Source organism: Streptomyces blastmyceticus (assembly GCF_039521185.1).
Classification (GTDB): domain Bacteria; phylum Actinomycetota; class Actinomycetes; order Streptomycetales; family Streptomycetaceae; genus Streptomyces; species Streptomyces blastmyceticus.
The window spans coordinates 1-54,693 of the sequence record NZ_BAAABW010000018.1; the positions used below are offsets into that span (position 1 = coordinate 1).

The following is a 54,693-nucleotide window of genomic DNA, read 5'->3' on the forward strand; positions in this document are numbered from 1 at the left end:
ATAATTCCACAACCGCCCCCACGACAACCCCCACACCGCCCCACCGAACTGACACAACAACGTCTCGAAAGTCCCCCGCGACCACCGCAACTGCTGCGAAAAAAAATCCGTCCACGACGACGGCCCCTCCCCCACCGCCAACACATCCGGCGTATACACAGAACGCCACCGCCCACCCGTCACCGGATTCCGCCGCCGATGAATCTCCAACCCCGTCGCCATATCCTCCGTAATCGAATCAAACAACCCCCCGATCTGCCGCAACACACTAATCCGCACACAATTCGACGTCCCCACGAACATCGCCGACCCATAACAATTCCCCGCCCGCTGCACCAACGCATGAAACAAAAACTGCTGCGACTCCGCCCCCTTCGTCACCCCCGACACATAATTCCCATACACCTGCGGCCCCACCACAAACGCCACATCCGGATCCCGGAAATACCCAAGCATCCGCTCCAAAAAATTCGGCAACGGCACATGATCCGTATCCACACACGCCAAAAAATCATAACCATCACCATGCGCATCCAACCACGCATTGTAATTACCATGCTTCGTCCGCGCCCGAAAACGACCCGACGGACGATTCCACCGCGCCACCCCCTTACGCGAAAAATGCCGCACCCCCAACCGCGCACACAACGCCCGCGCCCCCGGATCATCACCCTCATCCAGCAACCACACATCCACCACCCCCTCATACCCCACCCGCACCGCCCCCTCCAACGTCGCCTCCACCATCGACAACGGCTCCTTCCCCGGCACAAAACTCGTACAAAAAGCCACCCGCCACCCCGGCTGCACCCGCACCGGCACCGGATCCCGCGCCACCCACGACGCATGCGCCACCGACACCACATTCACCACACGAAAAACCTCAACCAACCCCACCGACACCAACATCAACCCATCCACCCACCCCAACCACCCACCCCGCACCACCCAATGCACCGGCCACAACAACCACACCAACAAAACCAACGACACCAACGGCGCCCCACACACCAAAAACAACAAACCCCCCACCCCACCCCCACCCCGCAACCTCCGAAACCCCACCCGGAACACCCCCACCGGCGGATCCACCACCACCCCCGCCAACTCACTAAAACCCACATAGTCATAACCACCACCAACACCCACACCCCCATCACCTTCGCCACCCCCATCACCACCCACACCCCCACCCCCCGACACCACACCCGCCGGCCCCGGCACCCACACACCACCCACCACAACCACCACCCACTCCCCCCACCGAACCAACCACTACAACCAGCCCAAAAAACCTAACCACCCATCAAGTAATTTGTATGACCATCACACCCATTGCGCACTCATAAACCACCCATACAGCCCCACTTCGTGGTTACCCGGAGGCGCCTGCCGCGTTGTACCTCTCGCCGCATGCCGTTCGATCCGCGCTTCAGGGAGCGCGGGCGGCGCCCGCCGAGACAAGGACGAAGCACACGAATGATCATCAACCGCACTCTCAACCGCTTCGCGGCCGCCGCCGCGCTGGCCGCCGCGCTCGGTGCCGCCTCCGTGTCGGGCGCCTTCGCGCAGGGGGCGGCGGGGTCCCATCCGGGGCCCTCCGGCACGGTGGTCGAGGCCGGGCGCCAGCTGGACGACGAGGGTTGGCACGGTGACGGGCTGTGGCTCGACGCCGCGGAGAACAGGAAGGTCGACGACTTCCTCGTCCGCGCCCAGCGGGCCGAGCAGTCGATCAGCCCAGAGATGAAGGCGGTCGCCCAGGTCAGCCACGCCACCCTGATCGGCTTCGACCAGCGGCTGAAGTCACCCGACTCGCTCAAGCGCAAGGTCGCCACATCGCTGCAGGCCGAACCCGGTCAGACGGTCGACGCGGCTCTCGCCAGGATCAGCGACTCGATCCGCTACACCCTGGAATGGCCGGACGGCCGGTACACCAAGGGGGTCGCCGCGGCCTCGTCGATGCTGGCGACCTGGGGCAACGACAGCACCAAATGGTCCAACACCTGGGGCCGCAAGAACGGCTACAAGGGGATCAACTCCGCCTGGCGCGATCTCCGGTCGGGGCACGTCTTCGAGGTCCAGTTCCACACCCCGTCGAGCAAGTGGGCGCAGGAAGTGACCCACAAGCTCTATGAGGAGCAGCGGCTTCCCAGCACTCCTCCCACCCGCGCGAAGGAACTCCAGGAGCAGCAGGACGCGATCTTCACGTCGGTGCCCGTGCCCGAGGGCGCGGAGGGGCTCGCGGCCCCCGCCACGCGTCGGCCCGTGGGGGCTCAGACGCTGCCGGCCGCGGGGTAGGGGTATCCCGCTCGGCTCAATTTTCCGGCAGGGCCGGAATCGGGACCGTGTCCGCTTCGGCAATCGCCGCCGTCTGCCGCACCGTGGACAACGACGACGGGCGCTTCCCCGCCCGCCCCTCACCTTCGGCGCCGTATCCACGGCCCTGCCGCACGAGACCGCAGGAGACATCGATGATCTTCATCGTCGTGAAGATGAACGTACGACCCGAGCGCACCAAGGACTGGCTGGAGCTCGTCGACGATTTCACCCGGGCGACGCGCGACGAGCCGGGCAACCTCTTCTTCGAGTGGTCCACCAGTGTCGACAACCCGAATCACTTCGTCCTGGTCGAGGGCTTCGCCTCCCGCGAGGCCGGTGACGCGCACGTCAATTCGCTGCATTTCAAGGCCGCCATGGACAAGATGGCCGATGCCATCGCCACCACCCCGCAGATCATCAGCACCGAGGCGCCCGGCAGCGGCTGGTCCGCGATGGCGGAGCTCACGCCTCGCCACGTGTAGCGGGCGCGCGGCGCCCGACGGAACCCGGGGCCGGTCGGCGGTGATGTGGTCAGCACCGCCGACCGGCCCTTTTCCGTGCGCTGCGGCAAAACGCCTTGACGATCTCCCCGGCGCTCCGGAAACGTGTGCCGATCCGAGGAGAGGACGCTCGCATGGGCGAGAACAAGGAGCGGATGCTGGCCGGGGACTGGTACATCCCCGACGATGAGGATCTGCGCAGGGAGTCCGAGCACCGGGCCGAGCTGTGCGCCGCCTACAACACGGCCGCGCGGTCTCCGGCGGAGCGCCGGGAAATTCTTGGACAACTGCTCGGTTCGTTGGGGGAAAGGGTGCGCATCCGAGCGCCTTTCCATTGCGACTTCGGCTCGTACATCAGCATCGGTGCCGATACGTTCGTCAATTTCGGTGCGGTGTTCCTCGACGCCGCGCCCATCACGATCGGCGCGGATGTCCAGATCGGTCCGAACGTGCAGTTGGTGACGCCGACCCACGCGCTGGACCCTGAGCGCCGGCGGGCCGGGTGGGAGCGGGGTCTGCCCATCGTGGTCGGCGACAATGTCTGGCTGGGTGCCGGGGTGATCGTCTGTCCCGGGGTGACCATCGGTGAGAACACCGTGGTCGGGGCCGGGGCCGTGGTGACCAGGGATCTTCCGGCGGGTGTGCTGGCGGTCGGGAATCCGGCCCGTGTCGTACGGGCGCTGGACGGCCGTGACGCCGTGCCCCCGCCGGCGTCCGGGTGAGCCGGGGATCCCGCCCGTAGCGGAGACCGAGGATTCCGGCCATGTCGCCGCCGTCCGGGGTCCGGACAGTCCGTTGTCGGTGTCGGCGGGTCCCGTCGCGCCGACCGGCTCCACGCAGCGGGGGAGGCCGGCCGGCGCGCCCGCGGAATTGTCGCCACCGCCCCTGGCGGAGAATCGATGACCGTTTTCCGGGCTCGGGTCCGCGCATTGACAATCATGTCGCACACCGTGGAATGTGAAGCAGCCGTAAAGGAGATGGAGATCCTTGCGGAATCAAGGATCTCTGCCGCCTTTCCCGATTCCGCGGAGGAACCCGTGAAGAGACGCTCGTGGTTCGCTGCACTGAGCTTCACCCTCGTCCCCCTGGCCGTGCTCACGGCCGTGCCCGCGGCGGCGGCCGCGAGCAGCACCTCCGGCGGCACCGCCGTTCACCAGTCGGACAACCGGCTCTCCCGGCCGCATCCGGAGCTCAACGGCAAACGCATCAAGGCCGTGAACGGCGCGGCCGTCTATCTCGTCCTCGACGGCAAGCGCCGCTGGATCCCCAACCCGGCGACCTACAACAATCTGTTCCGCAGCTGGGACGGCATTCAGTCCGTCATCGACATCGGCAATATCGAAGACGGCGGGCAGCTGTCCGACGGCGCCATCCTCGGCAAGTCCCCGAACGCGCCCGAGGTTTACCTGATCAGCAACGGCGTGAAGCGCTGGATCACGAGTCCGGCCGCGATGGACAAGTACTTCTTCGCCTGGAACAAGATCGCCAGCGTGCCCTCCGGCGCCCTCGGCAACATCCCGACCGGCGCCCCCATCTCCTGACCGTCCGGCACACAAGGGCCCGCCCACGCCCCGGGCGGGCCCTTCCGGCAGTCTTGGACTTTTCCGTCCCATGGGGCGCGGCCTGCAACCCCTCAACAGCCTGCGTTGTCATACTTATTATGAGTGCAGAAGCGAAGAGGAAAGCGACCTCGGTCCTCGCGCGCCGGCTGGGTGTCCTGCTCGGCGCGGTGGGCATCGCGGCCCCCCTGGCGATCGCGGCCGGCGGCACGGCGCAGGCGGCGACGCCGGCCTGCACGACGCGGACCGGGCCGTATCAGAAGAACGTCGAGAAGTTCCTGGGCAGACCGGTCGACGGGCGCCAGTCGGAAGCGGACTGCCGGGCCATCCAGAACTACCAGACCAAGAACGGCATCAGCCCGAACATCGGCTACGCGGGCCCGGTGACGTGGGCCGCCATGCAGGCGGAGACCACCCGGCGCGATCCCAACGCGGCCGGGAAGTGCCCGGTGAACAAGGGGCGCATCGCCTGCGTCGACCTCACCCGCCAGATCAGCTGGATACAGGACGGCAAGTCCGTCAAGTTCGGCCCGGTGCCGGTGCGGACGGGGCGGGACGGCTATGCGACCCGTACGGGCGCGAAGAAGATCTACTGGCGCTCGATCGACCACTGGTCGACTCTCTACAACGTCCGCATGCCCTATGCCCAGTTCTTCGACGGCGGGCAGGCATTCCACGCGATAGGCGGCAGCGTCTGGTCACCGCCCGGCTCGCACGGCTGCGTCAACATGCGTACAGGCGACGCGAAGAAGTACTGGTCCATGCTCCACAACGGCGACAACGTCTTCGTCTACGGCCGGAAGCCCGGCACCTGAGCCGGTCCGGGCGTCCCGTACGGGCTCGACGGTGCGTGCCCGCCCGCACCGTTGAGCCTGCACCCTGCGAACACCCTTACGGGTGAAGTGAGTTCATTCCCCTTCTCCGCTTACCGGACCCTCCGCTAGAAAGGTGGCAAGTCCTCACACACGGGTGGTCGCGGATGACAGCGGAACTCACAGGATTCGTCGGCCTCTCCGTCCGGCTGACGGGCTTCGACGCCTTCGATCTGCACGCGACCGGAATGGTCCGGCTGTACCACGACACGACGCTCGACCAGGTCGGGCGCGAGGCGATCGGCCGCTTCCTGGCGGACCTGGAGTCCGTCGGGGGCGACCCTGACCGGCTCGTCGACGAGACCTCCCGTGACATCGCCCGCGCCATCACGCACCTGTGGTATCTGGGCGTCTGGCCGCAGCTCTCCCGGCCCGTCCACGCCGCGCTGGGCCGGGAGCAGGCGAACGTCGCGTTCGCGGTCTCGCCCGAGGCGTATACGGAGGGCCTGGTGTGGCGGACCTTCCACGGCCACCCCGCGGGCGCCAAGGCGCCCGGCTTCGGCACCTGGGCCGACCCACCGCCCGGGGCGAGCGCGCCGGCCGGGGCCGGTGCGGGGCGGGGCGGTGCCTCATGACGGCGACGCCGCCGCACCCGGGCACCCGCCGGTACGACGTGATCGTGGTCGGCGCCGGGCTGGCCGGCACGCTCGTCGCCAAGCAACTGGGCGACCAGGGCTGGCGCGTCCTCGTCCTGGAGGCGGGCACCGACACCCTGAGCACCTGGCCCGGCCACCTCGACGCACTCGACACCTTCTACTCCGCGACGGCCAAGGTCCCCAACTCGCCCTACCGGCCCAACCCCGTCGCCCCCTCCCCCGATCTCCTCGACGTCGAGGGGCTGCCCGGCGGCGGCTACCGCACCCACGGCTATTTCCTCCAGGACGGCCCCCTGCCGTACGGCACGGACTATCTGCGCGCCACGGGCGGCACCACCCTGCACTGGCTCGGCCTGACGCCGCGGATGCTCCCGGAGGACTTCGCCGTCCGCCGCGCCTACGGATACGGCAGGGACTGGCCGATCGGATACGCCGACCTGGAAGCCCACTACCGCGCTGCCGAACGGGAGTTGGGGGTCGCGGGCGACGCCGCCGAGCAGTCCGGGGCCATCGGGCTGCCCTTCCCCGAGGGCTATGTCTATCCGATGCGGGAGATCCCCCGCAGCCACCTCGACCGCCTCCTCGCCGCCGAGCTCGACGGGTTCCCCGTCCGGGAATCGCAGGGAGCGCCGGACACCGTCCTGCGGGTGGTCACCACCCCGCACGCCCGCAACAGCACTCCGGACCCGCGGTACGACGGGGGCCGCGGCTACCGCCCGGTGGGCGCGGCCGGGCTGCCCAACTACGGCGAGCGGTGCGTGGGCAACGCCTCCTGCGTGCCGATCTGCCCCGTCCAGGCCAAATACACCCCGCTCAAGACCCAGACCCGCTGGGACCGCCGGGTCACCCTCGTCACCCACGCCGTGGCCAGCCGCGTCCTGACGCGGGGCGACGGCCGGGTCCTCGGCGTCGAGTATCTGGCCTACGACGACCCCGCCGCCCCCGCGCACACCACTCACACCGCCGAGGCCGACATCGTCGTCCTGGCCGCGCACGCCGTCGAGAACGCCAAGCTGCTCCTGCTCTCCGGGCTGGCCGAGCGCAGCGGCCAGGTGGGCCGCAATCTCATGGACCATCCGGTGCTGCTCACCTGGGGGCTGCTGCGCGCGCCGACGGGGCCCTTCCGCGGTCCCGGCTCGACCTCCGGTCTGGAGAGCTTCCGCGCGGGCCGCGCCCGGCGGGACCGCGCCCCGTTCCGGATCGAGATCAGCAACTGGGGGTGGAGCTGGCCGACCGGCGCCCCCGGCAGCGATGTGGCCCGGCTGCTCGGCATCACCGGCGACTCCGGACAGCCGCGCGGGAAGGCGCTGTTCGGGAGCACGCTGCGCGCCGCCCTGGGCGACGGGATCGGCCGGCAGTTCTCCCTCCAGTTCGCGCTGGAGCAGGACGCCGAGGACCGCAACCGGGTCACCGTCGACCCGGGCCGGCGCGACCGGCTCGGCATCCCCCGGCCGGTGCTCACCTACGACCTCTCGGACCGGGTGAAGCGCGGGATGGTCGCCGCGAAGACCGTCTCCGACCGGATCTTCGCCCGGCTCGGCGCGGACGACCGCACCGCGTACGGCCCCGGCCCCTTCTCCCCCGGCCACTTCCGCTTCGCCGACCGCGACTGGGTCTTCCACGGCGCCGGGCACGGAGCGGGCACACACATCATGGGCGACTCGCGCGACACCTCCGTGGTCGACGCGTGGCAGCGCTGCTGGGAGCATCCCAACCTCTATGCGGTGGGCTGCGGCAGCATGCCGTCGGTCGGCACCTCCAACCCGTCGCTGACGCTGGCGGCCCTCGCCCTGCGCAGCAGTGGGCAGATCCACCGCGATCTGACGGAGCTGCACCGGCCCGCGGTCGTACGGGCCGTTCCGGCCCCCGCGCCCTATTCCGGCGGTGCGGTCCCCGCACCGGCCACCGCACCGGGGCGGACCCCTGTCACCCACCGCCGAAGCCCGGGGGGGCAACCGTGACGACCGTCCGCCCGCCTGCCGGGCACACCGATGTGGCTGGTGAGCTCGCGCTGGTCGAGGAGCCCCCGTTCAGGGTGCCGCGCGACCGCGCCGACCTGCATCTCTTCCTCCAGGCCGCGCTGGCTCTGGAACACCTCACCATCCCGCCCTACCTCACGGCGATGTACACCCTGCACCCCGGCGCCAACCGCCCCGCCTTCTATGCCGTCCGGGCCGTCGTGCTGGAGGAGATGCTCCACATGGCGCTCGTCGCCAATGTGCTCAACGCGGTCGACGGCAGGCCCCGGGTGGCCCACTCGCGCTTCGTCACCGGATACCCCGCCCGGCTGCCGTACAGCAAGGACCGCTTCCCCGTCGCGCTGCGGCACTTCGGGGTCGCGGCGCTGGAGACGTTCCTGCACATCGAGCGCCCGGAGTACGTGGCCGAGCCGCCCGGGCACCCCTCGGTCGCGGACGACGACGGCTGGACCTCGATCGGGCAGTTCTACAACACGATCGGTGCGGGCCTGGTCCGGCTGGCCGAGGAGCTGGGCGAGGCGGAGCTCTTCCGCGGCGACCCCCGGCTGCAGGTCGGCCCCGAGCACTTCTACAACTCCGGCGGCGAGATCTTCCGTGTCGCGGATCTGTCCTCCGCGCTGGAAGCCCTGCGGGTCATCACCGAGCAGGGCGAAGGCGTGGACCACACGGTCTACAACACCGACGACCGGATCTTCGGCGAGGTCAGGGAGCCCGCGCACTACTTCCGGTTCGACGAGATCCTCCGGCAGCGGAAGTACGGGCCGTACGACACGCCCGCCTCCGGGCCCACGGGGGCGGCCCTCGACGTGGACTGGGCGGCGGCGTATCCCATCGACCCGGAGGCCAAGGTGGCGGACTTCCCGGCGGGGAGCGAGGTGCGCCGGGCCGCCGACCGGTTCAACGAGGGTTATGCGCGGCTGCTGTGCGTCCTCGAAGACGCGTTCACCGGGGAGCCGGAGACCCTCGGCAGGGCCGTGCCGGGGATGCTGGCGCTGCGCGAGCTGGCCGAGCGGCTCTCCCGCAACCCACATCCCGATCCGGCGCGGCGGCAGCGGGGTCTGCACGCGAGCGCGACATACGAGGTCACGGACGAGCACTTCGCGCGGGCGCGCGGTGGGCACTTGGGCGCCCCGTGACCGAAGGCTCCCCCGAACCGCTACTGCCGGACGGGCTCGCCCTCGAAGCCCGTCCGGCGATCCTCAGCTCGCGCCCTGGACCGCGCGTTCGCGGAAGCGGCAGTAGAGCTCCGCCGTGTCCCCGAAGCGGCTCCAGGGCTCCGCTCCCGCATGGCCGTCCACCCGGCGGAACTGCTCCAGCGCCTCCGCGTACCGCTGCTGCTGCACCAGGAAGAACGCCACCAGGTGGCGGACCTCGGCGAGCCGCGGGTGGGTCGGAGGGACGGCCGGCAGATCGGCGAGTACGGCGTCGACCATGGCCCTGGCCTCGGGCGTGCGGTACTGCCTGACCCGCAGGGGGTATTCCTGGTGCTCGTAGAGGGCGACGAGGCGCAGGGCCGGGAGCAGGCTCCCGGCCGGGGCTCCGGCCGCGGCGCGCTCGGCGAAGTCACGGGCCAGTTCCTCGGAGCCGCGCCACTTCGCGCACCAGTACTGCAGGGCACTGTAGTGCGCCTCGTAGTGGAAGGGCGCGCGGGCGGTGATCTGCGCCCACAGTTCGTGCATCTGCTCGTGCGGGTAGCCGAGACCGAGGCCGGTCCAGATCTCGGTGATGTACGGCGAGGGGTCCTCGGGGTTGAGCTCGGCGGCGCGCGCGATGTCGTCGCGGGACCGCCTCAGCACCCGGTGGAAGCCTTCGAACTGCTCCCGGCCGGTGTGCTTCGCCGCGTGGCTGCCCCTGAGCCGCCAGGCGAGGAAGACGGTGGACTTCGCGCGGACGGCCGCGGCGTCCGGGTCGCCGGGGCGGGCGGTCTCCCAGGCGGTCAGCCAGGCGTCCTCCTCGGCCGCGGCGTCGGCGAGGCCGATGATGGCCGCGGACCGGCGTTCCCAGTCCCGGCCGGTGACGGCGAGGAAGTGTGCCGCGGGCTCCCACGCCCCTTGCGCGACGGAGGCGCGCAAGGAGTCGAGTTCGGGGTCGGGCATCGACCGCTCGGTGTTCTGCGCGCCCTCCGGGAGGAGGCCCAGCGCGGCGGCCTCCTTGGAGAGCCCGGTGGCCGGGGCGGCTTTCACCTCGGCCGCCCGGTCGGGCCGGGCCGCCGCCCGCTTCTTGGAGCGGAACCAGAAGAAGATCCAGACGGCGATGACGATGAGGGGCAGCAGTCGTGCCACAGGTGGTGCGCTCGTTTCGTGTGAAGCCGGAAGGGAGCCGGAAAGGGAGTTACTGAGGAGAAGGGGCGGACGGCTGCGGCAGGAGCGCGCGCAGGGGCGCCGTGTCCGGGGAGTCGGCGACGGCGGCGTCGAGCGCGGCAGGGATCAGCTCCTCGTAGCCCTCCGGCAGGTGCAGCCGCGCCGGGTCGGCCCAGGACAGTTCCCACCAGGCCAGCCGGGCGTCGACGAGTTCCAGGACCAGGAGCCGTGCCAGGCCGCGCCGCAGTGAGGGGCGTACGAACTCGCGGGCGGCCCGGCCGCTCGCCCGGCCCGCCGCCTCCGACTTGGGGAGCCGCTCGGCGATCCGCCACAGGGCTCCGGCGTCGGCGGCGTCCAGGAGCGCGCGGAGGGTGGGGGCGCCGCCCGTGGCGTCGGCGGCCGCGCGCCGCAGCGGTCCGGCCTCCTCCTCGTATCGGGCGCGCCTGCCGTAGTGGATGAGCTCGGGCCACTGCGCGCGGCGCATGGCCAGGGCCTCCGGGGCGAACGTGGTCGTTTCGAGGTCGGCGTACACCCGCTCGGGGTCGTGCAGCAGTGCCAGGGCGTGTCGTTCGGGCGTGCGGGTGGCGCGGCCGTCGTCCGGGAGGGCCTGGAGCAGGCGGATCCGCTCGGTGACCGGCGGGTGCGCGTCGTACGGGGACGCCTCGGTCTCGGGCAGGTCGCACCGCATGCCGTCCAGCTCGCTCTGCCGGCCGGGCTCGGCGAGGAGATGGCGCAGACCTCCGTAGAACTGGCCGTGCGGCGGCAGCAGTCCCGCCGGGGCGCCCGCGGAGGCGTAGTCGCCGAGGTAGCAGTCGTGGGCGGCGCCGAGCACGGCGACCTCGCGGAGTGCGGAGGCGGCGGCGTCGCGGCCCGCGATGCGTGCGGCCGTCCGGTCGGCGGCGAGTTCCTGCCGACGGCCCGCGCTCTGGGTGGCGCGCAGATAGAACGAGCCGTAGGCGATGAAGGGCCGGGCCATCAGGCGGTAGCCGAACCCGACGCCGCGGGTGTCCACTTCCTTGGCCTCGCGGCCCTTGCGCAGGGCCTTTCCGGCGGCTTTCTCCTGCCGGGCGCGTTCCTTGTCGACCCGGTTCTCGGCCCTTTCCATGAAGGCGTTCACAGTGCGGGCGACGCTGTGGCGGCCGCGCAGGGTGATGGCGGAGACGCGGGTGTCGGCATTGCCGTAGTGACCGAATTCATGGGCGAGAACGGCGCGCAGCTGAATCTCGGTGAGCCCCGTCATCAGGGGTACGCCGATATACAGGCGGCGCCGTCCGGGCAGCAGCCCGAGCAGCCGGGCGTTCTCGGAGACGGCGGCGTTGACGTCGCCGGTGAGCACGAGTTCGTCGGGCGGCCGGGTGCCCGCCGCCTCGGCCACCTCGCGCACGGTGGACCACAGCAGGGGCTGCTGCGCCTCGGTGACGGTCAGCCCGCTCTCGCCGTCGTCCTTGGGCGTACGGAGCATGAACATGCCGCGCACAACGGGAATGGCGAGAAGGCCGAGAACGATGCAGAGCTTCAGCGCGATGACGGACGACGTCCACTGATAGGTGGCGAAGCCGAGTCCGGCGAAGACGCCGAGCACGAAGAGGCCCAGCAGATAGAAACCGGCGAGCAGTACGAGAGCGCGCAGCGCGCGCAGGGAAACGCCCATTGGGCAGGGGCCCTCACACAGGTGGAGATGGTCGAAATGGGTGGGGGGAGCCCAAGTATGGCGTATGTAAGTTCAACTAGGCAAAGAGATAGAAAAATCCGCTCCGAAGAGCTCCGGAGCGGAGGGGTGGGTGCGGCCTTCCACCGGGCCCTGGCGGAAGGCCGCGGCGGAGGCCGGCGGGGGTGCGCCGGTCAGGGCGCGGCGGAGGGCAGCTCCTCGTCCAGGAAGTCCTCGTCGAGGAGTGCGGCTTCCGGGCCGCCGGCACCTTCGGCCCGGAGGTCGGACGGCGCGGGGTGCAGGAGCCGGCCGACGCTGTGGGGCTCGGCGTAGAGGGCGACCAGCCGGCGGACCGTCGCGGGGTCGGCGGAGATGGTCACGGGCGCCTGGTAGCGGTCGCCGTCCCCGTCGTCGTCATCCGTCTCGGAAAGGGTGGCCCACATGTCCTCGGCCGCGCTGATGAGCTGGTCGAGCTCGTCGCGCACACCGTCCCAGGCGCCGTCGCGCACGGCCTGGTCGATGCGGGAGACGGTGCCGAGGAGGCTGGCGTAGTCCTCGGCCAGCTGGTCCTCCTGGGACGACGGATGAAGTGACATGGCGACTGGCTCGGTGGTGTACACGGCACCTCCACGCAAGGGGAAACGGTCTGGGCTGGGGCCGATCGTCACGAACCCCCACCCGGGAAATGGTCGCGCGCCGCGGCACGGGGGCCGCTGTCCGGCGTCACCGGGTGCCGAGATATCACCCGCACGGGCGAGCCGGGCGCGGGGCGACGGCCTCGCGTCGGGGTGAACACCCGCCCACGGGCGCCACTTTCCGGATATCGGACGCGGAGATTCGCCCATCGGTCAACTCACGGCCAACTCTTCGCCGTGAACCTGCCAAGTTCGCGGATTCGGTGGCACGCTCGCCTCGGTTCGAACAGAGCGCACATCGGTGAGCGCCGTTCACCTCCACGCACCACCGGCGGCACATCCGTGCCGTCGCCCAGCGGGCCGCCACCAGCGGCCAGGCAGAAGGAGTCCGTGTGAGATCGACCCCCCACTCTTCGCGCCGCGTCAGGAGCAGCGCCACCATCATCGCCCTCGCCGCCCTGGTGGCCGCGGGCGTCCAGGCCGGCACGGCCGGAGCGGCCCCGGCCGCCGACCACGTGGACGCGTCCGGCGCCCACCTCGCCCCCCTCGCCCCCCTCTCCACGGCCCAGCGCTCCGCCCTCATAACCGCCGCCCAGGGCAGCAGCACGGCCACCGCCCGCTCCCTGGGCCTCGGCGCGCAGGAGCGGCTCGTCGTCAAGGATGTCGTCAAGGACGCCGACGGCACCGTGCACACCCGCTACGACCGCACGTACGCCGGACTGCCGGTACTCGGCGGCGACTTGGTCGTCCACGCCAAGGGCAAGCGGCAGACCGTCACCAAGGCGTCGAGCGCCCGCAGCATCGCCGTGCCGAGCACCACCCCCAAGGTGCCGGCGGCCACGGCGCAGAAGAGCGCGCTGAGCGCGGCCTCGGACGCCAAGACCGCCAAGCCGGCGGCGAACGGCGCGCGGAAGGTGATCTGGGCCGTGACCGGAAAGCCGGTCCTGGCCTGGGAGTCGATCGTCAGCGGCGTCCAGAAGGACGGCACGCCCAGCCAGCTGCACGTCATCACCGACGCCACCACCGGCAAGAAGCTGTACTCCTTCGACGGCATCGAGACCGGCACCGGCACCGGCCAGTACAACGGCCAGGTCACCATCGGGACGACCCGGAGCGGCAGCTCCTACCAGCTGCTCGACAACACGCGCGGCGGCCACCGGACGACCGACCTCAACCAGGGCACCTCCGGCACCGGCACGCTCTTCACCAACTCCTCCGACACCTGGGGCGACGGCACCCAGAGCAACCGGCAGACGGCCGGCGTCGACGCCCACTACGGCGCGCAGGAGACCTGGGACTTCTACAAGCAGACGTTCGGCCGCAGCGGCATCCGCAACGACGGCGTCGCCTCGTCCTCCCGCGTCCACTACGGCGACAACTACGTGAACGCCTTCTGGGACGACTCCTGCTTCTGCATGACGTACGGGGACGGCCAGGGCAACAACAACCCGCTGACCGCGCTCGACGTGGCGGGCCACGAGATGTCGCACGGCGTGACGTCCGCGACGGCGGGTCTGGAGTACGCGGGCGAGTCCGGCGGGCTCAACGAGGCCACCAGCGACATCATGGGCACCGGGGTCGAGTTCTTCGCCAACAACCCGAAGACCCCCGCCAACTACCTCATCGGCGAGCAGATCAACATCAACGGCGACGGCAAGCCGCTGCGCTACATGGACCAGCCCAGCAAGGACGGCACGTCGCTGGACTACTGGAGCGCGGACGCCGGCAACGTGGACGTGCACTACTCGTCCGGCATCGCCAACCACTTCTTCTACCTGCTGTCCGAGGGCAGCGGCGCGAAGACGATCAACGGCTTCTCGTACGACAGCCCGACCTACGACGGCTCCACCCTCACGGGCATCGGCCGCGACAAGGCCCTGGCCATCTGGTACAAGGCGCTGACCACGTACTTCACATCGACGACCAACTACTCGGCCGCCCGTCAGGCCACGCTCCAGGCCGCCGGTGACCTGTACGGCACCAACGGCAGCGAGTATCAGGCGGTCGCCGCCACCTGGACCGCGGTCAACGTCAACTGACGCACCGGCGGCCATATGACGGTGAGTCGCCGGACGCGGGTCCGGCGGCTCGCCGTCATCCCCGCTTGCCGACGGCCTCGCCCGCCTTGTCCCAGTTCTGGTGCAGGCGGTCCAGATAGGACTGTGCCATCGAGCCGGGCTTGGCGCCCCGCGCGAACGCCAGCATGTTCCCGGCACCGGCGTTGTAGCCCAGGGCCAGCAGTTCGTTCCTGGTGTACGTGCCGGACGACGAGGACGGCAGCTGGGCGGCCAGGTCGTGGAGGTACCACGCGGCGGCCTCGACGGCCAGCTTCGGGTCGTCCGGCAGCTCCTGCCAGTCCCGGTCGGCGAAGCGGCCGGGCTTCGTGTCGTCGAACGCCGCCTTGTGCATGTTCGCTATGCCGAAGGCGGAGTCCGGCTTGAGCCGCTGCCAGGCGCGCTCCAGGTCGGGGTCGTGCGGCTTGTAGGACTCGTTGTACAGGATCGCCATCAGCAGCCGGGGGTCGACGGCCGCCTTCTCGGCGTACGCGGTGACCTGCGGGGCCCACTGCGCGACGTCCTGTGTGCCGGTGGCCTTCGACGCGCCCGGGGCGGGCGTGCCGGCGGCCGCGGACGGGGCGCGCGTGGGGTCCGCGGCCGGTCCGTGCCCGCCGCAGGCCACCGCCGCGACGACCGTCACGGTGGTCACGGCGACGAGGCCTGCCCGTCGCTTCCAGGGGTGCCGCACGCTCGCTCCTTCCGCCGCGCCACCGCTCCTGGGTGGCCGTCCCCGTCGATTGTCCCCTGGCCCCCCGGCCGCGACGCGACCGCCGTCCGCGCCGGGGCGCGCCGTCAGTCGACGCAGGGCACGCCGCCCATCTTGACGGCATCGCCCTGGAAGGCGTCCGACGGCACGGGCGAGGGCGCGGCCGGCTTCGCGTCGCCCCCGGAGGGGTGGGGCGACGGGGGCGGCGGGGCCGACGTCGTGAAGCCGACGCCGAGGGTCACGACGACGTGTCCGGCCGGAACGGCCGCGCCCGGGACCGCGCTCACCCCGTGCGAGGCGGCGATCCGCCGGCCGGCTTCCTCGGCCCCCTTGCCGTACACGACGGTCGTCGTACGGGAGGCCGGCGCGTTGGCGACCTGGCCCGTGCGGTAGCCCAGGGCGGTCAGGGACTTGGACTCGGTCGCGGCGGCGCCCACGATGCCGGAGGCGTTGCGCACGTCCACGGTGGTCGAGGCCGCGTCCGCGGGGGCGGCGCTCCGGGCGGGCGCGGACGGTTCGTCCGGCGTGGGTGCCTGGCGGCCGATCATCGCCTGAACGAGGGATCTCACCTTCACCGGGTCCACCAGGTTGACGTCCTCCCCCTTACGGGTGGCGAATCCGGCGATCGGGAGAGTGTGGAACTCGGCGTTGCCACCGGTGAGGTTGGGGGCCTGCCGGGCGAAGTCCAGGATGTTCCAGCGGTCGTCGATGACGACGTCCTTCTTGACGACGTCGAACAGCCCCTGGAGCTTGCCGAGGTCGCTCCACACGCCCTGGGACTTGAGTTTGTGCGTCACGGAGGAGATGAAGGCCTGCTGACGGTGGGTGCGGTCGAGGTCGCCGCCGGTCAGGCCGTGCCGCTGCCGCACGAAGGCCAGGGCCTGCCGGGCGTTCAGATCCTGCAGGCCGGCGGGGAAATCCGCGCCGGAGTACCGGTCGCGCACGGGCTTCTTCAGGCACACCTGGACCGGCTGCACCACCTTGGCGATGTCGTAGAAGCCGAGCAGGTTGACCTCGGCGAAGTGGTCGATCGGCACACCGAGGAACTGCTGCACGGTGGCCAGGGTGGCCTCCCGCCCGGCCTCCCGCCCGCGGTGTTCGAGCTCGGCGCCCTTGATCCCCTGGGCGGTGAGCTTGTCCTCGGCCTCCGCCTTGGCGATGCCGTACGCCTCCTTGATCTTGTGCTCCCCGCGGCCGCCCGCGATCTCGACGTAGTCGTCGCGCGGGATGGAGAAGGCGGTGACCTTGCCGCCGTCAGCCGGGATGTGCATCAGGATCAGCGTGTTGGTGTTGTAACCGCCGATGCCGCTGGAGCCGGCGTGCAGTTCCTGCTGGACGAACTCCTTGGGGAGGTCGTTGCCGTCCATGTCCTTGCGGCTGTCCAGGCCGATCAGCAGGAGGTTCACCGAGTCGTCCAGCTTCGGCGGCGCGCCCTTGCGCAGGGCGTCCAGCGCGCTGGAGGTGATGAGGCCGTTGTTCACCCAGTGGTAGGCGAACCAGCCGACGCCGCTGGTGAGCATGACGGCCGCCGAGGTGACGCAGACCGCGATCCGGGCGGCGGCCGCCGCCCGGACGGGGCGGCCGGCGCGGCTCCGGCCGCGGGGGTCGCGCCGGGCCTGCGCCCGGTCGGCGGAACGGTGTCGGTCACGCATGGACGGCCCTCCTGTATCGCCTGGACCGTACGGTACGGAAGATGAGCACCGCGAGCGCCGAGGTCTCGGCGGCCGCCATGGCGGGGAAGGTGTCGATGGCCCAGTGCAGTGCCGTGGTCATGGTGGTCGCCGTGTTGCCGCCCTTGGCGGACGAGTCCGCGAGGAGCTGGGCGGTGAGACCCACCACGGCGATGGCCCACGGGGGCAGGGCGAAGGCCCACCAGGTCAGGCCGTGGGAGCAGGCGAGGGCGGCGAGGACGGCGGAAGCGGCGGCGGCGAGGGCGAAGACCCAGCCCAGCCCGGTGCCGCGGGCCTCGTCGGCGACGGCGCCCACCACCAGCAGGGCTCCCGCGCCGAGCAGCAGGGGGCGGCTGTCGCGGGTGCGGGCGCGGGTGTTGCGCGCCGGGGTGCGCGCGGATCTGGGGTCCGGCACCCGGGCCGACGCATGGGGCGCGGTGCGGGACCGCCCGCCGCGGCGTCCCGCCTCCTCCCCCAGGGTCTCGGTTCGCCTGCCGGCCATGCGCGCTCCCCATCGGTTCAGGCAGCCGCCGCGGGCGACAGCCACTTTACTTGCTCAATTGCGCAATATAGCAAGTGTTGGTCAGAGGTCACCCGAGCGTGGTCGGGGACTCCGACAACAGGATGGGTGTACCGGAAATGCGCCGACGGCGCGAGGCCGTACGGGCACGCGTCCGCCCGTACGGCCTCCCGGCCGGTGCCGCGCGTCAGCCGACGTTGACGCCGAAGTCCGTCGCGATGCCGCGCAGGCCGGAGGCGTAACCCTGGCCGACGGCGCGGAACTTCCACTCGGAAGCGTGGCGGTAGAGCTCGCCGAAAATCATCGCGGTCTCGGTCGAGGCGTCCTCGGTCAGGTCGTAGCGCGCCAGTTCGCGGTCGTCCGCGCGGTTGACCACCCGGATATAGGCGCCCCGCACCTGGCCGAAGGCCTGGCCCCGGATGTCGGCCTCGTAGATGGAGACCGGGAAGACGATTTTGGTGATCTCCGCGGGAACGCGCGCCAGGTCCACATGAATGGTCTCGTCGTCGCTGCTGCCCGTGCCGCCGGTCAATTCGTCACCGGTGTGCTGCACGGAACCGTCGGGGCTGGCGAGATTGTTGAAGAAAACGAAATGCCGGTCGGAAATGACCTTCCCCGACTCGCCGCACAGCAGCGCGCTCGCGTCGAGGTCGTAATCGGCGCCGGTGGTGGTGCGCGCCTGCCAGCCCAGGCCGACCGCGACGGCCGTCAGCCCCGGAGCCTCCTTGCTCAAGGAGACGTTGCCGCCCTTGGCCAAGGTCACACCCATGAATTACCTCCACACACTAGGTCGTTCCACCGGCGGCACGGCGCGAGCGGCCGCGCGGCACCGGTCATTTCAGTTATTGCGCAACTACGAAACTGTAGTCTGCCACACGCCACCGCGCCGGGCGGCGGGTCCCGCCGACCCGTAGCGTCTCCATGACGCCCCGCCCACCACCGTTACCCGACAGTGACGGAAAAGGGCACAACGCCCTCCCGCAACGGGCCGTCTTCTCTGCCGAGTTCACGGCGGCACACCCGGAAAGGGCCCGGCGTGGAAGAGCGAATTGCTGGAGAGGTGGGACATGACACTCGATATGAAACGCCGAATTCCGTATGCTGCCGCGGCCGGATTCCTCGGAGCCGCCGTGCTCGCGCTCACCGCGGCCCCGGCCTTCGCCAAGGGCGCGATGGACATCACCGTACCCACGCATCCCGTACGCACCGGCCGGCTCGTGCACATCAGCGGGAAGGGTGACGACGACGCGGCCCGCTTCCTGCGCGCGTGCGTCCAGGAGCGCGACGGCGACCACGGCGCGTGGCACACCGCGGGGTGCGGCGCGGTGATGACCTCGGGCGCCGGGGCCAGGGTGGCGGCGGACGTCCGGCCGAGGCACGGCGGCGTCCTCCAACTGCGCGGCGTGCTGTACGGCCTGAGCGAGCGGGACGACTCCCACCCGGAGGAGCTGCGGAGCTCACCCGTCACGACCGTTCCCGTGCGCTGACCGCCCGTGCCCGGCAGGCGTCGCCCCTACGAGCGACGGAGGTCCCGTCCGAACCCTTGACGCAACTCTGGTCCAGTCCAACGATGTTCACCGCGCAACCGGTCCCCCACCCGTCACGCACGACCGGCCCACCGGGAGCATCAGTTGAGACGACCCCGCCCTCTTCGGACCCTTCTGACCGCCTTCGCCACCGTGACCGCCGCCGCCGGGCTCGCCCTGGGCGCCGGCGGCACGGCGCACGCCGCGGCGACCCCCCTGCCCGCCCACGTCTTCGCGCCCTACTTCGAGACCTACAGCTCGGAGAGCCCCGCCGCGCTGTCCGCGCAGTCGGGCGCGAAATTCCTGACCATGGCCTTCCTCCAGACCGAGGCGAAGGGCTCCTGCACGCCCTATTGGAACGGCGACACCGGCAAGCCCGTCTCGCAGTCCGTCTTCGGCTCCGACATCACCACCATCCGCGGCAACGGCGGCGACGTCATCCCGTCCTTCGGCGGCTACGCCGCCGACAACACGGGCACCGAACTCGCCGACAGCTGCACGGACGTCGCGAAGATCGCCGCCGCGTACGAGAACGTCGTCACCACCTACGGGGTGTCCCGCCTCGACCTCGACATCGAGGACAACTCACTGACGAACAGCGCGGGCATCGACCGCCGCAACCAGGCGATCAAGCTGGTGCAGGACTGGGCGGCGGGCACCGGACGCACGGTGCAGTTCTCGTACACGCTGCCCACGACCACCCACGGCCTGGCCGACAGCGGGCTCGCCGTCCTGCGCAGCGCGGTGGCCAACGGCGCCCGCGTCGACGTCGTCAACATCATGACGTTCGACTACTACGACGGCGCGAGTCACGACATGGCCGCCGACACCAGGACCGCCGCCGAGGGGCTGCACGGACAGCTGGCCGGGCTGTATCCCGCGAAGTCCTCCGCCGAACTCTGGGCCATGACCGGCGTCACCGAGATGCCGGGCATCGACGACTACGGCCCGGCCGAGACCTTCGGCACCCAGGACGCCGCCAAGGTCTACGACTGGGCGGTCGCCCAGGGCGTCAACACCCTTTCCTTCTGGGCGCTCCAGCGCGACAACGGCGGCTGCCCGGGCACCAAGGGCTCCGACTCCTGCTCGGGGATCGCGCAGGACACGTGGTACTTCAGCCACGCCTTCGCGCCCTTCACCGGCGGCGGCTCACCCACCTCGCCCGACTTCTCGCTGTCCCTCTCCCCCGCCTCCGCATCCGTGCCCCCGGGCGGCTCGGCGGGCGCGACGGTGAACACCGCGGTGGCCGCCGGGTCCGCGCAGAGCGTGAACCTGTCGGCCGACGGCGCGCCCTCGGGGGTGAGCGTGTCGCTCACCCCCTCCTCGGTGACGGCGGGCGGCTCCGCGCGGCTGGCGGTGGCCACCACCGCGTCGGCCGCGCCCGGCACCTACCCGATCACGGTCCGGGGCTCCGCGCCGTCGGGTGCGCACACCGCCACGTACACCCTGACCGTCACCGGCTCCGGCAGCACGGGCCCGCTCGTCAACGGCGACTTCGAGACGGGCGCCGCGAGCCCGTGGTCGTGCCAGCCGGGCAGCGCGGTGGTCGGCTCGCCGGTGCACGGGGGCGGGCACGCCCTGAAGGTGGCACCGGCCGCGGACCGGACGGGGCAGTGCGAGCAGACGGTGACGCTCGCCCCCAACACGGCGCACACGCTGACCGGTTGGGTGCAGGGCGGTTACGCGTACATCGGGGTCGGCGGCGGGGCCACGGCGAGCCAGTGGGTGTCGGCGGGCACGTGGACGCGGCTGTCGGTGCCGTTCACGACCGACGCGTCGGGGAAGGTGACGGTGTACGTCCACGGCTGGTACGGCCAGGGCGACGTCTACGCCGACGACTTCACGCTCACCTGACGTCCGGCCGCCCCGGGGCTTGCGGAATTCCGGGCCTCAGCTCTCTCCCGCCGGCCCGCGCAGCGACCCGTGCCTGCCCTCCCTGACCTGCTCGCCGAGGCGGCGGAGCATCTCCAGGGGGCAGGCGTGCCGCAGCATGGGGAAGACGTCGCGCTCCTCGTGCCGGACGTGCTGGCCGACCTCGCGTTCCAGCGCGCGGACCCGCGCGTCGAAGCCCGGCTCGTACACCGTGCTGGACTCCAGCCCCCGGAGCATGGCGGTCAGGCGCTCCTGGCCGCCGTGCTCCTTGTCCACGAAGGTGTCGCCCTCGGCGAGCTGTTCGCGTACCGCCGGGTAGAGGTACTCCTCCTCGGCCGCCGAGTGCCGTGCGAGCGCGGTGGCCACCTCCTCCAGGAGGTCCTCACGGCGCACATCCTCGAGGCGGGTCCGGTGGATCGAGTTGAACAGCGCCTCGATCACCCGGTGGTCGGTCTCGAGCTCGGTGAGGATGTCGGTGCGTGCCATCGGCCGTCCCTTCGGATCACACGTGCCGCATATCGCATCTTTTCGACATATTCTCACGCCCGCGCGCTTCCCGAAATCGCTCCGGGTGGGCGTCCGCCTCCGACGGCCGGGGGGCGAAGGGCCTGGTTCAGGACCGGCCGCCGCTCCACGCGCCCGTGACGGCCGCCACCACGACCGAGCCGATCACGATCAGACGGTGCGTCACCGCGTCGAGCTGCTGCCGCTCCGCGGCCGGCACGTGCCACTGCTCCCACCAGATGACCTGTTCCTGGGAGAGGGAGTCGGGCCGCTCCGCGTCCCAGGTCGCCCGCAGCCGGTCCGCGAGCGGCACCGCGACGGCCGCCTGGTCGGCGTAGGCGGAGATCAGCGCGGTCATATGGCTCGTGGGCAGGTGGGCGTACCACCGGTCGCGCACGGAGGCGGCGAGGGCGGCCGCGTCCTCCAGCCACAGCACGTGCTGGGACACCCAGCCCTGCGGGTCGCGGCTCGCGGGCATGTCCGGGAGCCGGCGCGGCTCCAGGGCGTCACGGTGGGAGAGGAACATGCCGCCCATGGCCTGTTCCTCGCCCACAGGGTTCCAGGCGCCCTGGCCCAGGGCGATCGCGGCGGCCTCGACGGCGTCAACGGCTTGGGTCATTTGATCACTTTACGGTGCGGACCCGTGCGCTCCGCACGGCCCTGCACGGTCGTGCAGCAGACGGTCCGCAAGCCCTGCGGTCCGGCCGGGGACGAGGCATCATGGCCGGGTGACGAGCCTCGGACTTCCTTCCGGCATACGCGCCTGTCTGTTCGACCTCGACGGCGTCCTCACGCGCACGGCGACGGTGCACGCCGCCGCGTGGAAAGAGACGTTCGACGCGTTCCTGCTGGCCCGCGACGGGGCGGGGTTCCGGCCGTTCGACGCGGTCAAGGACTACGACGAGTACGTGGACGGGATGCCGAGGGCCGACGGCGTGCGGTCCTTCCTCGCCTCGCGGGGCATCGAGCTGCCCGAGGGCGGCAAGGACGACCCGCCGGAGCGGGACACCGTGCAGGGGCTCGGGAACCGCAAGAACGCGCTCGTCCTCCAGAAGATCAAGGAGCTGGGCGTCGAGGCGTACGAAGGCTCCGTGCGCTACGTGCACGCCGTGCGCGCCGCCGGACTGCGCCGTGCGGTGGTCTCCTCCAGCGCCAACTGCCACGACGTGCTGATCGCGGCCGGCATCGACGACCTCTTCGAGGTCCGCATCGACGGCCTGGTCGCCGCGGAACGGGGCCTGCCGGGCAAGCCGCACCCGGACACCTTCCTCGCCGCGGCCCACGACCTGGGCGTGGAACCGGGGCGGTCGGCGGTCTTCGAGGACGCCCTGGCGGGCATGGACGCGGGACGGGCGGGCAGGTTCGGATGCGTCGTCGGCGTGGACCGGGTCGGCCAGGCCGACGCGCTGCGCAGCCACGGCGCCGACGTGGTCGTGCAGGACCTGGACCAGCTGCTGGGAGGCGCCCCGTGATCACCCATCCGGCGTATGCGGTCGAACCCTGGTGTCTGCGGGAGACCGAGCTCAATCTGGAGGTGCTGCCGCAGAGCGAGTCGGTGTTTGCCCTCGCCAACGGGCACATCGGCTGGCGCGGCAACCTGGACGAGGGCGAGCCGCACGGCCTGCCCGGCTCGTATCTCAACGGGGTGCACGAGCTGCGGCCGCTGCCCTACGCCGAGGCCGGCTACGGCTATCCGGAGTCCGGCCAGACCGTCATCGACGTCACCAACGGCAAGGTGATCCGGCTCCTCGTCGACGACGAGCCGTTCGACCTGCGCTACGGCCGGCTCATCCGGCACGAGCGGCTGCTCGACTTCCGGGCGGGCGTGCTGCGCCGTACGACCGAGTGGACGTCCCCGTCCGGGCGGACCGTGCGGGTGTACTCGACCCGGCTGGTCTCCTTCACCCAGCGGGCGGTCGCGGCGGTCTGCTACGAGGTGGAGGCGGTCGACGAGGAGACCCGGATCGTGCTCCAGTCGGAGCTGGTCGCCAATGAGCAGCTGCCCGAGGCGGGTGGCGACCCCCGGGTCGCGGCGGTGCTGGAGTCGCCGCTGGTCCCCGAGGAGCACAGCGCGGAAGGGGCCACGCTGCGGCTGGTGCACCGGACCGTGCGCAGCGGGCTGCGGGTGGCGACGGCCGCGGTCCACACGGTGGACGGCCCGGACGAGACCCGGATGTATTCGCAGAGCAGCGACGACCTGGCCCGGTTCACGGTGACGACGGTGCTGAAGCCCGGTCAGCGGCTGCGGCTGGAGAAGACGGTGGCGTACGGCTGGTCGGGCGCGCGGTCGCTGCCCGCGATGCACGACCAGGTGGACGCGGCGCTGGCGGGTGCGACCAGCACGGGCTGGCAGGGGCTGTGCGACGAACAGCGGGCGTATCTGGACGACTTCTGGGACCGGGCCGACGTCGAGGTGGACGGGGACGCGGAGATCCAGCAGGCGGTGCGGTTCGCGCTGTTCCACGTGCTGCAGGCGGGGGCGCGGGCGGAGAGCCGGGCGATCGCGGCGAAGGGCCTGACGGGTCCGGGGTACGACGGGCACAGCTTCTGGGACACCGAGACCTTCGTGCTGCCGGTGCTGACGGGCACGGTGCCGCTCGCGGCGGCGCAGCCGCTGCGGTGGCGGCACGCCACGCTGCCCGCGGCGCTCAACCGGGCGCGGACGCTGGGTCTGGAGGGGGCGGCGTTCCCCTGGCGGAGCATCAACGGCGACGAGTGCTCGGCCTACTGGCCGGCGGGCACGGCGGCGTTCCATGTGAACGCGGACATCGCGGACGCCGTCGTGCGCTATCTCGCGGCGACCGGTGACGAGACCTTCGAGCGGGAGGTGGGGCTGGAGCTGCTGGTGCAGACGGCCCGGCTGTGGCGTTCGCTGGGGCACCACGACCACCAGGGGCAGTTCCACATCGACGGGGTGACGGGTCCCGACGAGTACAGCGCGATCGCCGACGACAACGTCTACACCAATCTGATGGCACAGCAGAACCTACGGGAGGCGGCGGACGCGGCGGAGCGGCACCCTGATCTCTCGGCGGCGTTCGGGGTGGACGACGAGGAGACGGCGGCCTGGCGGGACGCGGCGGCACGGATGACGCTGCCGTACAACGAGACGCTCGGGGTCCATGAGCAGTCCGCCGACTTCACCAGCCACCAGCAGTGGGACTTCGCGGGGACGCGCCCGGACCAGTACCCGCTGATGCTGAACTTCCCGTACTTCGACATCTACCGCAAGCAGGTGATCAAGCAGGCCGATCTGGTGCTGGCCATGTATCTGCGCGGTGACGCGTTCACGGACGAGGAGAAGGCGCGGAACTTCGCGTACTACGACCCGCTGACCGTGCGGGACTCGTCGCTGTCCTCGTGCGTCCAGGCGGTGATGGCGGCCGAGGTGGGCCATCTGCGGCTGGCGTACGACTATCTCGGCGAGGCGGCGATGATGGACCTCTCCGACCTGGAGAGCAACACCCGGGACGGGGTCCACATCGCGTCGCTGGCGGGCACCTGGATCGCGCTGGTGGCCGGGTTCGGCGGGATGCGGCACTGCGACGGCACGGTCTCCTTCGCGCCGAAGCTGCCCGAGCAGCTGGGGCGGCTGGCCTTCACGGTGCAGGTGCTGCGCTGCCGGCTGCGGGTCGAGATCACCGGGGAGACCGTCACCTACTCCCTCGCGGAGGGCGACCGGCTGGAGGTCGACCATTACACGGAGCGGCTGACGGTGACGGGGCAGCACCCGGTGGTCAGGAAGGTGCCGGCGACGCCCGACAGGCCAGAACCGGCGCAGCCGCCCGGCCGTCGCCCGGCGCACCGCGGCTGGGCGGCGACACGGGTCGAGGGCGAGCGCATGGGCTGATCCGCCGCCCCCTGGGGCGGGTTGACGATCATGCGCACAATGGTTGCCATGGCTGCTGACGAGATAAACCCGCTGCGCCGGCTCTCCCTGGAGGAGCTGAGGCTGCGTACGAGCACGAAGTGGACGGCCTATCCGTCGGACGTCCTGCCCCTGTGGGTCGCCGAGATGGACACCCCGGTCGCCGAGTCGGTGGTGCGCGCGGTGACGCGGGCGATGGAGCGGGGCGACACCGGCTATGCGGGCGGCACGGAGTACGCGCGGGCGCTGGACGTCTTCGCGCGCGAGCGCTGGGGCTGGGAGGGCGTGGTGGCGGAACGCACGGCGATCGTGCCGGACGTGATGCTCGGCATCGTGGAGATCCTCAAGCTGATCACCGCGCCCGGGGACGCCGTGGTGGCGAACTCCCCCGTCTATCCGCCGTTCTACGCCTTCGTGGAGCACATGGACCGGCGGATCGTGGAGGCGCCGCTGGACGAGGCGGGCCGGATCGACCCGGCCACGCTGGAGTCGGCGTGCCGGGAGGCCGTGGCGGGTGGGCGGCGGGCCGCGTATCTGCTGTGCAGCCCGCACAACCCGACGGGGACGGTGCACACCGCGCAGGAGCTCGCGGCGGTGGCCGAGTTGACGGCCGGTCACGGCGTACGGGTCGTGGCCGACGAGATCCACGCGCCGCTCGTGCTGCCCGGCGCGCGGTTCGTGCCGTATCTGTCGGTCCCGGGCGCGGAGAGCGCCTTCTGCGTGATGTCGGCCTCCAAGGCGTGGCACCTGGCCGGGCTGAAGGCGGCGCTGGCCGTGGCGGGCCCGGGGGCAGCCGCCGATCTCGCGCGGCTGCCCGGGGAGGTGAGCCACGGCCCGAGCCACCTCGGCGTCATCGCGCACGCGGCCGCGCTGCGGCACGGCGGCGACTGGCTGGACGCCGTGCTGACCGGGCTTGACGAGAACCGGCGGCTGCTCGCCGGCCTGCTCGCGCGGCAGTTGCCCACGGTGGGGTACGCGCCGCCACAGGCGACGTACCTGGCGTGGCTGGACTGCCGCGCGCTCGGCCTCGGGGACACCGCGGCCTCGGTCTTCCTGGAGCGCGGCCGGGTGGCGCTCACCAGCGGCGTGCCCTTCGGCACGGGGGGTTCGGGGCATGTGCGGCTGAACTTCGCGACGTCGCCGGAGCTGCTCACGGAGGCGGTCGACAGGATGCGGCAGGCAGTGGCCTGACATCAACTGCCGTGTATCGACGTGCACTTGGCAGCCCCCACGGCTCGTGACAGGCTCGCCGACGTGACGTCCCACACGAACGACCCGACGCTGTACCGGTCTCCGGCGGACGCCATCGCGGCACCGCCGGAGAGGCTCGCCTACGTGGTGGGGTTCGACCGGAGCGCGCGCCGCCCGGACGCCCTGTTCACGATCGGCACGGACCCGGCCTCGCCGTCGTACGGCCGGGTGCTGAGCCGCGTGGACGCGCCGCACCTGGGCGACGAGCTGCACCACTTCGGCTGGAACGCGTGCTCCAGCGCGCTCGCGCACCAGGGGCACCACCACGCCGAGCGGCGCCATCTGATCGTGCCGGGGCTGCGCTCGTCCCGGCTGTACGTCTTCGACACGCGCCCCGACCCGGTCCGGCCGCGGCTGGTGAAGGTGGTCGAGGCCGGTGAACTGGCCGAGCGCGCGGGCTATTCACGGCCGCACACCCTGCACTGCGGGCCCGACGGCGTCTTCCTCTCCTGCCTGGGCGGCGCGGACGGCCGGGACGGGCCAGGGGGCATCGCGCTGCTCTCCCACGACGGCACCGAGGTGCTGCGCGCGTGGGAGACCGACCGCGGGCCGCAGCGGCTGGCGTACGACGTGTGGTGGCACCTGCGGCACAACACCGCGGTGACCAGCGAGTGGGGCACCCCGTCGATGATCGAGGACGGGCTCGACCCCGAGCTGCTGCTGGGCCGGGCCTACGGGCACGCCCTGCACTTCTGGGAGCTGGACTCCGGCCGCCATCTCCAGCGCGTGGACCTCGGCGACGAGCACCAGATGGTGCTGGAGCTGCGCCCGGCGCACAACCCGCAGGCGGCGTGGGGCTTCGCCGGGGTCGTCGTCAGCGCGGTGGACCTGTCGGCGTCGGTGTGGCTGTGGTACCGCGAGACCACGGGCTCCTTCGCGGTCCGCAAGGTGATCACGATCCCGGCGGAGCCCGCGAAGCCGGAGGACCTGCCGCCGGCGCTCCAGCCGTTCACTGCCGTGCCGCCCCTGGTCACGGACATCAATCTGTCGGTGGACGACCACTGGCTGTACGTGTCGGCGTGGGGGACGGGCGAGCTCCTGCAGTACGACGTGAGCGACCCGTTCCGGCCGAGGCGGACGGCTTCCGTCCGCCTCGGCGGGATCACCGGCCGGGCCCCGCACCCCACCGCGCCGCGCTCGCCGCTCAGCGGCGGACCGCAGATGGTCGAGCTGAGCCGGGACGGGCGGCGCGTCTATCTGTCCAACTCGCTGTACGGCTCGTGGGACGACCAGTTCTACCCCGACGGCATCGAGCCGTGGCTGATCAAACTGGACGCGGACACCGCCCGGGGCGGCCTCGCGGTGGATCCGCGCTTCTTCCCGCACGGCGCCGAGTTCGCGGGCCTCCGGGTGCATCAGACGCGGCTGCAGGGAGGCGACGCGTCCTCGGACTCCTACTGCTACATCTGACGGACGACGTTCTCCGCCTGGGGCCCCTTGGGGCCCTGGACGACGTCGTACTCCACCCTGTCGTCCTCGTAGAGCTCCTTGAAGCCGGTGCTCTGGATGGCCGAGAAGTGGACGAACACGTCCGGGCCCCCGTCGTCCTGCGCGATGAAGCCGAAGCCCTTGTCCGCGTTGAACCACTTCACTTTGCCTGTTGCCATGTGCGCTTTCCTTCTTCCTTGCCACCGGCACGACCTCGACGCACCGGTCCCGGCCCCGGAACCTTCCCCTGCCCGCGGGCAAGAGAATCTCCCCGGCCCCCGTCGTTCACCCTCCGGAGGGAACGACGGGGGTCCATGCCACACCAGGCCGGAAGGTGGCATCGAACCTATAATCGAGGCATGGCCATCTTTGGGAGCCTGAAGAGAATTCCCTCCCCGCAGATCGCCTCGATGGAGCAGATCGAGCCCTGCCACTGCATGTGCTCGGTCACCCACCGCGGGTGGCACGTCTGCTCGGAAGACGCCTATCCGGACCTCCGGCTCACCTTCCACCTCCCGGCGGTGGGCGAGGTCTCCTTCCCGGTCTGCGGCCCGTGCTTCGACGCGGCGTCGGCGCGGTGGCACGAGCACTCCGCGGCCTGACGGCACCCGTCCGCCCTTCCGCCGCCGTACGCGGCCAGGCCCGGCCGGGGCGTTCCCGGCCGGGCCGAACCTCTGGCTGTTGCCGTGCTGGTGGTACGCGAGTGCCGACGCGCTCAGCAAAGCGGCGCGGTCCGGCGCCTGATCAGCTGCGGGGCCGGTGTGTCAGCGCCCCGCGTGCGCCAGAGCCGGCTTGCACGCGATGTCCGTGGCGCCCACCGGGAAGAGGCCGCTCTTGTTGAGCTGACCGCCCTGGTACTCGTAGTAGAGGTACGTGTAGAACTCGACCCGCCGGGACGGGCCGCACGCGGAGTCGGCGGCGATCTGGTAGCTCATGGTGACGGTCTTGGAGGCACCCGGCAGGACGGGCGCGTTGAAGACGGTGGCACCGCTCTGCTTGGTGGGCACGGTGCAGGAGCTCGTGTCACCGGTGCACGTGGTGAACGCGTACTTCACGGCCGGGTCCGACGTGGTGGCGTAGGTCGGCTGGATCGACTGGTAGACGAACTGGGCGTTCGTGGTCTGGTCGTTGGTGAACTTCAGGGTGATGTTCACCGTGGAGCCGGGGGTCGCGGACGTCTTGTCCACGGTGATGCTCATGGGCTCGACCGGTGCGGCGGAGGCCGGCTGGGCCAGGCCGAGCAGGGCGACGACGGACGCGAGGGCTGCGGACAGGCTGAGCCGTCCCAATGTTGTTCTGCGCATGGCGAGGGACACTAGACAGAACCCCCGCGTCTTGGCTGCACCCACCGAACAGGACCGGCCAACGCCCCCAACCGGAATGTGACCTACGGAGCAGGTGTGAGCCACGTGACACTGTTGCGGCGATGTTGCGAGTTGGCCGGGAAGTGTTGGTGATGCCCGTGTGGAGAGGGTGTGGAGACGGTTCCCGTGCCGCTCGCCGGGCTCCCGCCGGCCGTCGTGGGCCGCCCTCGCGCCCGTGCACCGCACCCGACCGGGCGAGGCTCGCGCATCCAGCACCTAACATGCTCAATCATGGAACTCAGACACCTCGAACACTTTGTGGCGGTCGCGGAGGAGCAGCACTTCACGCGCGCCGCCGAGCGGCTGCGCGTCGCCCAGTCCGGGGTGTCGGCGTCCGTGCGGGCCCTGGAGCGGGAGCTGGGCGCGGAGCTGTTCATCCGCACCACCCGGCGGGTCGGGCTGACGGACTCCGGGCGGGCGCTGCTGGTCGAGGCGCGGCGGACGCTGGCCTGCGCGGCCGCCGCCCGGGAGGCCGTCGCCGCCGTGCAGGGGCTGATGGGCGGGACGCTGTCGGTCGGCACCGAGCAGTGCATGGGCACGGTCGACGCCGGAGCGCTGCTCGCCTCCTTCCACGCGCTCCATCCGCAGGTGGAGATGCACATGGAGCAGGCGGGTTCCGGGCGGCTGCTGGAGCAGGTGCGCCGGGGCGAGCTCGACCTGGCCTTCGTCGTGCACGACGACGTCCACGACGGGGTGCGGCTGCGCCGCATCGCCGAGGAGCCGCTGATGCTGCTGTGCCGGGCGGACCACCCGCTGGCGGGGATCGGCGGGCCGGTGGCACCGGCCCGGCTGGCCGGGGAGGTGTTCGTGGACCTCCACCCCGACTGGGGCGCGCGGCGGGCGGCGGATCTCGCGTTCGCCGAGGCGGGCGTGGTCCGGAAGGTGGCGCTCCAGGTCAATGACGTCTATACGCTGCTCGATCTGGTGTCGCGGGGCCTGGGGGCCGCCGTGGTGCCCCGCCCGGTGACGCTCAAGGAGCAGGCGCGGGGGCTGAGCGCGGTGCCGCTCGAAGGGCCGGTGCGGTGGAAGGTGGGGGTCGCCGTACCCGCCGCGGGGCAGCCGACCGCGGCGGCGCGGGCGCTCCTGGCGACGATCGGGCACCGCGACGGCGATTGAGCAGCCCGGCTGCTGAATGTGATCGGATCGGGATGTTGGACACAGCGTCGCTTCCGGCGCAGAGTGGGAGCAGCTGACTCACCGAGAAAGGCAGGCTGCACCCCATGGCGCAAGAAGTACGCGGTGTCATCGCCCGAGGCAAGGGCGAACCGGTCCGGGTCGAGACGATCATTGTTCCCGATCCCGGTCCGGGCGAGGCCGTGGTGAAGATCCAGGCGTGCGGGGTGTGCCACACCGATCTGCACTACCGGGAGGGCGGGATCAACGACGAGTTCCCGTTCCTGCTCGGTCACGAGGCGGCCGGTGTGGTCGAGTCCGTCGGCGCCGGGGTGACCGAGGTGGCCCCTGGCGACTTCGTGATCCTCAACTGGCGCGCGGTCTGCGGCCAGTGCCGGGCCTGTCTGCGCGGGCGCCCGTGGTACTGCTTCAACACCCACAACGCCAAGCAGAGGATGACGCTCACCGACGGCACCGAGCTCTCCCCCGCCCTGGGCATCGGCGCCTTCGCGGAGAAGACCCTGGTGGCCGCCGGGCAGTGCACCAAGGTCGACCCCGCCGCCTCCCCGGCCGCCGCGGGCCTGCTGGGCTGCGGTGTGATGGCCGGTCTGGGCGCGGCGATCAACACCGGCGCGGTGGGGCGCGGCGACACGGTCGCCGTCATCGGCTGCGGCGGCGTCGGCGGCGCGGCGATCGCGGGCGCCCGGCTGGCCGGCGCCTCGAAGATCATCGCGGTGGACATCGCCGACGCCAAGCTGGAGACGGCGAAGGCGCTGGGTGCCACACACACCGTCAACTCCCGTTCGGTGGACGGCGTCGAGGCGATCCGTTCGCTGACGGGCGGCTTCGGCGCGGACGTCGTCATCGACGCGGTGGGCCGCCCCGAGACGTACGAGCAGGCCTTCTACGCCCGGGACCTGGCCGGGACCGTGGTCCTGGTCGGCGTGCCGACGCCGGAGATGAAGCTGGAGCTGCCGCTGCTGGACGTCTTCGGGCGCGGCGGCTCGCTGAAGTCCTCGTGGTACGGCGACTGCCTGCCCTCCCGCGACTTCCCCATGCTGATCGACCTCTACCTCCAGGGGCGCCTCGACCTCGACGCGTTCGTCAGCGAGACCATCTCTCTGGACGAGGTGGAGGACGCCTTCCACCGGATGGAGAAGGGCGACGTGCTGCGTTCGGTGGTGATGCTGTGATGACGGCGCGCATCGAGCACCTGGTCACGTCCGGGACCTTCGCCCTCGACGGCGGTGTCTGGGACGTCGACAACAACGTCTGGCTCGTCGGCGACGACGAGACGGTCCTCGTCATCGACGCGGCGCACGACGCGGCCGCGATCGAGAAGGCGGTGGCCGGCCGCCGGCTGGTCGCGATCGTGTGCACCCACGCCCACAACGACCACATCGACGCGGCACCCGAGCTGGCGAAGCGTACGGGCGCGCCCGTACTCCTGCACCCGGCCGAGCGTCAGCTGTGGGATCAGACGCACCCGGGTGTCGCACCCGACAGGGAGCTGACGGACGGCCAGGTCCTGTCGGTCGCCGGTGTCGAGCTGACGGTGCTGCACACTCCGGGCCACAGCCCCGGCGGCGTCTGCCTGTACGCACCGGCGCTGGGGACCGTCTTCACGGGCGACACGCTCTTCCAGGGCGGTCCCGGCGCGACGGGCCGGTCCTTCTCGGACTTCCCCACCATCATCGGCTCCATCCGGGACCGGCTGCTGTCCCTGCCGCCGGAGACGGTGGTGCGCACGGGCCACGGCGACACGACCACGATCGGCGCCGAGGCACCGGCGCTGGAGGACTGGATCGCCCGGGGCCACTGACCGGGACGGGCGCCCCCGCCGCCGGGTGGGACGCCCTCATCCGCGGAGCTGTACGTCCGTCCCGTACGCCCCTGTCCCGCGCCGATCACCTCAGGTGGGCGGCGCGGGACAGGCGTACTACCATGGCTCTTCCCCGACATCCGGAGCAGTGCCATGCAGCAGACGGGCCCCGCGAAGCGCCGCCGCGACCCCCAGAAGCGGATCGCCGAGATCGTCGCCGCCACGGAGAGCGTCATCGCCGCCCGGGGCATCGAGGGGCTGACCCACCGGGCCGTGGCGGAGGAGGCCGGTGTCCCGCTGGGCGCGACGACCTACCACTTCGCGACGAAGGACGACCTCATCACCGCGGCCCTGCGCGCCGCCGTCGACCGCTTCGCCGCCTATCTCCAGGAGTGGGTCGCCCAGCGCCCGCGGCTCACCGTGGACCAGCTCGTCGTCCTGCTCACGGACGCGCTGATGCCCACCTTCGGGGGCCAACGGGACGCACAGGTCATGGAGTTCGAGCTCTACATGGCAGCGCTGCGCCGCCCGCACCTGCGCCCGATCGCCGATCAGTACATCGAGCTGAGCTTCGAGGCCATGCTCAATTACGTCGACCCGCTGACCGCCCGCGCCGCAGCCGTGGCCATGAACGGCCTCACCCTCCACGGCCTGGCCGGCTCCCACGCCCCGACCCGGGCCGAGGTGGAGGGCATCCTCCGCCGCATCCTCACGCCCAACCCCGCCTTGGCCGAGCTGCCGTGAGGCCGGGGTTCAGTGCTTGACGAATAGCTCAAGGTCGTTGTGGCCGTCGCAGAAGACATAGTCGAACTGCTCATTGACCAGCTCGTGCCAGTAGTTGTTCGTGTCCAGCGCCCAGATGCCGAATTTGTTGACGCTCACGCACTTCTGCCGCCCCGGCGGGGTGTTCGGAGTGGTCACGGTCAGCGTCAGGCTCGTGAGGTCTTTCCAATACAGATGCTGTCCCGGCTTCGGCCCGCCCAGCAGGTTGACCCTGCTCCAGGTGTTCTGGAAGTCGCCGAACTTCTGCAGACGCTCGGGGTCGGTCTCGCAGCCGTTGTTGTTGGTCCGGACGAGCTTGGACCATGTGTCGCTGCCGGAGGCCGGGTCCCGGTAGCGCGCCGTGACCCATGAGGGAATGCACTCATTGGTGTTGGACAGTCCGGTGACGTCGAACCACATGTTGAACGCTTTGAAATCCTCGTTGCCGACGGCAGACGCGGGCGCCACGTTGATCAGGCAGGTGCCCAGTGCCATTCCCAGCAGTACCGCGAACACTCTCCGGCAGGACCGGACCGTGCGTCTGCCCATGGCGATGCCTTCCTTCTCATTGCGGCCGAGGTGACGGCGCCCCACTCTCCTGCTCGCCACGAGCCCCGACAAGCGTGAGATCCGGACAGGCCCCTGACCCGCCTCCCGTACGGCTCACCCCAGACCACCGAGTGTGTACCGGTCGAAGGCGTCGTACAGGTCCTCCTCGTCGGGGACGGCGGCGTCGATCGAGGGCCCCGCGGCCGTGGCGAGGAGGGAGGCGAGGCGCGCGAGCGCGGGGAAGTGCGCTTCGGCGTCGGGGTGTACGGCCTCGGCGCCGGCGAGGAAGGGAGCCGAGGCCGCATCGCCGACGGGATGCCCACCGGTGATGTACACGGTGTGCGGCCGTGCGGCGATCTCGGCGAAGGGTCCGTCGGCGGCGAGGCTGCGCAGGCAGTCGGCCAGGGGGGAGGCGGACCGCGCGGGTGCGCGGTCGTGCTCGGTGTGGTCCACCGCGTGGTGCGGCACCGCGCGCACCCGGGTGACGACCTCCCGCCGGACGGACGGGTCCAGGTCGAGCCAGGCCGCGTCGGGTGCGAGGCCGGCGAGCGCGGCTGCCGCGCGCTCCTCGGCTTCCCCGAGGCGCCCGGGTTCCACGGCGAGCGCGGTGAGGGCGAAGGCCGGATCGGACTGGCCGGTCCGGCCGGTCCGGTCGGCCCGGTCGGTCCGGTCGGTCCGGTCGGTCCGGTCGGTCCGGTCGGTCCGGTCGGTCCGGTCGGTGACCGCGAGGAAGATGGTGTACCCGTTCATGCTGTTCGCCTTGACGCTGGAGGAACGTGGCCGGTCGGCACCATGGCCGGACCGGCCACGGCGGGCGCCTACTTCTTGATGCAGATCTTGCCCTGGCTCTGGTTCTCCAGGGTGGCGGTGTGCGTCTTCCCTTCGGCCTTGATCGTGAACGTCGCCTTGGCCGAGTAGGAGTGACACTCGCCCTTCGGGGGAGGCCAGTTGGCTACGACACGCGCCTTGAACTTGTTCTTGCCCGAGCCGGAGTCGTGCGCGACCTGGGTGCCTTCTTTGTAGAGGGTGACGGAGATCGAGTACTCGGGCATCTTCTGCTTGCAGCCCTTGAGATCGGCGTGGACGTTGATGACGTCCGGGTTGGTGTGCGACTCGTGCGGCGAGTCGAGCGCGGCCTCGCACTTGTCCCACACCACGGCCGACGACTGCAGGACCGGGGCCGCCGGGGACATGGCGTGGGCCTGGAACGGTACGGCCAGGCAGGCGGCGGCGATCGCGCCGATGAGGATGTGCCTTCTCATGTGCACCTCCAGAAAATCAGGAATACCGGACGAACCTATGCCCCGACCGCGGTCATCACCACGACGAATCAGGACAGTTGAGGTCGCCGGACCCCCTGGGGACACCGCGTGAAGCGCCCCGGCCGGCCGTCGGCCAGGGCGCCCGTCCCCTCGGATACGCCCTCGGCTAGGCGTCGCCGCCCTTGGGCCCGGCCTGCTGCACGACCTCGAAGGTCCACAGCGTCGAGCCGGCGGCCGCGGGCTTCTGCTTGGGGGCGCCGTCGGCGCCGCCGCCCTGGTGCGCGGCCTTCATCGGGCCTTCCATCCACGCCTGGAAGTCCTCTTCGCTGCGCCAGCGGGTGTAGACCAGGTACGTGTCGGTTCCCTCGACGGGCCGAAGCAGCTCGAACCACTCGAAGCCGTCGGAGTTCTCCACGGAACCGGCGCGGGCGGCGAAGCGCTGTTCGAGAACCTCGCGCTGCTCGGCCGGGACGGTCAGGACGTTGATTTTGACAACACTCATGGCCCCATCCTGCCGCACTCGCGCGGAGAGCCCGGCGAGAGGTCCGCCGGCCGCCGGCTTCCCGCCGTCAGGACTTCGGCAGGGTGTTGACGTAGTTGGTGCCGCCGGCGTAGAAGCCGTCCACGGCCTTCTGGACATCGGCCAGGGGCACGGCCCGGTCAGCCTGGTAGTAGAGCCAGTTGACCTTCATGTCCCAGGTGCGCGGGCCCTTGAAGGGGAGGTCGACGAGCCACGCGCTGAAGTGGACGCCCATGCGTTCGCGCGGGAAGTACTTCTTGTCGTCGTGGCTGAACAGCTCACGGCCGTCCACGGAGTAGGTGACCGTCCCGTTCATCGCGGTGATCATCATCGTGTGCCAGCCCTGGAGGCTCTGGTTCTGGAAGCGGGTGACCCGGTCCTCCGGCTTGCCACTGCCGCTGCGCCAGCTCGTGGTGTCGATCCGGGGGCCGGACGCGCCCCACCCGCCGTTCGGCATGTACTCGTAGTCGAGTTCGCTGTAATTGTTCGACTTGTCCTTCGGGGAGATCGCGAAGAAGGACTCGTTGAGGTGGTCGCCGGTACGGCCGCTGGTGGGCTTGTCGCTGAAGTAGACCCGGGCGGCGATGGTCCCCGTGAAGAAATCGGGGCGGGTGCTCTGCAACTCGGCCTGCTTGGTGCCTTCCTCGGTCCCGTCGCTGGTGACCCGCAGCTGCAGTGCCTGGCCGCCCCGGGCGCTCGCCTCGGAGGGGAAGCTGACACCGTCGGCCGACCAGGTGCTGGGGATACCGGGACCGCCCCCCTCTGTACGGGCCCGCCAGCCGTTGGCGGCGAGCGCGGGGTCGTCGGCGCCGCTGTAGTGGAAGTTGTCGAACACGACCCCGGCGGGCGCCGCGTCGGACGTGCCCCGCCCCGGGCCGGGGGTGCCGCCGCCCGGTTCCTCGCCCCAGACGAGCGCGCCGCGGTGGTACGCGGTGACCAGCTTCGACGGCGCGTAGTGGGTGACCTTGGCGTCGAACGAGCGGTCGTTCGCCTGGTTCAGCTCCTTGCCGTCGAGCCGGTAGAGCTGGAGTCCGATCGCCTGGCTGGTACCGCCGGGCGCCAGCTTGCCGGCCCCCTGCGTGAAGCCGATCTCGAGGTAATGGTCGGCGTTGGCCGCCTTGCCGGTGGTAGCGCCTATCTTCTGGGTGATGTTCGAGCAGCCGACACTCGTCTGGACGCAGTTGGCGCCGTACGCGGCCCCGTCGTCCGCGGTGAAGTAATACCGAAGAGTCACGTCGCCGAGGGACACGGTCTTCTTGGAATCGTTGATGACTTCCAGCCACGGCTTGGCCGTACCGGTCCTGGCCTGGGCATCGGTCCGGTACCGGACCGTGAGCTGCGCGGACCCGGAGTCGTCGGAATCCCACCACGTGAAATAGGCCGCGGTGCCGCCGGCGACGAGTACGGCCATGGCGAGCAGTATCTTGAAAACGGCCCGTCCGCGTTGACGGGAATTGCGGCGGACGCGGCTCACTAAAGCTCCTTGGCGAGATGGAGATGCAGGGTCGGCGCCGGTACACGCGCTTCGCATCACATTCAACGAATGGTCACATTCCGCACCATCGTAACCATCGCCCGCCGGGGTCCCCGAGCCGTCGGAAGCCTGCCGGTTCGCCCCGTTCACCCTTGCCGGCCGGGACCGGGGCCCGCGTCCGGCACGCCCCGGTCCGACTCCGTGACGGAGCAACTGCTATAGGTGTTCTTTATCACTGCTTTACCATCTGCATGCATCCACAAAGCCCGACCGGCCCTGATTTACCGGGGCCGGAGGGCTCGATGATCTCCAATTACATGATCGCGAAGACCTGTCGGCCGGATTGGACCTGTCCGGGCGGCCGTGCGCGTGAGGTAACTTCTTGTTCTGTTTTCACGGGATCCGCACAACATGCCGGTCTTGTGCGTTTGATGTGAAGCGGGGGGAAGACCTTGTCGGGCACCACTGCGCGCCGGGATCACCGTGCGCGCCGCGGCCGTCGTGCGCGCACCGAAGCGCCGCGTGCCACGAGCAGCCGGCACCGCAGGGGCCGCATCTCCCCCGACGAGGTGGGCGGTGCCGCCCTCTACGACACCGTGATCCTCGTTCCGGCGCGGAACGAGGAAGTCGGGGTCTTCACCTCGCTGAGGTCCCTGGCCTCCCAGACCCGGCGCCCCGATCTCATCGTCGTGGTGGTCAACAACTCGACCGACCGCACCGAGGAGTTCGCGCGCCAGTTCGCGGACGACGAGCAGACGCCGCCGACGGTCGTGCTGGTCCTCGACGACAATCCGCACAAGAAGGCGGGCGCCCTCAACCACGGCCTCCGCTGGCTCAGGGAGGCCGTCGGGGGCCGGCTGACCAACAAGGTGCGGCACGTCCTCGTCATGGACGCCGACACCGAGCTGCACCCGAAGTTCATCGAGCGGGCCCGCAACGTCATCGCGTCCGACCCGGAGCTCGGCGGCGTCAGCGCCGCCTGCCTCGGCCGCACCGGCCTGTGGCGCAACCCCTGGCAGCGGTACCTCCTCGGCATGCAGATCATCGAGTACGGCCGGGCCGCCAATGCCCGGTACCGCAGGGACGTCCACACCATGTCGGGGGCCGGTTCCTTCTACCGGGCCGAGGCCCTGCAGAGCCTGCTCGACTGGCGGGGCGAGGTCTTCTGGGAGGACCACAGCAATCTGGTCGAGGACTACGAGACCACGCTCGCTCTCAAGGAATCCGGCTGGAAGGTCACCGCCAACCAGCTCTGCATCGCGTACACCGACCTCATGCCCACGCTGCGCGAACTGATACAGCAGCGCGAACGGTGGAGCCGCGGCACCGTGGACACCTTGCGTGCCCGCGGCTGGACGAAGTTCACCTGGCATTCCATCGCCACCATGATCCTCGGGCTCATCGGTGCCGCATACATTCTGGGGTGGGGCTCGCCCCATCTCGTGATGGCCGCGAAAAACGGCTTTTCCCAGCGGCCGCTCTTCCTGCTGCTCTTCGCCTTCTGGATCGTCTATCCCGCACTCAGGGTACGGAATCTCGGCTGGAAGGCCATGCTGGTCGAGGCCCTGCTGATTCCGGAGCTGGTGTTCACCGTGGTGCGGACCTACTGGCTCGTCTCGTCCATCGTGAAGTCCTATGTGACCCGCGTATCCGCGTGGAAATGATTCAAGGAGAACAATGAATTCCCTCAAGGGCCTGGGGGTCTGCGCGGTGCTTGCGGGCATTGCCTATGCGTTGACCCGGGTGGCGGACACCGACCAGCTGCTGCTCGGCGTCACCGTCGTGATCATCACCGTGTGCCTGATCACGTACGCGGCATCCATCAGGCGGCGCCGCAGGGACTACCGCGTCGCCGGAGAGTAGGCGCGGGCCGAGGAATCCGGGCATGGCCTGCGTACGGGCGTTCCTCCGGGAGGAGGCGGGCGGCCGCTTCCGGGGCGCCGGTGGTGAGCAGGTGGTGGATCTCCTTCGCGAGCGGGGTCACGTCGGTGATCGAGACCGTCCACTCGTCGGCGTAGCGGCGGGCCGCCTCGCCCGCGAGGCCGAGCTGGAGTGAGCGGTGGGGCAGCGCGCGCAGGTGCCGACGCGGTCGATCTCGACCGCGAGGACGCACTCCTGATCGGGCTTGGCGGCCCAGCCGCAGCGGTACATCATCCACAAGAACGAGGGTTTGATCCAAGTCAAGCAGTGTTCATAGTCCTTTTCTGTCTGGTCGAATTCGCGCAGGTCAGGCGGTCGGCCATCCCGAAAGTGTGACGCCCCTCGGGCAGCAACGCCCCATCGGCGAACCGATCCGGGGGCGGAAGGTCAGCAGTCAGCCCCACCCTCGTCTCACGCCCCCCGGCATGGGTACGGTCTCTGTCGTGTCCGGCGCGCGCCGGTTGGTCACCAGTTGGTTGCGCGCGGCGGAAGGTCGCGCACGACTTGGGGAGTTGGTACCGGCATGGCGTCTGACGCTGCACGGGCATCGCTAGAGGGCTTCACCACGGCAGGAGCGGCAGAGGTGATGATCACCGCCTGCCGGTCGGCGAAGCTGGACCCCGGCGGCGCCGAGTTGATCCGCTTCGGGGAGAACGCGCTGTTCCGGCTGGCTTCCGATCCGGTGATCGTGCGGGTGGCCCGGTCGGCGGAGTACTTGCCATCGGTGAGGAACGAGGTAGCGGTATCGCGTTGGCTGGCGCAGGAGGGATTTCCCGCTGGCCGGGTGGTGGATGACCTCGAACAGCCGCTTCTCCTCGACGGACACCCGGTGACCTTCTGGCATCTGATCAACGAGGGTGCCCGTAAGCCGACGTACGGAGAGCTGGGTGCGGTTCTCCGGGACCTCCATTCGCTGCCGCTCCCCGCCGGGCTGGAACTTCCGCCGTACGACGTGTTCGGCCGGTCGGATCTCCGGATTGAGCGAGCGCGGGGCGTGCCGGATGACGACCGAGCGTTCTTGCGCGAGCGCCACGAACAGCTACGGCAGGAGATCACGAAACTCCGTTTCGACTCGGCCAAGGGCCCTGTTCACGGGGATGCCCACAGACAGAACCTCATGGTGGACGATCGGGATCGTGTCATCCTCATCGACTTCGAAGGCTTCAGCTTCGATCACCCCGAGTGGGACCTGATGGTGACGGCAGTCGAGCATCACAGTCTGCGGTGGCAGACCAAGAAACAGTACGCCGACTTCGTGAAGTCCTACGGGCGTGACCTCCGGGACTGGCCCGGCTTTATGACGATGCGCGGCATACAGGAGTTCCACATGACGACGTGGCTCATGCAGAACGCCGCTGAGAACACAAAGGTTGCTGAGGAATACGCACGGCGTATCGCTTCCCTACGGGATGACGACTCGCCGCGGAACTGGCGTCCTTGGTAGAAGGGGTTTACTCCTCTTCGAGACGGGCGATTGCCTCTCGTACGCGCTCGTTGAACTCGGCCACGGCTCGGTTGCCGGAGTGAGCGTTGACCTCGGTCTGAAAGTCTCCGACGTAGCGTTGGAAGCGGGCAGACTGGAGGGAGTCGCCTGCTTCGACCGCCAGGCCGGCTGTGGTGAGAGCGCTTTCCAGTTCGCCGTTGAGGAGTTGGCTCTGGGCGAGGACCATGCGGCAGAAGCCGACGCTCCGTGCGTACTTGGGATCGGTGATGTCCACGGCCCGTTGAGCATGACGTAGGGCTTCCTTGCGCTGCTTGAGATCGCGGAAGCAGTGGCAGAACTCTCCCATGAGCTCGGCCGGGGTGAAGTACGAGAGCCATTCAGGGTCGGTCGTGGTATCGGCCCGCTCAAGGTACCGCTCGGCCTCATTCATGGCTCGGCCCGCTCCGACGGGATCGGCGGCGTTGGACAGGGCGCGCGCCTCCATGGAGGCGAACATGGCCATGGCCCGCGGGGTGGCTCGGCCCCTGGCGCCTTCGAGTGCGGCACGCGCCAGCTGGGTCGACTGCGCGTAGTTCCCGAGGTAGTTCGCCTGGTGACTGAGGTTGGAGAGGATGCGGCCGCCGAACATGCGGTCATCCGTGAATTGAGACAGGCGCAGGGTCGCAGTCAGATAGCGGTGGGCGATCCGGTGATTCCCGGAGTCGTATGCGGTCCAGCCGAGTAACTGAGCAATCTCCGAAGCGGCACCGAAAAGCGCAGTGCCTACCTTCTCGCTGTAGCTGACACTGAGCAGGGGCAGCACTTCGTGACGGAAGTAGTGCCGCAGCGCCTTGTGCCCGTGTCCACCGCCGAACTGGAAGTCGAGCTCCATGAACATCTTGCCTGCTGTGCGGATTGCCCGAACGTCGCGCATTCCCACGCGCTGACGCCCTGGCCGGTCGGCGGTGATGCCGTCAGGGCGAGCGGTGATCCAGGACAGCACCGCCGCGTTCAAGTCGCCGTCGGCGATGATCAGCCCCCGGGCCTCGGGAACATCCGAGCTCTCTGAACTCAGGCTGTCCAACCTGGCCAACGCTTCCGTGGATGTGGCGGGGTAGCTCTCGGTCATGGCGGCGGTCGTGTCGGTCCCGCCGAAGAACCCCAGATCGCTCGGGCTGATGCGCCGTTGCAGCTTGGCGCTGAGGGCATTCGCCATGATGGCGGCCGTCTTGGGCTGGATACCTGATCCATCGCGCCACCGCTGCACGGAGACATGAGTGGTGCCGAGCATCTCGCCGCGTTGCAGGGCGAGATCTCGCATGCGCTTGGCCAGACCCTTGTTCGAGACGTTGGCCTCATCCATGAGTGAGATCAACTGCGCGTTCGGCTCTCGGTCCATGTCCCTTGCCAACCCCTGGTCGACGGCTGGGGTTCATCGTGGCACAGCCGACCATCACCAGGGGTTCATTCGTGAACCCCCTTACCTGCCCTGGGTGTTCGCATGGACCCCCTGGTGAACGCTCCCGCTCTCCGACGCGAAGCCGTTCACTGTTCGTCACACGGCAGCGGAACAGAGGTTCCGTCGACGGACGGAGGGCGAGCAGTGAGATCAAGAAAGATCGGAGGCACGGCAGCGGCCCTGTCTGCGATCCCCTCGTGCGACGTAACGCCATCTGCTCCACTGGAGTCGTTTCGGGCAATGACGCTCTTCCTCATCATCCAGCGTTTGGCCAATGCGGTGTGGTGGTCCCCGGGGGAAGCGGGCGGCAAGACAGTGTTCTGCCGCTTCAACCTGAACGCGGGATCCGGCGCTCACTCGCCGTAGAGAAAGCTGGCCGCTGCCCTTCGTGCAGCCTCCCTGCGCGACCGCGGGAGGCAGGCAGCAGGCCCCTGCCGGAACAGGAACTGACCTCCCTGTCCGGCCCGACGCGGCCCCTCCCCCGGGCCCCCTCCCGCGCGAGGGGCCGCGTCCAACGAATCACCACAAGCCGCACCGACGGCTTCGAAAAGAGAAGGGCGTACCTGATGGCACGGGTGTTGGGGTTGACGGTTCGGCCCGGGGACATGGTGGGCGTCCGCGGCGGGTGGGCGGAGGTTAAGGCGATCCGGGCGGACCTGGATCGCTTGGGCAAGCGGGAGGTGGTCCTGGTTCTCAAGGGTGCGCGCTCGATGCGGGTGGGCGCGACGGAGCAGATCGACGTCCTGCGCAATCCGCGCGGGAGGCGGTGATGGCCGTCAGGTCCGTATTCCGGTTCGTGAACTGGGTGTTGCTCCTCGACACGTCAGGGAGTCCGCCGATCTTTGAACTGGAGTGCATTTCGTGCGGCACGTCGTCCGAGGCGTCGGAGGCCCCGGACGGGCCGCAGGAGTGGGCCCTGAAGCACGCCGGTCGCAGCGGGCACGAGATGTTCAGGGCGGTGCATACAAGCTCCTTCCGCGCGACGCGGACCGAAGTGCGGCCGTCGCCCCCGTAGACCGGGCAGGGCCGTCAGACGGCTCCTGCCCCCCGAGTCCTCGGTACGGGCTCCACCGATTGGCAGGTCGGCCCGTATTTGAGAGAGGCGGTGTTGTCCGTGCACCGCCTGCGGTCCTGCTCCGGTTGGTTACCGGAGCAGGACCTCGCCACACAGCCGGGCATGAGACCGGACCACCCCTGAATCCTTGGCAGGTGGGGGTGGTCCGGAAGGGATCCACGAGTGACCCCGGTGCCGATGGTACCGGGGCGCTCGTCGTGCGTTCACGTGACGCCCCACAAGACCACGATCATCCAAGGTTCTTTGAGGGGTGGAGAGTTGATGTTCGGGCCGGGCGACGAGCCGTTCGAGATCGGCAACGTGGAATTCGGGGCTGAGGAGTTCGATCCGGACGCGACGCTGTGGGTGCGCGGGGTGGACTACGTGACGGGCTGGGCTGCGGCGCGTGACGCGGCGGCGGAGCTCGGTGCGGCGCTGGTGTCGGCGGGCGTGGATGCGTCCGGGGTGCGGCTGCGGGCGGGCTCGGCGGCGGACGGCTCGGGAGTGGTGCGGCTGGAGCTGTCGACGGCGGCGGCCGTGGAGGTGACGCGGCTGGCGGTGCGGTTCGGGAAGGCGAGCTGAGCAGCGCTCTTCGGGCCTCAGCCATGGTGGGCCTGGTCGTGGATGTCGGCGGGTGCTGCGGTGCTGGCCGGCTTGGGCCTCGGCCACGGAAAGTCAGCCACACCCCACGTGAGCCTCATCCCCGTGGAGGGTTGAGAAGTTCAGGCGCGGGCGCGGCGGGCGGCCGGGGCCTTGTCCGGCGTGATCCGGTAGGCGAGTTGGGCGCGGTCGGCGCTGACGCGGAGCTCTTCGAGGAGCAGCGGCTGGTCGTCGGTGCCGTGGGTGGTGCGGGTGGCGTGGAGGACGGCGGTGGCGTCGGTGAGCTGGAGGGTGGCGCGTTCGTCGGGCCTGGGGATGCGGGCGCCGACGGTCTCTGACCACCACAGCTTGTGCCCGGCCTTGGCGAGGACCGCGTAGATGTCCGTCGGCTGGCTGTCCGGCGCCTCGCTCAGCTCCGTGCCCTCGGCCGTGCTGAAGGGGATCAGCACCCGGTGCATCAGGCGCGTTCCCGTCTTGGGGTCGGCGAGCAGCCAGTCGCAGGCGAAGAGCGCTTCCCCCTCGTCCAGGCCCAGTTGGGGGCCGGTGACTGCGGTGGTGGTGCGGTAGGCGGCCGGTTCCTCGACCGGCTCCCACACCTCGTCCCCGAGCATGCTGAACGTGCGGCCGGTGCTGGTCACGGCTCGGTTGATGGTGTTGACCGGTGCGGGCAGGGCGCGGACGTAGCTGCCCTTGCCGTGGATGACCTCGATCAGCCCCTCGGAGCGCAGGGCGGCGACGGCGTTGCGCACGGTCGGACGGGAGACCCCGTAGCGGTCCATGAGCTGGGACTCGGAGGGGACGAGCGCGCCGGGCGGGATCTCGCCCGCGGTGATGGCGTTGCGGATCTCGGCGGCGACCTGCTGGTACAGGGCGCCGGGTCGCTGGATCTCTCCCACTGTCGAACTCCCTTTGCGTGAACGGGTCGTTGGTCTTACGTCACTCGTCAGCATAAGTGCTTGCGCGGTTGCTGCGGTAGGTGCATAGTCATCACTCGTCAGCACGAGTGACGTCCTGATGGTGAGGGCGTCTGATTGGCCAAGGAGGCCAACACCCCATGCAGTCCATCCCTGTTGATGTCTCCCGGCTCGGCGTACTGCGGTGCGCTGTCGCGCCGGAACCGAAGCTCACCGGCTTCGAGACCAAGGAAGTCAAGAAGGACAAGGAGGGCAACACGGTTTACACCGCGGCCGTCACGGTCCGGCAGGAAGGCCGCCGGATCTCGGTCATCGAAATCTCCGTCACCGGCGAGCCGAAGGGCGTCGTGGAGGGCGGTGAGGTGCGGGTGACGGGCCTGGAGGCGTTCTCCTGGGCCATGGGCGACCGGCACGGCATCAGCTTCCGCGCCGCCGCCATCACCCCCGTCCCGGGCCGCAGGCGTCAAGGCGGGTGGCGTCTGATGGCGCCCGTCACGCTCACGTTCTTACTCGCGGAGTCGATCACTTCCGTGGAGAAGGGGGTGGCGGTGCTGCTGATGACCGGGGTGGGTGAGGAGGCGTGAAGGACACAGCCGTTCTCCCGCTGATGGTGACGCTCGGGATCATCACCATCCTCTTGGTCCGCTCCCGCGACGTGCGCTGGTGGGAGGCCGTACTGATCGGCCTGTTCGGCACCTACCTGGGTCGAACCCCGGCGATCTTCGCGCTCAACAGCTTCGTGACTTGGTCCCTGCCCTGCTTCACCCACACCCACCCCTGACCGAGGCCCCGCATGCCCCTGCGCCCCGCGTGGTGCCCCATCTGCAAGGGCGAACGGAGCCTCAAGACCTGCTCCGGACGACCCGGCAGGCCGCGGAGGCCAGGGCTCCGACCGCCGAAGGCGTCAGTCGCCGTACGGGCGTTCTTCCGGGAGGAGGCGGGCGGCCGCTTCCGGGGCGCCGGTGGTGAGCAGGTGGTGGATCTCCTTCGCGAGCGGGGTCACGTCGGTGATCGAGACCGTCCACTCGTCGGCGTAGCGGCGGGCCGCCTCGCCCGCGAGGCCGAGCTGGAGTGAGCGGTGGGGCAGCGCGCGCAGGTGCAGATCGCGCTCGGGATCCCACTGGACCCTGACCGGCGAGGACTTCAGCTCGCGCTGCCACGTCTCACGGTCGGGATGCACATCACGGTCGAAGTGCGACAGACAGGCGTTGCCCAGCGCCCAGTCGAAGCCGGCGCGGTCGATCTCGATCGCGAGGACGCACTCCTGATCGGGCTTGGTGGCCCAGCCGCAGCGGTACATCATCCACAAAAACGAGGGTTTGATCCATGTCATCCGGTCGCGCTTCCACGCCGGAGGGAAGCGGCCGTCGCGGGCGGCGGGGTGGCCGAGGTGCGGGGCGTACGCCTGGTAGACGGTGATGGTCGTCGCGGTGTGCGCCGCCCGGATCCGGCGGTTCTGATCGTGCATGCGGCAAGTCTGGCGGTGATCCGGGCGGCGGGGAAAGCGAATTAGCGGCTGTCCCGGCTCTGCCGGTAGCGCTCGCCGACGACGCCCTGATCGGTCTCCCACCAGGGGCGCGTCAGCTCGGGGGCGGAGGCCGCGGGGGCCTCGGGGGTCGCCGGAGTCGCGGGGGCGGGGAGCGTGGCGAGCTCCTCGTCGAGCTGTCGGTCCAGCTCGGCCGTCCTGACCCGCTCGGCGCGGCGCCACTCGACGAAGACGGCGATGAGGAAGGGCATGCCGACGAGCTCGGCGATCGTCAGCATCAGTCCGCCGCCCAGCGCCTGGTCCCGCTCCGGGCTCGGGCCCCAGCCCCGCTGCTGCGAGCCGTACCAGCCGCCGGCGATCAGGGTGCCGCTGGTCATCACGACGATGCCGGGGAGGGCGTCGACGAGCCCGTCGAGGAAGACGAGCAGTGCCCGTACGGGGTGGCTGCACCAAGCGGGCAGCAGCTCCTCGCGGGAGAGCATGGGCAGGACGAACAGGCTGCCCGCCGCGAGGAGGTGGAGGTACATCAGCCGATGGACCGACTCGTTCCGCAGGGCCGCCTCGAAGTAGGGCGTGAAGTAGATGCACAGCTCCGTGGTGAGCACGAGCAGGGTGCTGACCAGCGGGAACGTGAGCACTCGCACGACCGGTCCGCGCATCGCGCGCCCCAGCCGTTCGGCTCCGCGGGCGGGCAGCGCGCGGCGGGCGAGGGCGAGGGGGTCGCCGAGGGCGAGGCCGAGCGGTGCGATGAGGTCGAGGAGGATGTTCTGCACCGCGGCGGGCCAGAAGAGGACCCGGTCGTACACCGCGAGGGACGACAGGGTCGCGACGGCAATCGTCCCGAGCCCGACGGTCACGAACGCGAGCGTACGGGCGACGGGCCAGCGCTCCCCCTTCCGCGTCACCCGCAGGACGCCCCAGGCGTAGAGCCCGCCGAGAACGATGATGAGGGCGAGGCCGAAGGGGTCCGCTTGCCAGGTGCCGAAGGCCCGGGCGGGGGTGAGGTTTGTCAGTGCCACGGTCGCCCAGCGTAGCCCTGCCCGTAGTGGATCTACGGGCAGGTCAGGAGTGGCAAAGCGCAGGTCAAAGGCTTGGAATCCGTTCCCCAACCCGTGGGGGTGCTCAGAGTAGGGGACGGGTGCCGGGGTGGGCGGCGAAGTAGTCGCGCAGCCCCGGGAGCTGCGGGCGCAGCGGCCACGGCACCGTGCTGATCACCGCCAGCCGCACCTGCGGATAGCGCAGGCGGGCGAGCTCGAAGGACCGTACGAGCAGCCGCGTCGCCTCCGCCGGCTCGTGCAGTCCCCGCGGCGTCTCCTCCGCGGACTGCGGCGCGAAGCCGAACTCCGTCCACCACACCGGCTTGTCCCCGTCCCGGTAGGCGCGCATCGCCTCGGCCACCGCCGGGAAGTTGGTCACCCGGTCGATCCCCGGTGCCTCCTCCGACCAGGCGTCGGGGGCCCGCCCGTCCAGGCGCGGCCGCAGGGCGAGCACGTCGAAGTGGTCGCGGCCGCCCGCGGCGTAGATGTCGCGGACGAAGCGGTGGTCGGTGTGGCAAGGGCCGCCGAGCACCACGGGGGCGGGGTCGGGGACGGATCTGAGGCCCGCTGCGCAGGCGCGGAGGAGGGCCGCGTAGCGGGTGGTGCGCTCCGCGGGGGCGAGCACGCCGGTCGTGGCGGGCTGGTTGGGTTCGCACCACACCTCCCAGGCGAGGACCCGGTCGCCGTAGGTGGCGGCCAGCCACTTCGCCCAGGGGCGGATGGTGTCGGGGTCGTCGGGGAAGCGGGCGTGCGGGCCCCGGGGCGCGGCGCCGTTCCGGGTCCACAGGGGTGATTCGTGCAGGGTGACGAGGACGGCGATGCGGCGTTCCGCCGCCGCGTCGAGCACTCCCGCCAGGCGCTGGTTGTAGGGGTGCCCGGCGCCGGGGGCGCTGTCCTCGGGCTGGCTGCGGTGCCAGGAGACGTCGACGCGGACGACTCCGACGCCGTAGGCGCGCAGGGTGTCCAGGTCGCGGTGCAGGGCGGGGCTCGGCCTGCCGTCCTGCCAGTAGCCGTCCCCCGTGCCGGGGAAGGGCACGCCGAGGACGGGAGGCGTGGTGGTGTCGGCCGTACGGTCCGGTGTGAAGGGGGTGGTCGAGGGGGCCTTGCGGGCCGTGGTGGCCGGCGTTGCGAGAGCCGCTCCGGCGGCCGAGACGACGAACGTACGACGACTCATGGGGGTCAGCCTGACAGTCGCGGGCGGGCGTTCCCGTGCTCCGGGACGGCCGTCACCCGTACAGGTGGCTTCGCGCCCGGGTTCGTTCGAAAGGGAGAGGTTTGCCCTATCGTCCGCAGCCTCAGGTGGCCGGTGTCGTCGCCGCGGCGAGGAGCGCCCGGGTCGTGGCCGCTTCCGGGACTCCCAGGCGGGTGAAGACGGCGAGGGCCTCGCGGAGGTGGTCGTGGCCGCGTTCCGGGAGGCCGAGGCGTGGGAGGGCCTGGCCGAGTACGGCGTGGGCGAGCCCTTGGCAGTAGCTCTTGCCCAGGTCGCGGGCGATCCGCAGGGACTCCTCGGCGCAGGAGACCGCGTCCTCGTCCCGCTGCTCGTCGAGGCGGCACTCCGCGAGGCGCGCCCAGGCCAGCCCTTCCCAGCCGCGCTGGTGCTGGGCGATGAAGTGGCCGAGCGCGTCGCGCAGCCGGTCGGCGGCGAGCGCCGGGGCGCCGGTCCTGCGCAGCACGAAGCCGTGCTGATAGAGCGTCATGGCGATGGTCGGGCCGTTGCCGGTCGCCCCGGCCAGCCGGACGGCGTCCGCGGCGGCGCGTTCGGCCTGCTCGGGCTGGTCGAGGGCGAGGTGCACGCGGGCGGTGTTGGCGAGGACCCGTGCCTCGCTGCCCTTGTCGTCGAGTCCGTCGCACAGCGAGCGGGCGAGCTCCAGCAGCGGGAGCGCCCGGGTGGGGCGGTCGGTGGCGAGGTGGAGGATGCCGAGCGCGTTGGCGGCGAGGTGACGGCAGAGGGTGTCCCCGGAGTCCTCGGCGAGCCGCAGGGCGGTGGAGAGTTCGCGCTCGGCGGCGTCGTACACGTCGGTGAGGTAGTGGAGGTTGCCGAGGGTGTAGCGGGCGCGTGCCTCGACGCGGGGTTCGCCCCTCGCCTGCGCGGTGTCGGCGGTGAGCTCGGAGAGGCGGCGCAGTTCCTCGCGGTGGGCGGGGCCCTCGATCAGGCCGGACCAGGTGAGCAGCAGGTCGCCCGCGGGGCGCAGGGCGTCGGGCGCGCCGGGTACGGCCTGGGCGAGGACGGAGGCCAGCGGTATGTGCTCGTGGCGCAGCCACTGCCGGGCGCCGTCGGCGTCGGCGAAGGGCACGCCGGGCAGGGTGACGGGGTGCAGGTGGCGCTGGAGCGCGTGGTCGGGTTCGAGGGTGCGGGAGGCGTTGCCGACGGTGGCGAGGTGGTGGTCGAGGAGCCGTTGGACGGCGGCGTGGCGCTCCTGCCCGCTGTCGGTCTGCTCGGCCTGACGACGCGCGTAGAGCCGGAGCAGGTCGTGGTAGCGGTAGCGGCCGGTGGCGTACGACTCCAGCATGCCCGCGTCGGCGAGGCCCTCGGCGAGGTCCTCGGCGGTGAACTCGTCGCAGCCTAGGAGGGCGGCGGTCGCCGAGAGCGACAGGTCGGGGGCGGCGGCGAGGGCCAGCAGGCGGAAGGCCCTGGCCTGGTCGTCGGCGAGGTGGCCGTAGCCGAGCCGGAAGGTGGCCTCCACGGTGAGGTCGCCGGCCTGCAGTTCGTCGAGCCTGCGGCGTTCGTCGTCGAGGCGGGTGACGAGGGAGGCGATGGTCCAGCCGGGCCGGGAGGCGAGCCGGGAGGCCACGATGCGCACGGCGAGCGGCAGATGGCCGCAGGCCGCGACGAGCGCGGCGGCCGCCCGTGGCTCGGCGGCGACCCGCTCGGCTCCCACGATGGCGGCGAGCAGCGAGAGGGCCTCGGGGGCGGTGGCGACATCGACGTGGAAGTGGCGGGCGCCGCCGAGGGTGATGGCGCGGGACCGGGTCGTGACGAGGACGGCGCAGCCCGCGGTGCCGGGGAGCAGGGGGCGGATCTGGGCGGCGTCGCGGGCGTTGTCGAGGAGGAGCAGGACGCGCCGGTCGGCGAGCACGGAGCGGTAGAGCGCGGCGCGTTGGCCCAGGCCGTCGGGGATGTCGGGTTCGGGGACGTCCAGGGCCTGGAGGAAGTGGGACAGGACGCTGCCGCTGTCGGCGGGGTGCGGCCCGGCGCCCTGGAGGTCGACGTAGAGCTGGCCGTCGGGGAAGTCCGGCCGGGCGGCGTGGGCGGCGTGCACGGCGAGCGTGGTCTTGCCGACGCCGCCGATGCCGGTGAGCATGGCGATCATCACGGCGGGCCCGGAGGTGTCGGTGAGGGCGGCGCGCACGTCCTGGACGAGCTCTTCGCGGCCGGTGAAGTCGGGGATGCCGGCGGGCAGCTGGAAGGGGACGGCCACGGGGCGGCCGGGGCCCGCGGGCTCGGCCGGGGCCGGCGCGGGGTCGGGGCCCGTGGGCGGGACGTAGGCCAGTGCGGGGTCGGCGGCGAGCACCCTGGCGTGCAGTTCGGTCAGTTCGGGGCCGGGTTCGACGCCGAGCTCGGCGACCAGCAGGCGCCGGGTGTCGGCGTGGACGGCGAGGGCGTCGACCTGGCGTCCGCAGCGGTAGAGGGCGAGGATCAGCAGGGCGCGGAAGCGTTCGCGCAGGGGGTGTTCGGCGGCGAGGGAGCTGAGCTCGGGGACGACCTCGGTGTGGCGGCCGAGGGCGAGGGCGCAGTCGAAGAGCCCTTCCTGGGCGACGAGGCGGGCCTCGGAGAGCCGGTGCCGCTGCCGTTCGGCGTACGGGCCGGGGAGGCCGGCCAGCGCGGCGCCGTGCCAGAGGTCCAGGGCGGCGGCGTAGCGGCTGTGCGCGGTCTCGGCGTCCCTCGCCTCGCGGGCGTCGGCGGCCTCGGCGAGGCGGCGCTGGAAGACGACGGCGTCGACCTGTTCGGGCGGTATGCGCAGGGCGTAGCCGCCGCCGGAGGAGACGAGGACGGTGGCCGGGGTCCTTGCCACGCGGCCGGGTTCGAGGAGGTTGCGCAGGCGGGAGGCGTAGGTGCGAATGGTGCCGAGCGCCTGAGGCGGTGCCAGTTCGCCCCACAGGGCGTCGATCAGTTCGTCGCTGGAGACCGTGCGGCCTCCGCGCAGCAGGAGGACGGTGAGCATGGCGCGCTGCTGGCGCGCCCCGAGCTCGATCTGCCGCCCGTCGAGCTGCGCGCGCACCGGGCCGAGCAGCTGGAAGGAAAACTGTGCTCCGGTTGTTGCCCCGCTGGCGCCCATGTCTCCCCCGACCTCGCCGCGCACACTCCGCCCGGCGACAAGGGGGACAGTATCTCAGGGCTCCGCGCGGCAGGAGCCGCCCGCGGCCCTGCCCGGCGTTCATCTATTGATCGTCTGTTGATCGCGGTGCCGCATACTTCGGGAAAAGACCGTGTTCCACCCGCATGACAGGAGTTCCGCATGAGCACCGAGGCCCCGAAGCCCACCGAGGCCGCGCAGCCCGCCGAGCAGAACACGCCCAGCGAGCAGGCCATCCTCGCCGGGCTCGGCGCGCCCATCGAGCACACGGAGGGCGCCCCGATCCCGGGCACGGAGCACAGCGGTCCGATCCGCCCGACCCACACGACGGGCGCGCAGTAGGCCGCACGGCCGGGCCCGGTGAGCGGCCGGCACCGACGGGCCCCCGATCGCGAGAGCGGTCGGGGGCCCGTCGCATCTGACGGTCCGTTAAGGGTGCGCAAAGAAACCGTCCGCCCGCCTTCAAAGAGAGCGATTACCGGACAGGCGCACCCCGTCTTGTCCGCTCACCGCCCAGCGCTCATCCGCGCCTGTCACAGGCGTTTACGGGGGCGGCTCGCGATGCTCCCGCGACTCATGAGGCCTGCCGGAGCACGGCCCGTACGACCGAATGTCGCTCTTGAACGTTCACGCGGGCGGTCGGGATACTCCGGGAATTGACATGGACGCGACTAGCGCCTCCCGGCCACCACCGGGCGCGCATCGGCCGTCACGCCCCTGTCGTCACGTCACATGCACCCTCCGTGCCCGGACATCGGTCCCACCGGGCACCCCCCACAGGAGGTCTCGTGAAACGTCCTCGCATATCCGCACGCCGCTCCGCCATGGCCGGTACGGCCGCCGCGGTCCTGGCGACCGCCGCACTCACCCTGCCCGCCGCCCACGCGACGCCCGCCCCGGCCACGCACTCGGCGGCCGACGTCGCGTCGGCCAGGGCGACCCTGAAGGCGCAGGCGTCCATCCCGGGCACCGCCTGGTCGACCGACCCCAGGACCAACAAGGTCGTCGTCACCGCCGACAGCACCGTCCGCGGCGCCCGGCTGGCCCAGCTCGACAAGGTCGTGGCGAGCCTGGGCGACAAGGTCACGCTCCACAGAACCGCCGGGCAGTTCCGTCCGCTCATCGCGGGCGGCGACGCCATCTGGGGCAGCGGGGTGCGCTGTTCGCTCGGCTTCAACGTCACCAAGGACGGGCAGCCGTACTTCCTGACGGCCGGACACTGCGGCAACGCCTCGAGCACCTGGTCCGACTCGCAGGGCGGCGCCGAGGCGGGCACGACCGAGAGCTCGACCTTCCCGGGCAACGACTACGCGCTGGTGCGCTACACGGGCTCGGCCGACCACTCCAGCACGGTGGACCTCTACAACGGCAGCCAGCAGAACATCAGCCGGGCCGGTGAGGCGACGGTCGGCGAGCAGGTACAGCGCAGCGGCAGCACCAGCGGTCTGCACAGCGGCCAGGTCACCGGCCTCAACGCGACCGTCAACTACGCGGAGGGCACGGTCAACGGCCTGATCGACACCTCCGTGTGCGCCGAACCGGGCGACAGCGGCGGCGCCCTGTTCGACGGCGACACGGCGCTGGGCCTCACCTCGGGCGGCAGCGGTGACTGCTCGTCCGGCGGCGAGACCTTCTTCCAGCCGGTCCCTGCGGCCCTCCAGGCCCTCGGGGCGCAGCTGCCCTGATCCTCCACCGGACAGCTGCACCGCCCGGCAACCGGCACACGGCCCCTGTGCGCGCCTTTCGGCGCCAGGGGCCGTTCGCCGTGGCCGGGCCCGGGTCAGTTGACGCGGCCGTACCAGACGCTGTTGCTCCAGATCTTCTCCAGCCGGACGGACGCGCCGGGCTTGGGCGAGTGCCAGATCTTGTTGTCCCCGGCGTAGATGCCCACGTGGTAGACGTTGCTGCCGGAGTGGAAGAAGACGAGGTCGCCGGTCTGGCGGGAGCCCGCGGACAGGTGCCGGGTCCTGTTGTACTGGTCCTGGGCGGTGCGCGGCAGGTTCTTGCCGACCTTCTTGAACGAGTAGAGCGTGAGGCCCGAGCAGTCGAACCGGTTGGGGCCCGCGGCGCCGTACTGGTAGGGCGAGCCCTTCTTGGACGCGGCGACCTTCAGCGCGGCCTGACCAGGCGTCGCCGCCTGGGCGTCGGCCGCCACACCGGGCAGCAGCATCGAGGCGGTGACGGTGGCGGCGGTGAGGACGGTCGCGGCGCCGGCCCTGGACACGAGCGTGGATATGCCGGGGAACGCAGACATGTCAAACCCTTCGTCATCCGCCTGCGAAAGATGACCTGTCGGGTTCGGGCTGTCGAAGTTGCCCGGCCACATCCGTGGCTTCACCCCAAGGACCACCGCCATCGTGGTCCGCCGTACCTGGGTCTCCCGCTCCTGCCGATCCATTCGGTCTGCTCCGCACCCGGAACGGCGGCAGGACTCGGCGTCCGCCCGGGGTGCCCGTCTCGGTGACGGGATCTTGTGTTCGAGTCACGATCCTGCATCACGAAGAGCCGGAAACCGGAGCCAGGACGGCTTTCTGTGAACTTCTTCACTTCCCGGCATTCATGGAACCGGGGTACTTTCCCGTCGCACGCAACCCGGGCAACTCCCAATTCAATCTTGGGCGTTGCGGGAAATCCGAAGACTGAAATCCAGTCATACGGCCGCGCCGGCTGCGAGTACGCGCACGAGGGCGGGACGTCTTTGCGTCAGAAATACACGACCACGGGGAACGCGTGGTTCGCCGTGACAGCGTGAGGGTAGCCCTACGGCATGCTCACCCTAGGGATCGAGGAGGAGTATCTTCTGCTCGACCCGGCCACCGCACTGCCCGTTCCCAAGGCAGAGCAGGTCTGCGCAGCGGTGGACCTGGAACCGGTCGTGCACGAGCGGGAGATTCAGGCGGAGTTGTTGCAGGCCCAGGTGGAAGTGGCCACTCCGGTCTGTGCGGACCTGGCGGAGGCCAGCGGGCATCTGCTGCGCCTGCGCCACGCCGTGAGCTCCGCCGCCAAGCGGAACGGCTGCCGGATCGCCGCGAGCGGCACGTCACCCCGCGCGGGCCTGGTGCCCATACCCGTCACCCGGAACCCGCGCTATCTGGCGATGCGCGGCCGGGCGCCCCAACTGGTCGACGAACAGCTGGTCAACGGGATGCACGTGCATATCGCCATCCCGGACCGGGAGATGGGCGTCGCCGTCCTCAACCGCGTCCGCCCCTGGCTGCCGGTGCTGGTGGCCATGGCGGCCAACTCACCGATGTGGCACGGCCAGGACACCGGCTTCGCCAGCTGGCGCACCGTGGTCTACAGCCGCTGGCCCGTCTGCGGCCCGCCCCCGCACTTCACCGATCTCGCCGACTACGAGGAGCGTATCCAGGCGCTGTTCGTCGCCGGGGCGATCAGCGACCGGGGACAGCTGTACTGGCAGGCCAGGCTGTCCGACCGCTATCCCACGATCGAGGTGCGCTGCCTGGACGTCCAGCTGCGCGCCGACGACGCCGTGATGTTCGCCGGGATAGTGCGCGGCATGGTGGCGACCGCCATCCGCGACGAGAAGAGCGGCCGCCGGATCGCGCACTGCCCGCCGGAGCTGCTCAGTGCCGCGAACTGGCACGCCGCCCGGCACGGTCTGGAGGGTGTGCTCGTCGACCCCGAAGGCAGGCGCCGCGGCGCCGACGACGTCGTCCGCTCCCTGCTCGGGCACATCGGGCAGGCGCTGGAGGAGGCCGGTGACATCCGTCAGGTGAGCTCGCTGGTGCACCGTCTGCTGCGGCGGGGCACCCCGGCGGACCGGCAGCGCCGGGTGCTGGCCGCCGACGGCATCAAGGCCCTCACC

55 protein-coding genes, 2 pseudogenes and 1 riboswitch (1 of these 58 only partly in view) are annotated in these 54,693 nt (G+C 70.8%); of the genes and pseudogenes, 31 read left to right on the forward strand and 26 right to left on the reverse strand.

Going from position 1 to position 54,693, the window contains the following annotated elements; all coding sequences use genetic code 11:
• On the reverse strand, window positions 1–1,149 hold a 1,149-nt coding region (locus ABD269_RS17140; RefSeq protein ID WP_344118685.1), incomplete at its 3' end, for a glycosyltransferase family 2 protein.
• A 330-nt stretch (window positions 1,150–1,479) separates the two neighbouring features.
• On the opposite strand from ABD269_RS17140, the gene ABD269_RS17145 reads away from it, so the two are divergent.
• Window positions 1,480–2,298: an ATP nucleotide 3'-pyrophosphokinase gene (locus ABD269_RS17145; protein WP_344118687.1), complete on the forward strand. Its 819-nt coding sequence runs from the start codon at window positions 1,480–1,482 to the stop codon at window positions 2,296–2,298.
• A gap of 16 nt (window positions 2,299–2,314) precedes the next feature.
• Here ABD269_RS17145 and ABD269_RS17150 read toward each other — a convergent pair whose 3' ends face one another.
• Window positions 2,315–2,482: a hypothetical protein gene (locus tag ABD269_RS17150; protein WP_344118689.1), complete on the reverse strand. Its 168-nt coding sequence runs from the start codon at window positions 2,480–2,482 to the stop codon at window positions 2,315–2,317.
• On the opposite strand from ABD269_RS17150, the gene ABD269_RS17155 reads away from it, so the two are divergent.
• The 7 genes from ABD269_RS17155 to ABD269_RS17185 all read left to right on the forward strand — a co-directional run bounded on the left by ABD269_RS17155 (window position 2,472) and on the right by ABD269_RS17185 (window position 8,961).
• A complete protein-coding gene (locus ABD269_RS17155) occupies window positions 2,472–2,801 on the forward strand; it encodes a putative quinol monooxygenase (RefSeq protein WP_301894583.1) in 330 nt (109 codons plus the stop codon). The two genes, ABD269_RS17150 and ABD269_RS17155, sit on opposite strands and share 11 nt — an antisense overlap.
• 152 nt (window positions 2,802–2,953) lie before the next feature.
• A complete protein-coding gene (locus ABD269_RS17160) occupies window positions 2,954–3,541 on the forward strand; it encodes a sugar O-acetyltransferase (RefSeq protein ID WP_344118691.1) in 588 nt (195 codons plus the stop codon).
• A 177-nt stretch (window positions 3,542–3,718) separates the two neighbouring features.
• Window positions 3,719–4,360: a hypothetical protein gene (locus tag ABD269_RS17165; RefSeq protein WP_344118693.1), complete on the forward strand. Its 642-nt coding sequence runs from the start codon at window positions 3,719–3,721 to the stop codon at window positions 4,358–4,360.
• A gap of 119 nt (window positions 4,361–4,479) precedes the next feature.
• Complete coding sequence (locus ABD269_RS17170; RefSeq protein ID WP_344118695.1) at window positions 4,480–5,193, forward strand: L,D-transpeptidase; 714 nt, start codon at window positions 4,480–4,482, stop codon at window positions 5,191–5,193.
• 164 nt (window positions 5,194–5,357) lie between these two features.
• Window positions 5,358–5,825: a hypothetical protein gene (locus ABD269_RS17175; RefSeq protein WP_344118697.1), complete on the forward strand. Its 468-nt coding sequence runs from the start codon at window positions 5,358–5,360 to the stop codon at window positions 5,823–5,825.
• Window positions 5,822–7,807 carry a GMC family oxidoreductase gene (locus ABD269_RS17180; protein WP_344118699.1) on the forward strand — a complete coding sequence of 662 codons (1,986 nt, stop codon included), beginning with the start codon at window positions 5,822–5,824 and terminating at the stop codon, window positions 7,805–7,807. The genes ABD269_RS17175 and ABD269_RS17180 overlap by 4 nt, the downstream gene beginning before the upstream one ends.
• On the forward strand, window positions 7,804–8,961 hold the full coding sequence (locus ABD269_RS17185; protein ID WP_344118701.1) for a ferritin-like domain-containing protein: 1,158 nt from the start codon (window positions 7,804–7,806) through the stop codon (window positions 8,959–8,961). The genes ABD269_RS17180 and ABD269_RS17185 overlap by 4 nt, the downstream gene beginning before the upstream one ends.
• Window positions 8,962–9,024: 63 nt before the next feature.
• On the opposite strand, the gene ABD269_RS17190 is transcribed toward ABD269_RS17185, so the two are convergent.
• From ABD269_RS17190 to ABD269_RS17200, 3 genes are all read right to left on the reverse strand, one after another.
• Window positions 9,025–10,107, reverse strand: a complete 1,083-nt coding sequence (locus ABD269_RS17190) for a hypothetical protein (protein WP_344118704.1) — start codon at window positions 10,105–10,107, stop codon at window positions 9,025–9,027.
• Between the two features lie 49 nt (window positions 10,108–10,156).
• Window positions 10,157–11,776, reverse strand: coding sequence for a M48 family metalloprotease (locus ABD269_RS17195; protein ID WP_344118706.1), 1,620 nt, complete (start codon window positions 11,774–11,776; stop codon window positions 10,157–10,159).
• 191 nt (window positions 11,777–11,967) lie between these two features.
• Window positions 11,968–12,369 (reverse strand): hypothetical protein, encoded by a 402-nt coding sequence (locus ABD269_RS17200; protein ID WP_301889724.1) that lies wholly within the window; start codon window positions 12,367–12,369, stop codon window positions 11,968–11,970.
• A 431-nt stretch (window positions 12,370–12,800) separates the two neighbouring features.
• Between ABD269_RS17200 and ABD269_RS17205 the strand changes: the two genes are divergently transcribed.
• A complete protein-coding gene (locus tag ABD269_RS17205; RefSeq protein WP_344118710.1) occupies window positions 12,801–14,447 on the forward strand; it encodes a M4 family metallopeptidase in 1,647 nt (548 codons plus the stop codon).
• A 55-nt stretch (window positions 14,448–14,502) separates the two neighbouring features.
• On the opposite strand, the gene ABD269_RS17210 is transcribed toward ABD269_RS17205, so the two are convergent.
• From ABD269_RS17210 to ABD269_RS17225, 4 genes are all read right to left on the reverse strand, one after another.
• Window positions 14,503–15,153 (reverse strand): transglycosylase SLT domain-containing protein, encoded by a 651-nt coding sequence (locus tag ABD269_RS17210; protein ID WP_425572912.1) that lies wholly within the window; start codon window positions 15,151–15,153, stop codon window positions 14,503–14,505.
• A 104-nt stretch (window positions 15,154–15,257) separates the two neighbouring features.
• Window positions 15,258–16,823, reverse strand: a complete 1,566-nt coding sequence (locus ABD269_RS17215) for an LCP family protein (RefSeq protein ID WP_344118712.1) — start codon at window positions 16,821–16,823, stop codon at window positions 15,258–15,260.
• The gene (locus ABD269_RS17220; RefSeq protein WP_301889718.1) at window positions 16,816–17,343 is read right to left on the reverse strand and encodes a DUF6542 domain-containing protein; all 528 of its coding nucleotides are present in this window, start codon (window positions 17,341–17,343) and stop codon (window positions 16,816–16,818) included. The genes ABD269_RS17215 and ABD269_RS17220 overlap by 8 nt, the downstream gene beginning before the upstream one ends.
• A 205-nt stretch (window positions 17,344–17,548) precedes the next feature.
• Window positions 17,549–18,130: a TerD family protein gene (locus tag ABD269_RS17225; protein WP_116210331.1), complete on the reverse strand. Its 582-nt coding sequence runs from the start codon at window positions 18,128–18,130 to the stop codon at window positions 17,549–17,551.
• Window positions 18,131–18,428: 298 nt separating this feature from the next.
• Between ABD269_RS17225 and ABD269_RS17230 the strand changes: the two genes are divergently transcribed.
• Window positions 18,429–18,848: a hypothetical protein gene (locus ABD269_RS17230; protein WP_344118717.1), complete on the forward strand. Its 420-nt coding sequence runs from the start codon at window positions 18,429–18,431 to the stop codon at window positions 18,846–18,848.
• Window positions 18,849–18,992: 144 nt separating this feature from the next.
• Entirely contained in the window at window positions 18,993–20,741 is a 1,749-nt protein-coding gene (locus ABD269_RS17235; protein ID WP_344118719.1) for a glycosyl hydrolase family 18 protein, read from the forward strand.
• Between the two features lie 36 nt (window positions 20,742–20,777).
• Here the strand turns inward: ABD269_RS17235 and ABD269_RS17240 are convergent, their stop codons facing one another.
• Both ABD269_RS17240 and ABD269_RS17245 read right to left on the reverse strand, forming a co-directional pair.
• Window positions 20,778–21,245, reverse strand: a complete 468-nt coding sequence (locus ABD269_RS17240; RefSeq protein WP_344118721.1) for a hemerythrin domain-containing protein — start codon at window positions 21,243–21,245, stop codon at window positions 20,778–20,780.
• Window positions 21,246–21,372: 127 nt separating this feature from the next.
• Window positions 21,373–21,882 carry a hypothetical protein gene (locus tag ABD269_RS17245; protein WP_344118724.1) on the reverse strand — a complete coding sequence of 170 codons (510 nt, stop codon included), beginning with the start codon at window positions 21,880–21,882 and terminating at the stop codon, window positions 21,373–21,375.
• A gap of 109 nt (window positions 21,883–21,991) precedes the next feature.
• Between ABD269_RS17245 and ABD269_RS17250 the strand changes: the two genes are divergently transcribed.
• The 4 genes from ABD269_RS17250 to ABD269_RS17265 all read left to right on the forward strand — a co-directional run bounded on the left by ABD269_RS17250 (window position 21,992) and on the right by ABD269_RS17265 (window position 27,792).
• Complete coding sequence (locus ABD269_RS17250; protein WP_344118726.1) at window positions 21,992–22,735, forward strand: HAD family hydrolase; 744 nt, start codon at window positions 21,992–21,994, stop codon at window positions 22,733–22,735.
• Entirely contained in the window at window positions 22,732–25,113 is a 2,382-nt protein-coding gene (locus ABD269_RS17255; RefSeq protein ID WP_344118729.1) for a glycoside hydrolase family 65 protein, read from the forward strand. Before ABD269_RS17250 ends, ABD269_RS17255 begins: the two co-directional genes overlap by 4 nt.
• A 48-nt stretch (window positions 25,114–25,161) precedes the next feature.
• Window positions 25,162–26,322, forward strand: coding sequence for a MalY/PatB family protein (locus tag ABD269_RS17260; RefSeq protein ID WP_344118731.1), 1,161 nt, complete (start codon window positions 25,162–25,164; stop codon window positions 26,320–26,322).
• 63 nt (window positions 26,323–26,385) lie between these two features.
• Window positions 26,386–27,792 carry a selenium-binding protein SBP56-related protein gene (locus tag ABD269_RS17265; RefSeq protein WP_344118733.1) on the forward strand — a complete coding sequence of 469 codons (1,407 nt, stop codon included), beginning with the start codon at window positions 26,386–26,388 and terminating at the stop codon, window positions 27,790–27,792.
• Here the strand turns inward: ABD269_RS17265 and ABD269_RS17270 are convergent.
• Window positions 27,783–27,989 (reverse strand): cold-shock protein, encoded by a 207-nt coding sequence (locus ABD269_RS17270; protein WP_344118735.1) that lies wholly within the window; start codon window positions 27,987–27,989, stop codon window positions 27,783–27,785. The genes ABD269_RS17265 and ABD269_RS17270 overlap by 10 nt on opposite strands.
• A gap of 180 nt (window positions 27,990–28,169) precedes the next feature.
• Here ABD269_RS17270 and ABD269_RS17275 point away from each other — a divergent pair, with 180 nt between their 5' ends.
• Window positions 28,170–28,412 (forward strand): DUF6372 family protein, encoded by a 243-nt coding sequence (locus ABD269_RS17275; RefSeq protein WP_301889702.1) that lies wholly within the window; start codon window positions 28,170–28,172, stop codon window positions 28,410–28,412.
• A gap of 162 nt (window positions 28,413–28,574) precedes the next feature.
• Here ABD269_RS17275 and ABD269_RS17280 read toward each other — a convergent pair whose 3' ends face one another.
• On the reverse strand, window positions 28,575–29,114 hold the full coding sequence (locus ABD269_RS17280) for a hypothetical protein (protein WP_301889699.1): 540 nt from the start codon (window positions 29,112–29,114) through the stop codon (window positions 28,575–28,577).
• Between the two features lie 291 nt (window positions 29,115–29,405).
• Here ABD269_RS17280 and ABD269_RS17285 point away from each other — a divergent pair, with 291 nt between their 5' ends.
• From ABD269_RS17285 to ABD269_RS17300, 4 genes are all read left to right on the forward strand, one after another.
• Window positions 29,406–30,290: a LysR family transcriptional regulator gene (locus ABD269_RS17285; RefSeq protein ID WP_344118738.1), complete on the forward strand. Its 885-nt coding sequence runs from the start codon at window positions 29,406–29,408 to the stop codon at window positions 30,288–30,290.
• A gap of 104 nt (window positions 30,291–30,394) precedes the next feature.
• Window positions 30,395–31,480 (forward strand): S-(hydroxymethyl)mycothiol dehydrogenase, encoded by a 1,086-nt coding sequence (locus ABD269_RS17290; protein ID WP_344118740.1) that lies wholly within the window; start codon window positions 30,395–30,397, stop codon window positions 31,478–31,480.
• Window positions 31,480–32,109: an MBL fold metallo-hydrolase gene (locus ABD269_RS17295; protein WP_344118743.1), complete on the forward strand. Its 630-nt coding sequence runs from the start codon at window positions 31,480–31,482 to the stop codon at window positions 32,107–32,109. Before ABD269_RS17290 ends, ABD269_RS17295 begins: the two co-directional genes overlap by 1 nt.
• A 153-nt stretch (window positions 32,110–32,262) precedes the next feature.
• On the forward strand, window positions 32,263–32,853 hold the full coding sequence (locus ABD269_RS17300) for a TetR/AcrR family transcriptional regulator (protein WP_344118745.1): 591 nt from the start codon (window positions 32,263–32,265) through the stop codon (window positions 32,851–32,853).
• Window positions 32,854–32,862: 9 nt separating this feature from the next.
• On the opposite strand, the gene ABD269_RS17305 is transcribed toward ABD269_RS17300, so the two are convergent.
• From ABD269_RS17305 to ABD269_RS17325, 5 genes are all read right to left on the reverse strand, one after another.
• Entirely contained in the window at window positions 32,863–33,420 is a 558-nt protein-coding gene (locus tag ABD269_RS17305; protein ID WP_301889693.1) for a hypothetical protein, read from the reverse strand.
• 114 nt (window positions 33,421–33,534) lie between these two features.
• A complete protein-coding gene (locus ABD269_RS17310) occupies window positions 33,535–34,170 on the reverse strand; it encodes a hypothetical protein (RefSeq protein WP_344118748.1) in 636 nt (211 codons plus the stop codon).
• 68 nt (window positions 34,171–34,238) lie between these two features.
• The gene (locus tag ABD269_RS17315) at window positions 34,239–34,682 is read right to left on the reverse strand and encodes a hypothetical protein (protein ID WP_344118750.1); all 444 of its coding nucleotides are present in this window, start codon (window positions 34,680–34,682) and stop codon (window positions 34,239–34,241) included.
• A gap of 166 nt (window positions 34,683–34,848) precedes the next feature.
• Window positions 34,849–35,184: an antibiotic biosynthesis monooxygenase family protein gene (locus ABD269_RS17320; protein ID WP_344118752.1), complete on the reverse strand. Its 336-nt coding sequence runs from the start codon at window positions 35,182–35,184 to the stop codon at window positions 34,849–34,851.
• 67 nt (window positions 35,185–35,251) lie between these two features.
• Entirely contained in the window at window positions 35,252–36,613 is a 1,362-nt protein-coding gene (locus ABD269_RS17325) for a cellulose binding domain-containing protein (RefSeq protein ID WP_344118754.1), read from the reverse strand.
• Between the two features lie 515 nt (window positions 36,614–37,128).
• On the opposite strand from ABD269_RS17325, the gene ABD269_RS17330 reads away from it, so the two are divergent.
• Together ABD269_RS17330 and ABD269_RS17335 are read left to right on the forward strand one after the other, a co-directional pair.
• Complete coding sequence (locus ABD269_RS17330) at window positions 37,129–38,340, forward strand: glycosyltransferase family 2 protein (protein WP_344118756.1); 1,212 nt, start codon at window positions 37,129–37,131, stop codon at window positions 38,338–38,340.
• A 13-nt stretch (window positions 38,341–38,353) separates the two neighbouring features.
• On the forward strand, window positions 38,354–38,539 hold the full coding sequence (locus tag ABD269_RS17335) for a hypothetical protein (protein WP_344118758.1): 186 nt from the start codon (window positions 38,354–38,356) through the stop codon (window positions 38,537–38,539).
• On the opposite strand, the pseudogene ABD269_RS17340 reads toward ABD269_RS17335, so the two are convergent.
• A pseudogene (locus ABD269_RS17340) lies at window positions 38,499–38,830 on the reverse strand (DUF4291 family protein). The gene ABD269_RS17335 and the pseudogene ABD269_RS17340 overlap by 41 nt on opposite strands.
• A gap of 289 nt (window positions 38,831–39,119) precedes the next feature.
• Between ABD269_RS17340 and ABD269_RS17345 the strand changes: the two are divergent.
• Window positions 39,120–40,040, forward strand: coding sequence for a phosphotransferase enzyme family protein (locus tag ABD269_RS17345; protein ID WP_344118760.1), 921 nt, complete (start codon window positions 39,120–39,122; stop codon window positions 40,038–40,040).
• A 7-nt stretch (window positions 40,041–40,047) separates the two neighbouring features.
• Here ABD269_RS17345 and ABD269_RS17350 read toward each other — a convergent pair whose 3' ends face one another.
• Window positions 40,048–41,418, reverse strand: coding sequence for an NsdA family TPR-like regulatory protein (locus ABD269_RS17350; protein ID WP_344118762.1), 1,371 nt, complete (start codon window positions 41,416–41,418; stop codon window positions 40,048–40,050).
• A gap of 626 nt (window positions 41,419–42,044) precedes the next feature.
• On the opposite strand from ABD269_RS17350, the gene ABD269_RS17355 reads away from it, so the two are divergent.
• The 3 genes from ABD269_RS17355 (at window position 42,045) to ABD269_RS17360 (ending at window position 43,114) form a co-directional block, all read left to right on the forward strand.
• Window positions 42,045–42,248 (forward strand): hypothetical protein, encoded by a 204-nt coding sequence (locus tag ABD269_RS17355; RefSeq protein WP_344118764.1) that lies wholly within the window; start codon window positions 42,045–42,047, stop codon window positions 42,246–42,248.
• A complete protein-coding gene (locus ABD269_RS35515) occupies window positions 42,248–42,493 on the forward strand; it encodes a DUF7848 domain-containing protein (RefSeq protein ID WP_486387808.1) in 246 nt (81 codons plus the stop codon). Before ABD269_RS17355 ends, ABD269_RS35515 begins: the two co-directional genes overlap by 1 nt.
• Window positions 42,494–42,814: 321 nt before the next feature.
• A complete protein-coding gene (locus tag ABD269_RS17360; protein WP_344118766.1) occupies window positions 42,815–43,114 on the forward strand; it encodes a hypothetical protein in 300 nt (99 codons plus the stop codon).
• A 140-nt stretch (window positions 43,115–43,254) separates the two neighbouring features.
• On the opposite strand, the gene ABD269_RS17365 is transcribed toward ABD269_RS17360, so the two are convergent.
• A complete protein-coding gene (locus tag ABD269_RS17365) occupies window positions 43,255–44,028 on the reverse strand; it encodes a GntR family transcriptional regulator (protein WP_344118768.1) in 774 nt (257 codons plus the stop codon).
• A gap of 158 nt (window positions 44,029–44,186) precedes the next feature.
• On the opposite strand from ABD269_RS17365, the pseudogene ABD269_RS17370 reads away from it, so the two are divergent.
• A pseudogene (locus ABD269_RS17370) lies at window positions 44,187–44,498 on the forward strand (SCO3933 family regulatory protein); the annotation flags it as partial.
• Between the two features lie 128 nt (window positions 44,499–44,626).
• Window positions 44,627–44,827, forward strand: coding sequence for a hypothetical protein (locus tag ABD269_RS17375; protein ID WP_344119092.1), 201 nt, complete (start codon window positions 44,627–44,629; stop codon window positions 44,825–44,827).
• A 123-nt stretch (window positions 44,828–44,950) separates the two neighbouring features.
• Here the strand turns inward: ABD269_RS17375 and ABD269_RS17380 are convergent, their stop codons facing one another.
• From ABD269_RS17380 to ABD269_RS17395, 4 genes are all read right to left on the reverse strand, one after another.
• The gene (locus ABD269_RS17380; protein ID WP_344118770.1) at window positions 44,951–45,514 is read right to left on the reverse strand and encodes a DUF4291 domain-containing protein; all 564 of its coding nucleotides are present in this window, start codon (window positions 45,512–45,514) and stop codon (window positions 44,951–44,953) included.
• A gap of 41 nt (window positions 45,515–45,555) precedes the next feature.
• Window positions 45,556–46,551, reverse strand: coding sequence for a cytochrome c oxidase assembly protein (locus ABD269_RS17385; RefSeq protein ID WP_425572913.1), 996 nt, complete (start codon window positions 46,549–46,551; stop codon window positions 45,556–45,558).
• A gap of 103 nt (window positions 46,552–46,654) precedes the next feature.
• Window positions 46,655–47,743 carry a cellulase family glycosylhydrolase gene (locus tag ABD269_RS17390; protein WP_344118772.1) on the reverse strand — a complete coding sequence of 363 codons (1,089 nt, stop codon included), beginning with the start codon at window positions 47,741–47,743 and terminating at the stop codon, window positions 46,655–46,657.
• 121 nt (window positions 47,744–47,864) lie between these two features.
• The gene (locus tag ABD269_RS17395; protein ID WP_344118774.1) at window positions 47,865–50,846 is read right to left on the reverse strand and encodes an AfsR/SARP family transcriptional regulator; all 2,982 of its coding nucleotides are present in this window, start codon (window positions 50,844–50,846) and stop codon (window positions 47,865–47,867) included.
• 180 nt (window positions 50,847–51,026) lie between these two features.
• Between ABD269_RS17395 and ABD269_RS17400 the strand changes: the two genes are divergently transcribed.
• Entirely contained in the window at window positions 51,027–51,206 is a 180-nt protein-coding gene (locus ABD269_RS17400; RefSeq protein ID WP_301889670.1) for a hypothetical protein, read from the forward strand.
• 482 nt (window positions 51,207–51,688) lie between these two features.
• Entirely contained in the window at window positions 51,689–52,549 is an 861-nt protein-coding gene (locus ABD269_RS17405; RefSeq protein ID WP_486387809.1) for a S1 family peptidase, read from the forward strand.
• Window positions 52,550–52,644: 95 nt separating this feature from the next.
• Here the strand turns inward: ABD269_RS17405 and ABD269_RS17410 are convergent, their stop codons facing one another.
• On the reverse strand, window positions 52,645–53,118 hold the full coding sequence (locus tag ABD269_RS17410; protein WP_116210363.1) for a C40 family peptidase: 474 nt from the start codon (window positions 53,116–53,118) through the stop codon (window positions 52,645–52,647).
• A 3-nt stretch (window positions 53,119–53,121) separates the two neighbouring features.
• Window positions 53,122–53,278: riboswitch (cyclic di-AMP (ydaO/yuaA leader) on the reverse strand.
• A 353-nt stretch (window positions 53,279–53,631) separates the two neighbouring features.
• Here ABD269_RS17410 and ABD269_RS17415 point away from each other — a divergent pair.
• Window positions 53,632–54,693, forward strand: the 5' portion of a protein-coding gene (locus ABD269_RS17415; protein WP_344118778.1) for a carboxylate-amine ligase. It continues 21 nt past the right edge of the window; only the first 1,062 of its 1,083 coding nucleotides appear in the window; its start codon is at window positions 53,632–53,634; its stop codon lies beyond the right edge, outside the window.

Excerpts from the sequence above, each read along its gene's own strand:
- ABD269_RS17175 (WP_344118697.1), top strand. The coding sequence starts at position 5,358 with ATGACAGCGGAACTCACAGGATTCGTCGGCCTCTCCGTCCGGCTGACG.
- ABD269_RS17160 (WP_344118691.1), top strand. The coding sequence starts at position 2,954 with ATGGGCGAGAACAAGGAGCGGATGCTGGCCGGGGACTGGTACATCCCC.
- ABD269_RS17305 (WP_301889693.1), bottom strand. The coding sequence starts at position 33,420 with ATGGGCAGACGCACGGTCCGGTCCTGCCGGAGAGTGTTCGCGGTACTG.
- ABD269_RS17240 (WP_344118721.1), bottom strand. The coding sequence starts at position 21,245 with ATGGCACGCACCGACATCCTCACCGAGCTCGAGACCGACCACCGGGTG.
- ABD269_RS17285 (WP_344118738.1), top strand. The coding sequence starts at position 29,406 with ATGGAACTCAGACACCTCGAACACTTTGTGGCGGTCGCGGAGGAGCAG.
- ABD269_RS17220 (WP_301889718.1), bottom strand. The coding sequence starts at position 17,343 with ATGGCCGGCAGGCGAACCGAGACCCTGGGGGAGGAGGCGGGACGCCGC.
- ABD269_RS17155 (WP_301894583.1), top strand. The coding sequence starts at position 2,472 with ATGATCTTCATCGTCGTGAAGATGAACGTACGACCCGAGCGCACCAAG.
- ABD269_RS17230 (WP_344118717.1), top strand. The coding sequence starts at position 18,429 with ATGACACTCGATATGAAACGCCGAATTCCGTATGCTGCCGCGGCCGGA.
- ABD269_RS17260 (WP_344118731.1), top strand. The coding sequence starts at position 25,162 with ATGGCTGCTGACGAGATAAACCCGCTGCGCCGGCTCTCCCTGGAGGAG.
- ABD269_RS17200 (WP_301889724.1), bottom strand. The coding sequence starts at position 12,369 with ATGTCACTTCATCCGTCGTCCCAGGAGGACCAGCTGGCCGAGGACTAC.
- ABD269_RS17170 (WP_344118695.1), top strand. The coding sequence starts at position 4,480 with ATGAGTGCAGAAGCGAAGAGGAAAGCGACCTCGGTCCTCGCGCGCCGG.
- ABD269_RS17165 (WP_344118693.1), top strand. The coding sequence starts at position 3,719 with ATGACCGTTTTCCGGGCTCGGGTCCGCGCATTGACAATCATGTCGCAC.
- ABD269_RS17360 (WP_344118766.1), top strand. The coding sequence starts at position 42,815 with ATGTTCGGGCCGGGCGACGAGCCGTTCGAGATCGGCAACGTGGAATTC.
- ABD269_RS17345 (WP_344118760.1), top strand. The coding sequence starts at position 39,120 with ATGGCGTCTGACGCTGCACGGGCATCGCTAGAGGGCTTCACCACGGCA.
- ABD269_RS17180 (WP_344118699.1), top strand. The coding sequence starts at position 5,822 with ATGACGGCGACGCCGCCGCACCCGGGCACCCGCCGGTACGACGTGATC.
- ABD269_RS17325 (WP_344118754.1), bottom strand. The coding sequence starts at position 36,613 with ATGGCCGTACTCGTCGCCGGCGGCACCGCGGCCTATTTCACGTGGTGG.
- ABD269_RS17280 (WP_301889699.1), bottom strand. The coding sequence starts at position 29,114 with ATGCGCAGAACAACATTGGGACGGCTCAGCCTGTCCGCAGCCCTCGCG.
- ABD269_RS17295 (WP_344118743.1), top strand. The coding sequence starts at position 31,480 with ATGACGGCGCGCATCGAGCACCTGGTCACGTCCGGGACCTTCGCCCTC.
- ABD269_RS17290 (WP_344118740.1), top strand. The coding sequence starts at position 30,395 with ATGGCGCAAGAAGTACGCGGTGTCATCGCCCGAGGCAAGGGCGAACCG.
- ABD269_RS17335 (WP_344118758.1), top strand. The coding sequence starts at position 38,354 with ATGAATTCCCTCAAGGGCCTGGGGGTCTGCGCGGTGCTTGCGGGCATT.
- ABD269_RS17270 (WP_344118735.1), bottom strand. The coding sequence starts at position 27,989 with ATGGCAACAGGCAAAGTGAAGTGGTTCAACGCGGACAAGGGCTTCGGC.
- ABD269_RS17380 (WP_344118770.1), bottom strand. The coding sequence starts at position 45,514 with ATGCACGATCAGAACCGCCGGATCCGGGCGGCGCACACCGCGACGACC.
- ABD269_RS17225 (WP_116210331.1), bottom strand. The coding sequence starts at position 18,130 with ATGGGTGTGACCTTGGCCAAGGGCGGCAACGTCTCCTTGAGCAAGGAG.
- ABD269_RS17315 (WP_344118750.1), bottom strand. The coding sequence starts at position 34,682 with ATGAGAAGGCACATCCTCATCGGCGCGATCGCCGCCGCCTGCCTGGCC.
- ABD269_RS35515 (WP_486387808.1), top strand. The coding sequence starts at position 42,248 with ATGGCCGTCAGGTCCGTATTCCGGTTCGTGAACTGGGTGTTGCTCCTC.
- ABD269_RS17320 (WP_344118752.1), bottom strand. The coding sequence starts at position 35,184 with ATGAGTGTTGTCAAAATCAACGTCCTGACCGTCCCGGCCGAGCAGCGC.
- ABD269_RS17215 (WP_344118712.1), bottom strand. The coding sequence starts at position 16,823 with ATGCGTGACCGACACCGTTCCGCCGACCGGGCGCAGGCCCGGCGCGAC.
- ABD269_RS17150 (WP_344118689.1), bottom strand. The coding sequence starts at position 2,482 with ATGAAGATCATCGATGTCTCCTGCGGTCTCGTGCGGCAGGGCCGTGGA.
- ABD269_RS17195 (WP_344118706.1), bottom strand. The coding sequence starts at position 11,776 with ATGGGCGTTTCCCTGCGCGCGCTGCGCGCTCTCGTACTGCTCGCCGGT.
- ABD269_RS17145 (WP_344118687.1), top strand. The coding sequence starts at position 1,480 with ATGATCATCAACCGCACTCTCAACCGCTTCGCGGCCGCCGCCGCGCTG.
- ABD269_RS17245 (WP_344118724.1), bottom strand. The coding sequence starts at position 21,882 with ATGACCCAAGCCGTTGACGCCGTCGAGGCCGCCGCGATCGCCCTGGGC.
- ABD269_RS17410 (WP_116210363.1), bottom strand. The coding sequence starts at position 53,118 with ATGTCTGCGTTCCCCGGCATATCCACGCTCGTGTCCAGGGCCGGCGCC.
- ABD269_RS17395 (WP_344118774.1), bottom strand. The coding sequence starts at position 50,846 with ATGGGCGCCAGCGGGGCAACAACCGGAGCACAGTTTTCCTTCCAGCTG.
- ABD269_RS17355 (WP_344118764.1), top strand. The coding sequence starts at position 42,045 with ATGGCACGGGTGTTGGGGTTGACGGTTCGGCCCGGGGACATGGTGGGC.
- ABD269_RS17350 (WP_344118762.1), bottom strand. The coding sequence starts at position 41,418 with ATGGACCGAGAGCCGAACGCGCAGTTGATCTCACTCATGGATGAGGCC.
- ABD269_RS17390 (WP_344118772.1), bottom strand. The coding sequence starts at position 47,743 with ATGAGTCGTCGTACGTTCGTCGTCTCGGCCGCCGGAGCGGCTCTCGCA.
- ABD269_RS17405 (WP_486387809.1), top strand. The coding sequence starts at position 51,689 with ATGGCCGGTACGGCCGCCGCGGTCCTGGCGACCGCCGCACTCACCCTG.
- ABD269_RS17300 (WP_344118745.1), top strand. The coding sequence starts at position 32,263 with ATGCAGCAGACGGGCCCCGCGAAGCGCCGCCGCGACCCCCAGAAGCGG.
- ABD269_RS17310 (WP_344118748.1), bottom strand. The coding sequence starts at position 34,170 with ATGAACGGGTACACCATCTTCCTCGCGGTCACCGACCGGACCGACCGG.
- ABD269_RS17400 (WP_301889670.1), top strand. The coding sequence starts at position 51,027 with ATGAGCACCGAGGCCCCGAAGCCCACCGAGGCCGCGCAGCCCGCCGAG.
- ABD269_RS17275 (WP_301889702.1), top strand. The coding sequence starts at position 28,170 with ATGGCCATCTTTGGGAGCCTGAAGAGAATTCCCTCCCCGCAGATCGCC.